43 protein-coding genes and 1 pseudogene (1 of these 44 running past the window's edge) are annotated in these 57,671 nt (G+C 40.6%); 19 read left to right on the top strand and 25 right to left on the bottom strand.

Annotated elements, in window-relative coordinates; all coding sequences use genetic code 11:
- The 3 genes in view from mfd to CWB60_RS03710 are tightly spaced (at most 17 nt apart) and all read left to right on the top strand, a layout consistent with a single transcriptional unit that may run on beyond the window.
- A protein-coding gene (gene mfd, locus CWB60_RS03720) for a transcription-repair coupling factor (RefSeq protein ID WP_138579719.1) crosses the window boundary here: on the top strand, positions 1–3,310 show its 3' portion. The gene continues 164 nt to the left of window position 1, outside the view; only the last 3,310 of its 3,474 coding nucleotides appear in the window; its start codon lies beyond the left edge, outside the window; the stop codon is at positions 3,308–3,310.
- On the top strand, positions 3,310–4,146 hold the full coding sequence (locus CWB60_RS03715; protein WP_138579718.1) for a peptidoglycan binding protein CsiV: 837 nt from the start codon (positions 3,310–3,312) through the stop codon (positions 4,144–4,146). The genes mfd and CWB60_RS03715 overlap by 1 nt, the downstream gene beginning before the upstream one ends.
- Before the next feature lie 17 nt (positions 4,147–4,163).
- Positions 4,164–4,415, top strand: coding sequence for a DUF3862 domain-containing protein (locus tag CWB60_RS03710; RefSeq protein ID WP_138579717.1), 252 nt, complete (start codon positions 4,164–4,166; stop codon positions 4,413–4,415).
- Positions 4,416–4,482: 67 nt separating this feature from the next.
- On the opposite strand, the gene CWB60_RS03705 is transcribed toward CWB60_RS03710, so the two are convergent.
- The 3 genes from CWB60_RS03705 to CWB60_RS03695 form a co-directional block, all read right to left on the bottom strand.
- Positions 4,483–5,835 (bottom strand): hypothetical protein, encoded by a 1,353-nt coding sequence (locus CWB60_RS03705; RefSeq protein ID WP_024032591.1) that lies wholly within the window; start codon positions 5,833–5,835, stop codon positions 4,483–4,485.
- A 103-nt stretch (positions 5,836–5,938) separates the two neighbouring features.
- On the bottom strand, positions 5,939–8,641 hold the full coding sequence (locus CWB60_RS03700; RefSeq protein ID WP_138579716.1) for a TonB-dependent receptor: 2,703 nt from the start codon (positions 8,639–8,641) through the stop codon (positions 5,939–5,941).
- 906 nt (positions 8,642–9,547) lie between these two features.
- Entirely contained in the window at positions 9,548–9,973 is a 426-nt protein-coding gene (locus CWB60_RS03695; RefSeq protein ID WP_138579715.1) for a hypothetical protein, read from the bottom strand.
- A 339-nt stretch (positions 9,974–10,312) separates the two neighbouring features.
- Here CWB60_RS03695 and ccoN point away from each other — a divergent pair, with 339 nt between their 5' ends.
- From ccoN to ttcA, 11 genes are all read left to right on the top strand, one after another.
- On the top strand, positions 10,313–11,746 hold the full coding sequence (gene ccoN / locus CWB60_RS03690; protein WP_004588826.1) for a cytochrome-c oxidase, cbb3-type subunit I: 1,434 nt from the start codon (positions 10,313–10,315) through the stop codon (positions 11,744–11,746).
- Positions 11,747–11,758: 12 nt separating this feature from the next.
- Complete coding sequence (ccoO, locus tag CWB60_RS03685) at positions 11,759–12,433, top strand: cytochrome-c oxidase, cbb3-type subunit II (protein WP_004588825.1); 675 nt, start codon at positions 11,759–11,761, stop codon at positions 12,431–12,433.
- Between the two features lie 5 nt (positions 12,434–12,438).
- Positions 12,439–12,624, top strand: a complete 186-nt coding sequence (locus CWB60_RS03680) for a CcoQ/FixQ family Cbb3-type cytochrome c oxidase assembly chaperone (protein WP_004588824.1) — start codon at positions 12,439–12,441, stop codon at positions 12,622–12,624.
- Positions 12,621–13,655: a cytochrome-c oxidase, cbb3-type subunit III gene (gene ccoP, locus CWB60_RS03675; RefSeq protein WP_054982343.1), complete on the top strand. Its 1,035-nt coding sequence runs from the start codon at positions 12,621–12,623 to the stop codon at positions 13,653–13,655. Before CWB60_RS03680 ends, ccoP begins: the two co-directional genes overlap by 4 nt.
- A 141-nt stretch (positions 13,656–13,796) precedes the next feature.
- Positions 13,797–14,288, top strand: a complete 492-nt coding sequence (locus tag CWB60_RS03670) for a FixH family protein (protein WP_138579714.1) — start codon at positions 13,797–13,799, stop codon at positions 14,286–14,288.
- 8 nt (positions 14,289–14,296) lie between these two features.
- A complete protein-coding gene (locus tag CWB60_RS03665) occupies positions 14,297–16,672 on the top strand; it encodes a heavy metal translocating P-type ATPase (protein WP_138579713.1) in 2,376 nt (791 codons plus the stop codon).
- Complete coding sequence (gene ccoS / locus CWB60_RS03660; protein WP_002963071.1) at positions 16,669–16,836, top strand: cbb3-type cytochrome oxidase assembly protein CcoS; 168 nt, start codon at positions 16,669–16,671, stop codon at positions 16,834–16,836. The genes CWB60_RS03665 and ccoS overlap by 4 nt, the downstream gene beginning before the upstream one ends.
- Positions 16,829–17,500: a sulfite exporter TauE/SafE family protein gene (locus tag CWB60_RS03655; RefSeq protein WP_138579712.1), complete on the top strand. Its 672-nt coding sequence runs from the start codon at positions 16,829–16,831 to the stop codon at positions 17,498–17,500. The genes ccoS and CWB60_RS03655 overlap by 8 nt, the downstream gene beginning before the upstream one ends.
- Positions 17,501–17,568: 68 nt before the next feature.
- A complete protein-coding gene (locus tag CWB60_RS03650) occupies positions 17,569–18,306 on the top strand; it encodes an FNR family transcription factor (RefSeq protein ID WP_024032585.1) in 738 nt (245 codons plus the stop codon).
- 106 nt (positions 18,307–18,412) lie between these two features.
- A complete protein-coding gene (gene uspE / locus CWB60_RS03645; protein WP_024032584.1) occupies positions 18,413–19,339 on the top strand; it encodes a universal stress protein UspE in 927 nt (308 codons plus the stop codon).
- 103 nt (positions 19,340–19,442) lie between these two features.
- Positions 19,443–20,360 carry a tRNA 2-thiocytidine(32) synthetase TtcA gene (gene ttcA, locus CWB60_RS03640; RefSeq protein WP_029774533.1) on the top strand — a complete coding sequence of 306 codons (918 nt, stop codon included), beginning with the start codon at positions 19,443–19,445 and terminating at the stop codon, positions 20,358–20,360.
- A gap of 59 nt (positions 20,361–20,419) precedes the next feature.
- On the opposite strand, the gene CWB60_RS03635 is transcribed toward ttcA, so the two are convergent.
- From CWB60_RS03635 to CWB60_RS03590, 10 genes are all read right to left on the bottom strand, one after another.
- Entirely contained in the window at positions 20,420–21,487 is a 1,068-nt protein-coding gene (locus CWB60_RS03635; protein WP_138579711.1) for a hypothetical protein, read from the bottom strand.
- Positions 21,488–21,574: 87 nt separating this feature from the next.
- Entirely contained in the window at positions 21,575–22,636 is a 1,062-nt protein-coding gene (locus CWB60_RS03630; RefSeq protein WP_138579710.1) for a hypothetical protein, read from the bottom strand.
- 465 nt (positions 22,637–23,101) lie between these two features.
- The gene (locus tag CWB60_RS03625) at positions 23,102–23,500 is read right to left on the bottom strand and encodes a hypothetical protein (RefSeq protein ID WP_096042570.1); all 399 of its coding nucleotides are present in this window, start codon (positions 23,498–23,500) and stop codon (positions 23,102–23,104) included.
- Positions 23,501–24,195: 695 nt separating this feature from the next.
- Positions 24,196–26,154, bottom strand: a complete 1,959-nt coding sequence (recD, locus tag CWB60_RS03620; protein ID WP_138579709.1) for an exodeoxyribonuclease V subunit alpha — start codon at positions 26,152–26,154, stop codon at positions 24,196–24,198.
- Positions 26,151–29,714: an exodeoxyribonuclease V subunit beta gene (gene recB / locus CWB60_RS03615; RefSeq protein WP_138579708.1), complete on the bottom strand. Its 3,564-nt coding sequence runs from the start codon at positions 29,712–29,714 to the stop codon at positions 26,151–26,153. The genes recD and recB overlap by 4 nt, the downstream gene beginning before the upstream one ends.
- Entirely contained in the window at positions 29,701–32,994 is a 3,294-nt protein-coding gene (recC, locus tag CWB60_RS03610; RefSeq protein WP_138579707.1) for an exodeoxyribonuclease V subunit gamma, read from the bottom strand. Before recC ends, recB begins: the two co-directional genes overlap by 14 nt.
- Before the next feature lie 160 nt (positions 32,995–33,154).
- Complete coding sequence (locus CWB60_RS03605) at positions 33,155–34,216, bottom strand: alkaline phosphatase D family protein (RefSeq protein WP_138579706.1); 1,062 nt, start codon at positions 34,214–34,216, stop codon at positions 33,155–33,157.
- Positions 34,213–35,340: an alkaline phosphatase family protein gene (locus tag CWB60_RS03600; RefSeq protein ID WP_138579705.1), complete on the bottom strand. Its 1,128-nt coding sequence runs from the start codon at positions 35,338–35,340 to the stop codon at positions 34,213–34,215. Before CWB60_RS03600 ends, CWB60_RS03605 begins: the two co-directional genes overlap by 4 nt.
- An 86-nt stretch (positions 35,341–35,426) precedes the next feature.
- Positions 35,427–37,700, bottom strand: a complete 2,274-nt coding sequence (locus tag CWB60_RS03595) for a TonB-dependent receptor domain-containing protein (RefSeq protein ID WP_138579704.1) — start codon at positions 37,698–37,700, stop codon at positions 35,427–35,429.
- Between the two features lie 196 nt (positions 37,701–37,896).
- Positions 37,897–38,940, bottom strand: a complete 1,044-nt coding sequence (locus CWB60_RS03590) for an alkene reductase (RefSeq protein WP_096739789.1) — start codon at positions 38,938–38,940, stop codon at positions 37,897–37,899.
- A 370-nt stretch (positions 38,941–39,310) separates the two neighbouring features.
- Between CWB60_RS03590 and CWB60_RS03585 the strand changes: the two genes are divergently transcribed.
- On the top strand, positions 39,311–39,703 hold the full coding sequence (locus CWB60_RS03585; protein ID WP_004588808.1) for a DUF2750 domain-containing protein: 393 nt from the start codon (positions 39,311–39,313) through the stop codon (positions 39,701–39,703).
- 55 nt (positions 39,704–39,758) lie between these two features.
- On the opposite strand, the pseudogene CWB60_RS03580 reads toward CWB60_RS03585, so the two are convergent.
- From CWB60_RS03580 to CWB60_RS03550, 7 genes and pseudogenes are all read right to left on the bottom strand, one after another.
- Positions 39,759–40,627, bottom strand: a pseudogene (locus CWB60_RS03580) (alpha/beta fold hydrolase).
- A 125-nt stretch (positions 40,628–40,752) separates the two neighbouring features.
- On the bottom strand, positions 40,753–41,616 hold the full coding sequence (locus CWB60_RS03575) for a universal stress protein (RefSeq protein WP_096739791.1): 864 nt from the start codon (positions 41,614–41,616) through the stop codon (positions 40,753–40,755).
- A gap of 84 nt (positions 41,617–41,700) precedes the next feature.
- On the bottom strand, positions 41,701–43,689 hold the full coding sequence (locus CWB60_RS03570) for a tripartite tricarboxylate transporter permease (protein ID WP_096739792.1): 1,989 nt from the start codon (positions 43,687–43,689) through the stop codon (positions 41,701–41,703).
- Positions 43,690–43,762: 73 nt separating this feature from the next.
- Positions 43,763–44,875, bottom strand: coding sequence for a Bug family tripartite tricarboxylate transporter substrate binding protein (locus CWB60_RS03565; RefSeq protein ID WP_024032569.1), 1,113 nt, complete (start codon positions 44,873–44,875; stop codon positions 43,763–43,765).
- A gap of 332 nt (positions 44,876–45,207) precedes the next feature.
- On the bottom strand, positions 45,208–46,311 hold the full coding sequence (locus CWB60_RS03560) for a 4-oxalomesaconate tautomerase (RefSeq protein ID WP_054983682.1): 1,104 nt from the start codon (positions 46,309–46,311) through the stop codon (positions 45,208–45,210).
- A gap of 42 nt (positions 46,312–46,353) precedes the next feature.
- A complete protein-coding gene (locus CWB60_RS03555) occupies positions 46,354–46,536 on the bottom strand; it encodes a hypothetical protein (RefSeq protein ID WP_054983681.1) in 183 nt (60 codons plus the stop codon).
- Positions 46,537–46,726: 190 nt separating this feature from the next.
- Positions 46,727–48,052: an OprD family outer membrane porin gene (locus tag CWB60_RS03550; RefSeq protein WP_138579703.1), complete on the bottom strand. Its 1,326-nt coding sequence runs from the start codon at positions 48,050–48,052 to the stop codon at positions 46,727–46,729.
- A gap of 300 nt (positions 48,053–48,352) precedes the next feature.
- Here CWB60_RS03550 and CWB60_RS03545 point away from each other — a divergent pair, with 300 nt between their 5' ends.
- The 4 genes from CWB60_RS03545 (at position 48,353) to CWB60_RS03530 (ending at position 52,035) form a co-directional block, all read left to right on the top strand.
- Positions 48,353–49,024, top strand: a complete 672-nt coding sequence (locus CWB60_RS03545) for a response regulator transcription factor (RefSeq protein WP_029774040.1) — start codon at positions 48,353–48,355, stop codon at positions 49,022–49,024.
- Complete coding sequence (locus CWB60_RS03540) at positions 49,017–50,462, top strand: sensor histidine kinase (protein ID WP_029774041.1); 1,446 nt, start codon at positions 49,017–49,019, stop codon at positions 50,460–50,462. The genes CWB60_RS03545 and CWB60_RS03540 overlap by 8 nt, the downstream gene beginning before the upstream one ends.
- Entirely contained in the window at positions 50,459–51,526 is a 1,068-nt protein-coding gene (locus tag CWB60_RS03535; protein ID WP_138579788.1) for an ABC transporter substrate-binding protein, read from the top strand. The genes CWB60_RS03540 and CWB60_RS03535 overlap by 4 nt, the downstream gene beginning before the upstream one ends.
- A 311-nt stretch (positions 51,527–51,837) precedes the next feature.
- Positions 51,838–52,035 (top strand): helix-turn-helix transcriptional regulator, encoded by a 198-nt coding sequence (locus CWB60_RS03530; protein WP_010557263.1) that lies wholly within the window; start codon positions 51,838–51,840, stop codon positions 52,033–52,035.
- Between the two features lie 60 nt (positions 52,036–52,095).
- Here CWB60_RS03530 and CWB60_RS03525 read toward each other — a convergent pair whose 3' ends face one another.
- From CWB60_RS03525 to CWB60_RS03505, 5 genes are all read right to left on the bottom strand, one after another.
- Entirely contained in the window at positions 52,096–52,731 is a 636-nt protein-coding gene (locus CWB60_RS03525; protein WP_138579789.1) for a PM0109 family protein, read from the bottom strand.
- Positions 52,731–53,540 carry a hypothetical protein gene (locus CWB60_RS03520; protein ID WP_138579790.1) on the bottom strand — a complete coding sequence of 270 codons (810 nt, stop codon included), beginning with the start codon at positions 53,538–53,540 and terminating at the stop codon, positions 52,731–52,733. Before CWB60_RS03520 ends, CWB60_RS03525 begins: the two co-directional genes overlap by 1 nt.
- Positions 53,541–53,798: 258 nt before the next feature.
- On the bottom strand, positions 53,799–55,277 hold the full coding sequence (locus CWB60_RS03515; protein WP_138579791.1) for a VWA domain-containing protein: 1,479 nt from the start codon (positions 55,275–55,277) through the stop codon (positions 53,799–53,801).
- Complete coding sequence (locus CWB60_RS03510; protein WP_138579792.1) at positions 55,270–56,820, bottom strand: AAA family ATPase; 1,551 nt, start codon at positions 56,818–56,820, stop codon at positions 55,270–55,272. The genes CWB60_RS03515 and CWB60_RS03510 overlap by 8 nt, the downstream gene beginning before the upstream one ends.
- A gap of 11 nt (positions 56,821–56,831) precedes the next feature.
- Positions 56,832–57,362, bottom strand: a complete 531-nt coding sequence (locus tag CWB60_RS03505; RefSeq protein ID WP_138579793.1) for a HEPN domain-containing protein — start codon at positions 57,360–57,362, stop codon at positions 56,832–56,834.
- Positions 57,363–57,671: the final 309 nt, after the last annotated feature.

Raw genomic sequence — 57,671 nt, 5'->3', positions numbered from 1 at the left:
ACGGCTTGAAACCGAGCTCGAATACTTATTGCCAGATAACCCGGTAATGGTATTTCCTGATTGGGAAACCTTGCCGTATGACCATTTCTCTCCGCACCAAGATATTATTTCAGCGCGCTTAGCCACTTTAAACACTTTAAAAAACGAGCAGCAAAGCGTACTTATAGTGCCTGTATCTACGTTAATGCTACGTACTGCGCCTGCTTCGTTTATTTATGGCTCTACCCTTAATTTTAAAGTAGGCGATAAACTCGACACCCATAACCTGCGCAGTAATTTAGAACAAGCAGGATATTTAAACGTACAACAAGTAATGGAGCACGGCGAATACGCAATACGTGGCTCTATTGTTGATTTGTATCCAATGGGCAGTGTTCACCCATTTAGGCTCGACTTTTTTGACGATGAACTCGACTCTATTCGTTTATTTGACGTAGAAACCCAGCGCTCAGATGAAAAAGTAGAGAAAATTGAGTTACTTCCCGCGCATGAATTTCCAACCAACGAAGCAGACGTTGAGCGTTTTAGAATAAATTATCGCGATAAATTTGGTGCCAGTTCAGAGCAAGACTCTGTTTACATGCAAGTAAGCAAAGGTACTTGGCCTGCCGGTATTGAATACTACATGCCGCTGTTTTTTGAAAAGCTTGCCACCATTTTTGATTACTTGCCAAACACCACTACGGTTATGCAACTAGGTGACTTAGAACACGCCGCAGATACCTTTTGGCACGATGTAAACGTACGCTACGAAAACCGAAAAGTAGATCCCCTGCGTCCACTACTGGCGCCCAGCGAGTTGTATCAACCTATTAATGAGTTGTTTTCTAATTTAGGTGAGTTTTCACGAATACGCTTATCGCAAGCTAAATTACCCACTAAAGCAGGCAATAAAAACTTAAATGTGAGCGAGCTGCCCGCAGTAAGAATCGATCATAAACAACACGAACCCTACGGCGCGTTTATTAACTATGTGGCAGAACAAAAAAAGAAAAAAAGCCGTATTTTATTAAGTGTTGAGTCTGATGGTCGCCGCGAGTCTTTATTAAGCGTGCTTAAACCAAGCGGCTTAAAGTTTAAAGAATTTGAAAGCTTACAGCAATTTACACAAAGCCAAAGCGATGTAGGCTTAATTGTAAGCCCTCTTGAGCAAAGTGTTGTACTGGGCACAAAACCTAGCCTTTCTATTATTACCGAGCAAGAGCTGTTAGGTATTAAGGTGTCGCAACGCAGGCGCCGTAAACATAAATACGAAGCAAGCCAAGATGCGTTAATTCGTAACTTAGCCGAGCTTAAAGAGGGCCAGCCAATTGTTCACCTTGATCACGGTGTTGGTCGCTATCAAGGCCTGCAAACAATTGACGCGGCAGGGGTAATCACTGAGTTTGTTACCATTACCTATGCCGGTGAAGCAAAACTGTATGTGCCGGTATCGGCACTGCATATGCTAAGCCGTTATTCAGGCGGTGAAGAAGCAAGCGCCCCGCTTCATAAACTTGGCTCAGATGCCTGGGAGAAAGCCAAAAAGCGGGCCGCCGAAAAAGTACGCGACGTAGCCGCGGAGCTGTTAGATATTTACGCACAGCGCCAAGCAAAACCAGGTAACAAATTTGCACTCGATGGGCAAAGCTATCGCCAATTTAGCGACAGCTTTCCATTTGAAGAAACCGACGATCAGCGTAATGCCATTGAAGCCGTACTTGGTGATATGCAATCAAAACTTGCTATGGACCGATTAGTGTGTGGTGATGTAGGCTTTGGTAAAACAGAAGTGGCTATGCGCGCCGCGTTTGTAGCAGTTAACGATAACAAACAAGTAGCCGTATTAGTACCAACCACCCTGCTGGCTCAGCAACATTATGAAAACTTTAAAGACCGCTTTGCCGATTTCCCTATCGAAGTGGGAGTGTTGTCGCGCTTTAATTCGACTAAAGAGCAAAAAGACACGCTTGAAAAAATGGCCGACGGTAAACTTGATATCGTTATTGGAACACATAAGTTAATTCAGCAAGATATTAAATTTAACGACTTAGGTTTACTAATTGTTGATGAAGAGCACCGCTTTGGTGTGCGCCAAAAAGAAAAAATAAAGTCATTACGTGCTGATGTAGATATATTAACGCTTACAGCAACGCCTATTCCGCGTACTTTAAATATGGCGATGAGCGGCATGCGTGATTTATCAATTATTGCCACCCCACCTGCTAAGCGTTTAGCAGTTAAAACCTTTGTACGCCAACGCGACAGCGACTTAATACGCGAAGCCATACTGCGTGAAATTAAACGCGGCGGCCAAGTGTACTTTTTGCATAACAATGTTGAGACTATTGAGCGAGTCTCGCAAGAGATCAGCGAATGGGTGCCAGAGGCTAGTGTCACCTCTGCTCATGGGCAAATGCGCGAGCAAGAGCTTGAGCAAATAATGACAGACTTTTATCATCAAAAATACAATGTACTGGTATGTACCACCATTATCGAAACCGGTATTGATGTGCCTACTGCTAATACTATTATTATGGACAGAGCCGATAAACTTGGCCTTGCGCAATTACACCAATTACGCGGTCGTGTTGGGCGAAGCCACCACCAAGCGTATGCTTATTTATTAACCGGCGATGCTAAAGCACTTTCTAAAGATGCCACCAAACGCTTACAAGCAATTGAGTCGTTGGAAGATTTAGGCGCAGGTTTTGCCCTTGCTACACATGATTTAGAAATACGTGGTGCGGGTGAGCTATTAGGCGACGATCAATCAGGGCAAATGCAAACCATTGGCTTTAGCTTGTATATGGAAATGCTAGAGCAAGCGGTTAATGCCCTTAAAAATGGTAAAGAGCCAACGCTTGAAAACCTGCTTCAGCAGCAAACTGAAGTTGATTTAAAACTCCCTGCCTTACTACCTGATGATTACATACACGATGTTAATGCGCGTTTAGGTATGTACAAGCGCATTGCAAGTTGTGCTAACCTTGCCGATATGGACGAATTACAAGTAGAGCTAATAGACCGCTTTGGTTTATTACCTGATGCCACTAAAAACCTATTTAGTATGCAGCAACTAAAAATGCGTGCTAGCGATTTAGGAATTACAAAAATAGAGGCAAACCCTAAAGGGGGCTACTTTGAATTTAGCCAAAATACGAAGGTTAATCCTAGCTTCATCATAGGCTTGATACAAAGTGCACCCCATGTGTACAAAATGGATGGCGCAAATAAATTGCGCTTTGCGATTAATGAGGCAAACCCTCGTGAACGCTTAAAAATGGTCACTGCAATGATTGCAGATTTCGAAAAAAAGGTTAGCCATTAATGTTGCTAAAAAAATCGCTTATCGTGTTATGTTGCTTATTTAGCAGCACCGCATTTGCAGAACGTTGGTTTGAAGTAGAAGTGCTGGTATTTAAACAGCGCCCTGCCCCCTATTTACAAGAAGACTTTAGCTTAAAGCACGAGCCCATTAAGGCGAAAAATACGTTAGAGCTACTCACCCCTTTATACACAGAGCAAGCTATGCAGGCATGTATAGATGGCGATAGTCGCTTTCAAAAACGCTCGTTTACCGATTCTTTAGTTAATGCCAACCCACAATCGGGTGTGTGTGATAACAGTATCGACTTTATGAAAAGTTACGACGAGTTGCCCGTTACGCCATTAGCACCGGCACAAGATACGATGGATGAGCCCTATTTACTCGCACCTGAGCAATTACAATTTACTGCCCAGCGCCGCGCTTTAGACAGAAAAGGTTTAGCCCCGCTACTACATACCGGCTGGCGCTTTGAAGGGGCAAGTAAATCGCGTGCGCCAAGCGTACATTTAATTTCTGGTGATCATATAAAACGCGACGTTAACACTACGCCTAATTATTCAAATCCCGACTTTATTAGCCTAGTACAAAGTAAGCCACAGCTATTTAATACCTCAGAGCAGCCCCTAAGCTATTGGGAGCTAGATGGTTTATTTAAAATACATTTACGCCACTACCTGTACATAACCGCTGATTTTGACGTAAACGAAAAACTACCTAATGGGGATATAGAATCGGCCCGCTTTTCACAATTTAAACGTGTAATTAGTGGTGAAATCCATTACTTTGATCATCCTCGTATGGGCATGATTGTACAAATACGAAAGTATAAACACTAAATCAATAGGACATAACAATGAAAAAACTCCTGATCATCGCAGCAACGCTAAGCCTGGCAGCTTGTTCAAAAGTAAGCCTAGAAAACTACGAAAAAATTGAAGTTGGCATGGATAAAGCCGAAGTAGAAGCTATTTTAGGCTCTGCTGATAACTGCGTAGAAAAAGCCCTACATACTAATTGTGTATGGGGTGATGAGTCTAAAAACATTGAAATAACACTCGTTTCAGACAAGGTAACTATTTATTCTAAGCACGGTATTACACAGTAATACTGCGTTAAATTAGGTAAATTTACATGACACTAAGGGATAGCCGTTGCTATCCCTTTTTTATTTTCTATTTTTTAGAGTAAATAAGTTCAATATTAACTATTTTACTGCGATTAAGGGTTATTTTGTAACGCTGGTATAAAGTTCTTTCCTCGTCTTTTAATACCATCACCAAATTTAACTGGTAGCGCCTTTCAACCGCTTGCTTTGATATTTTATTACCATCTAGATGATACAGCTTGCCCTCACCGCGTTTTAAATACCGTGCAAAGGGCGCCAAATTAAAACGCATACTTTGCTGTAGAGTATCGTAGCCTGGTAAAAACTCTTTAGCAGAAACACGTGTTTCACTGGCAAAGTGCAGCCACTGCGCAGCTAGCTTGTTTTGCTGACGCCTTTTTGAAAATATTGTTTTTACTTCACTAGGGATTTTTTTAAAACGCATATACTCAAGCCACACAAACTGACTTGCAACGCGGTCTTTAGTGATGCTGTTTTTAAATACAAACCGCCATTTAGGACGCCCGCGCACAATAGCGCGCCAAATTACCCGCGTAATGTCTTCTTTAAATATTTCTCGCAAGCCGTAAATAACCCCTAATATTAAAATAAGGGTAGCGGTCACTTCGGTAAAGGTTGAGCGCGCGTTAAGTATAACCACCATTACAAATGCCATAATGACAGCTGTAACCGTGCCTTTTACTAAACGCTTTAGGTAACTATTTAAATAACGCGTATTGCGATGCAAAATAACGCCGTGCTCTATTAGGCGCTGCAGTAAACGCATTTTATTTGTAATGCGGTTACCATCTTGCAACGTGGTTTCTGAGTTGTAATTTTGCTCAAACCGGTATGTATTTTCGTTTTTACAAAATTGCAGTAAGTCGTTGCGCTCTTTCGCAAAGTCACTGCTGCGCGGGCCTTCATCTAATAGCTTTAAAAACGACTGCTCAACATGCCAACTTAAATAGTTATCGGCATTGGTGTAAAACGGCACCAGTTTTTCATCATCGGGGGTATATCTGCGCAGCTTTTTTAGCAGCCCTTCACTTTGCTCAAACAGCTCTTGTGCACGGGCATAAAAAGCATCCACTTCTTGAATTTTTAATGCATCTTTAATATCAGCGTCGAGCGCTAAACGCACCTGATAACAGTACAAATTAAGGTTTTGGCGGTAATCTTGTTGCTCACCTTTGTTTTTACTAACAAAGCGGCTACGCACTAAGGGTAAGTGTATATTTTTAGCGTTATAAGCTAAGTGCGATTTAAAGTGGTTATTAAAATAAGACTCTTCACTGAGGGTTTGCACGTTTATACCCATTTCATTGGGTATAGAAAAATACAGGTCGATACGCTGCTCAGAGCGAGGGGATAACTCTGGTTCTATGACAAAAGATAAATTTTCGTCTTGTTTTATCAAACAACTCTCCTTTTATTGAGTGTATAAGTGTACTGGTCTCCTTAATTTTGTTCAATAAAAAAGGCCCAGTAAACACTGAGCCTTAATACGATTAATGTGCTAATTAAAACTTAACGTTTACACCAGCAAAGAAACGACGGCCTAGTACATCGTATGTGTACGGGTCAGTGTTAGAATCGTTGTTACCTGTGTAGTAAGGAGGTTGCTTATCAAATAAGTTGTTGATACCCGCAGATAGAGACAGGCTATCATTAACTAAGAAGCTACCGCTAATATCGTGATAAACGACAGAAGGAGTCGTAGGTGCATAACAGCTGTCAGCATCATCTAAACAAGAGTAGCTATCCATACCAGCAATATAACGCGCTTGATACTGTGCATCCCAACGATCGCCTGATACATTTAGTGTTAAATTAGATTTAATATCTGCATACCCACCAGAACCTGATGTAATAAGACCCGCATAATCTACTGTCTCATCAAGTACAGTTACTACATATTCATCTAAATAAGTTGTATCTAACCCGGCTTTCCAATTTAAGCCAGCAGCTTCGAAGCTATACGCTAAGTTTAAATCGATGCCAGATGTTTCCTCTGCACCAATATTTTGTAGCTGGTTATTAAACTTAACTCGACCAGTCGCATCCATTGACACATTAGAAGATTGGCATAAAGCAGAGCTTGAATTACCAGCATTATTTAAGCATTGATCAACAATGTATTGATTATCAACAGACGCAATCGCATTCTCAATTTCGATTTTGTAATAATCCAATGTCATCGAGAAGCCATCAAGCCACTGCGGCTCATAAACAATACCTGCCGTTAGTGTATCTGCTTCTTCAGGTGTTAATTGGTCATTACCACCTACAGTTACTTCTGCCTGCTCCTGAGCGCCAGGGTAACTAATTTGCTCGAAAGAAGGTGAATTACCAGAGTAAAGTTCAGATACTGTTGGAGCACGGAAAGCTGTAGAAACAACACTACGCAACATTAATTCGTCATTTACTTTCCATGTAAGACCTAGTTTCCATGTTTCATCAGAACCAAAAGTACTGTAATCAAAAGCACGAATTGCAGCACTTAGCTCTACATTTTGAGCAAAAGGCGCATCTGCAAGTAATGGGATAGCAAATTCCACATAAGCTTCATTTACATCAAAACCACCTGATGTTGGTTCTACCATAGGATCATTAGCTAAGCCTTGAGCTGTAAGCGAGTCAGGCGTATACCACGCCTTTTCTTGGCGACGTTCAACACCTGCTGCAAACGCTGCATAACCAGCTGGCATTTCAAACATTTCACCTGAAACAGATGCTGCTAAGATAAATAACTGACTACCACCATTGTTTACTTCAGTGTAAACATTTTTACGGAAATCTTCAGATGTCCATGCATTTTGATCAAGTGGGTTAAAAGTTCCCTCTAAGATCTGATCTTGAATGGCACCCATATTATGAAGATTACTTAGCTTATCAACTGAATCGTTACGACCAAAGTTAGCTGATATGTCCCAAGAGTAATCACTAATGAAACCCTGAGCACCAACAACAGCTCTTACTGTATCAACTGACTGTTCAAAATAACGTGCACCTGTATCAGACATGCGACGTCCGTAAGAAATTTTATCACCGTATTGGTAGTTAGTTTCTTGCGTGACGTAATTTCCATTTGCATCTTTATCTAAGTAGCCATCGCCATCTAAGTCAACACGATTATCATAGCTTTGACTTAGAAGTGAATCACCCATATCTTCTGTATATTCAAAATCGAACCATACTGGCTGAGGCGCCATTTGCTGCTCTGACCAACGTTTAGTATAAGTAAACTCAGCAAATAAACTTGTGTCATCAGATAGCTCATAAGTAGCAAGACCAGTTAAGTTTAAGCGCTCCATTGGCGTGTAAAGATAGCTTGAAGGAGAATAGTTGTAAGCATCTTCATTAGTGTAACGATGATAATCGCCACCACGACCAGTAACACCAGAGTCATCAATTAATGAAACACTAATATCTTTACCGCTAGCATCAACGGTGGTACCTTTTTCACCATTACCGTTCCAAATGTGACCGCCTTCGTTATATGAAGACCCTGTACAGTAAAGTCCGTTAGAGCCTTCAGCAAGTGGGCAGTTAGAAAAGCTACGATCTGCCTGCGATGCTTTACCACGGTCAGTGTACTGCATACCGATAACAATATTACCTTTATCGAATGAAGTACCTACAGTGAAGTCAACTGAATTTTCTGTAGCATCGCCTTCGCCAGTGATTGCTGTGTTAGCATTCATGTCTAGGCCTTCGAAATCATCTTTTAAAATGATATTCACAACACCAGCAACCGCATCAGTACCATAAACAGCAGATGCCCCATCTTTAAGTACTTCAACCGATTTAATCATAGAAACAGGGATAGTATTTAAATCGACAGTAGAAGCAGCGCCTGTGCCCGAGTTGATCATACGACGGCCATTTACAAGTACTAATGTACGTTGTGAACCTAAACCACGTAAATCGATAGAAGCATTACCACCCGAACCATTGTTAATACCTGGGTTGGTCATTGCACCGCCAGTAGCAGTCATCTTTTGTAATACGCTATCGATGCTTGTTGCACCCATTGCTTTAATATCGTCTGCACCAATTAATGTAACTGGACTGGCGTTTTCCATATCCGAACGCTTAATGCGAGAACCCGTTACTTGAATTTTTTCAATAGCGTTTGCGCCATCTTCGGCCGCTACTACTTGCATACTTGAGAACATTGGGATTGCTGCGATTACAGCTAAACCAAGAGTTGATTTTTTCATGAATAAACCCTACTTGTTGGAAATTTACCTTGATTGGTAATGCTCACTTTTTATAAGAATTGTGAGTCAGGGGGGCAACTTAGGCTGAGTTAACTGAACAAAAACTTAATGGAAGATCGTTATATATACAACACCAAAAAAGAACAACCAAAAAAGGTACAAAGGTTATAACTTGTTGCAGTGTTAACTAAAAAAAACAATTAAAAATCATTGAGATAAAACTAATACAAAGCAATTAAAACACACCTGAAATCAAAGTTATGCAGATTGTAATCAAATGTAATTAATGGATAAATATACCCTTTTTAGAAAAATTAACATATTAATCACAGCGCATTAGTAAAACCGTAAAGCTGTAATAAAATTAATAACCATAAATATGCAGATTTACCGCTTAAATAGTCTTATTAAGCTATTTATTTAGTTTTTTTGGCAATATTTTTTGTTCAGCGAGACTTCAACGTTTGCTCGGAATGGGAGGAGTTATTTGATTTAGCAAATCATTAGAGGGTCTTAAATTGAGGGCGTTTAGCTTTATTAAAATAGTTATCATTAAAGTAAGCAGGATTTACTTTTTTACATGCCCAGTAATGCAAGTAATACGCTTTTACTATAAACATTACGAAGCCCCCCCATTACCGTAAGGCAATTCACTCCATAACAAGAACGAGTAAGCACACCAACATAAAACAGATGAGAATGAAAAAAAAGGTTACAGCATACAAGGCAGCAAAGAGGTTTAAATGTGTGTTAGTGCTTTAAATACAATTTTATACACCTACTATTGCAGCGCTGCATATAAAAGGCGTACCGCTTAATAGTAGTGCCTTATTATAGTAATACCTTATTAATAGCTGATTTTTGTTATGCGCCAGCTAAAAAAATGATTGGCAGGAAAAAGGTACCTTAATACGTCACATAAAAATTATAAAAGTGAGTGATTTTCTCACCAGTTTGAACATTGCTTAAATTAAGCACCAGTTGCCACAGCATATTTTTCTCAGAGCATATGCCCACCATAGTGTCACTTTTATAAATAGTTGCTTCTTTAGTGAACTTTTGCGGAATAAAACCCATATACATGGTTATACTTTCAAGCTTAGCGTTATCTATTTTTAGGTGGGCGGGTAAATCAAGGTAAATACTAAAGGGGGTTTCGGGGGTAATAATTTTATCACTTAACCATACTTTAACACCGGTGTTATAAATACAGCGCTGATTCGTGTCGCAATTTGTTTTTAACAGTGCTTTTTGATCTTTTTGATTGGCATTGTCACAGCCTGTTAATACCAAAAACAGCATTAAAAACAAAGATAATCTATATATATGCATAACAAATCCGCGCTAAATAAAAACAAATCTTAATTAGCATGCTTTGAAATAACAATAGCCAGTGTGATGTTTGGTTAATATAGGTACAATCTGTATCAAAAAATAAACAACAAACTCACAAACTTTGATTGATGTCATAATTTTATGTAATTGACCTATCTTTTTTAGGCCAAAAAATTTATCATTTCACCCGCAAAAAATAAGGGTTTCTCGAGTTTGTTTTCTGAAGCATTCAGGCTTTGAACGTTTTAGGTAATACGCTTGGGGAAAATAGTAGGCCCCACTTTAAACGGTGGGTAATTCATTTCTAAACGCATTTATTGCAGCGGAAGCCAGAAAATGAGCCAAACAGTAGCATCACAAACTGAGTATAACTATAAAGTTGTACGCCAATTCGCTATTATGACAGTGATTTGGGGCATCGTTGGCATGAGTATTGGGGTTCTGATTGCTGCCCAATTAGCTTGGCCAGCACTTAACTTTGATACACCATGGTTAACATACTCTCGACTACGTCCGTTACACACGAACGCAGTAATTTTCGCATTTGGTACCAGTGCACTTTTTGCGACGTCTTATTACGTCGTTCAACGTACTTGTCAAACGCGCCTTTTCTCAGACAAACTCGCCGCTTTCTCTTTTTGGGGTTGGCAGCTTGTTATTGTATTAGCCGTAATTACATTACCACTGGGTATTACTAGCTCTAAAGAATATGCAGAGCTTGAGTGGCCAATCGATATTTTAATCGCAGTAGTATGGATAGTTTACGCAGTGGTATTTTTTGGTACGCTGATCAAACGTAAAGTATCGCACATCTACGTTGCTAACTGGTTTTACGCTGGCTTTATTATTACTGTTGCAGTGCTACACATTGTAAACAGCATGGCAGTGCCTGTGTCATTAACTAAATCATACTCAATCTACGCAGGTGCGGTAGATGCTATGGTTCAGTGGTGGTACGGTCACAACGCTGTAGGTTTCCTACTAACGGCTGGTTTCTTAGGTATGATGTACTACTTTGTACCAAAGCAAGCAGGTCGCCCAGTTTACTCTTACCGTTTATCGGTAGTTCACTTTTGGGCACTTATTTCACTTTACATTTGGGCAGGTCCTCACCACCTTCACTACACTGCGCTTCCTGATTGGACGCAAAGTTTAGGTATGGTTATGTCTATTATCCTATTTGTACCGTCTTGGGGTGGCATGATTAACGGTATAATGACGCTTTCTGGCGCTTGGCATAAGCTACGTACCGACCCAGTACTGCGTTTCTTAGTTGTTTCATTGTCTTTCTACGGTATGTCTACGTTTGAAGGCCCAATGATGGCAATTAAATCTGTAAATGCATTATCTCACTACACAGATTGGACTATCGGCCACGTACACTCAGGTGCACTAGGTTGGGTTGCGATGATTTCAATTGGTGCTATTTACCACCTTATTCCTGCGTTATTCGCACAAGGTCGTATGTACAGCGTTAAATTGGTTAACACGCACTTTTGGTTACACACTGTAGGTGTTGTACTTTACATTGTTGCAATGTGGATCTCAGGTGTTATGCAAGGTCTAATGTGGCGCGCAGTTAACTCTGACGGTACACTAATGTACAGCTTTGTTCAGTCTTTAGAAGCATCACATCCTTTCTACATTATGCGCTTTGTAGGCGGTGTATTCATCGTTACAGGTATGTTAGTTATGGCTTATAACGTTCTGCGTACAATTTCAGCTGAGAAAGAATCACTGAAGTTAGACGCGCAAGCACAATTAGCATAACGGAGTGAGATGATGAGCAATAAAAATTCACAAAACAAACATGAAATAGTAGAAAAGAACGTTGGCCTAATGGCTATTCTGACTGTTTTTGCTATTAGTTTTGGTGCATTAGTTGAAATTACTCCGCTAATGTTCCAAGACGATACAACAAAACCTGTAGAAGGTTTGCGCCCACTTAACGCGCTTGAAATGGAAGGTCGTGACATTTATGTACGTGAAGGTTGTTATAACTGTCACTCACAAATGATTCGTCCTTTTCGTGATGAAGTTGAGCGTTACGGTCACTACTCTGTAGCGGGCGAATCAGTATGGGATCACCCTTTCCAATGGGGTTCTAAACGTACTGGTCCTGACCTTGCACGTGTAGGTAACCGTTACTCGGACGATTGGCATTATGCACACTTAGTTGACCCACGCGCCGTGGTTCCTGAGTCGAACATGCCAGGTTTTCCTTGGTTAGCAGAGACAAAGGTTGATACCAGCCTGACTCTGAAAAAACTACAAATTTTCCGTGATACTTTTGCTATTAACCCAGAAAACCCTAAACACCCGGGTTTAGGTTATGGCAGCGACGAAGAGCTACAAGCAGATGTTGATAAAGTTAACGCTATGAATAACGGCGAAGGCGCAACAGAAATGCAAGCCCTAATCGCGTATTTACAGCAACTTGGCACCCACTTGAAGTAATTATTATGGATTACGGAACATACAGAGGCATTTTGACTCTGGTAATTTTAGTATTGTTTATTGTGATTGTTGTATGGGCATACAGCAAGCGTAGCAAAAATCGTTTTGATGACGCTGCTAATGCCATTTTCGAAGATGAAAAAAAACATAACAACACACTCTCTAACGAGGAAAAGGAGTCTGAAAAATGACTAGCTTTTGGAGTATTTGGGTTATTGTATTAACCCTAGCCTGCTTAATCATCATTTTTAGCTTATTAGTTTGGAACCTTAAAAACTATGCTGGCGTAAAAGAAGGTGAAGACTGCGGACATGAATATGACGGCATTACCGAACTAAATAATCCACTACCAAAATGGTGGACGTACATGTTCTTCGCAACATTTATTTGGTCGGTATATTACTTAGCAGCTTATCCAGGTTTAGGTAACTGGGAAGGCTTAGGTAAATGGACAAGCTCTAACCAAGGTATTACCTCTTTAGCTGAATCTAAAGAAGCTACGGCTAAAGCAAAAGAAGAAGGCCGCTATGTAAAGCTTGATAAAGAATACGAAGCAGCACAAGAGCGCTTTGGTCCTATTTTTAACAAGCTTGCACAAGTACCAGTATTAGATTTAGTTAACTCTAAATTTGAAGGTGATGCAGCGCAGCAAGTAGCCCTTGAAAATGGCGAAAAGCATGAACAAACAGACGGCCAGTTAGCACTTGAAATTGGTCAGCGTTTATTCTCGCAAAACTGTGCTCAATGTCATGGTTCAGATGCACGTGGTGCAACTGGCTTCCCTAACCTAACTGATAAAGATTGGTTATACGGTGGTTCACCAGACAAAATTAAAGAAACACTTCTTTATGGTCGTGTAGCAGCAATGCCTTCTTGGAGTGCAGCACTTGGTGAGCAAGGCGTTAAAGAAATGACAGCGCACGTACTTAGCTTGTCTGGTCGTACTGTTAACCAAAAAGATGCCGCTGCAGGTGCCGCTAAGTTTGCGATGTGTGCCGCGTGTCACGGTGCAGATGGTAAAGGCTCTGTTGCACATAACTTACCGTTTGGTGCACCAAATCTTACAGATAACATTTGGTTATACGGTGGCTCTCAACGCGCTGTTGAAGAAACCCTTAACCATGGCCGCGCCGGTGTAATGCCAGCATGGAAAGACATTTTAGGTGAAGATAAAATTCACCTGTTAACTGCTTATGTTTACAGTTTATCGCAAGATAAATAAACACCGAGTTAACTATTAATTAATCTTTTTATTTCAACAGATTAATCCAGATCAAAAAAGCCTCCAGTCGGAGGCTTTTTTTTAGTCTTTTACAAATATTTGCTATAAAATAGCCCTACCTAAACTAATTTTAGAGCAACTATGCAACCTACTCCGTGGTATAAAAATTTTTGGCCTTGGTTTTTAATCTTTTTTCCGCTAGCGGCCATTATTGGGTGCATAACCTTAATTATTACTGCTGTGGGCAACGGCCCAGATATGGTGGTTGATGATTACTATAAAAAAGGCAAAGCAATAAACTTAGAACTTACTAAGTTTGAAAAAGCCAAAGCTCTGTTTTTACATGGCAAGCTTAATGTTACAAACGAGCGTGCCAGTTTTGCCTTTACCAAAGGCGATTATAGTAACGTACACGCTTTAAAGCTGTCTTTTTATCATCGCACCATCAAAGCGCATGACTTTGAAGCAACGCTTACCCCTAATGCAAATAAAGAATTTACTGCCCTTTTAGATAACTACACACCAGGTGCTTACTCTGTATTTATAGAGCCGGTGGATGATAGTTGGAAGTTAAAAGAAAACATTACTCTTCCTACAGAGCAGCCTTTGTTAGTTACCCCAAATTATAAGTAGCCACCACTATGAGCGTTTCTTGCTTTCATTGCCTTGAAAGTGTGCCAAATGGATTTCGCGCAACCGTAACAATAGATAACACGCCACAGCCTATGTGCTGTATTGGCTGCCAAGCAGTTGCGCAAAACATTGTTGACCAAGGCATGACCGACTATTACAAATACCGCACCGTACGCGCTGGTAAAGTAGAGCAGTTAGTCCCTGAGCAACTCGCGCTTATTAAAAGCTACGACAACGAAGACATACAAGATGAGTTTATAGCCACAACCGATAACTTATCCCAAGTACTTTTAAGTGTTGAAGGCATTACCTGCGCCGCGTGTGCATGGCTTATCGAAAAGCAATTACTTAGCTTAAAAACGGTAAAGCGCGTTGATGTTAATACCTCAACTAACCGTGCCATGATCCAATGGGATAAAACCCAAACCCCGCTAAGCGAAATTATTACTTCCTTAGCCAAAATTGGCTATAAAGCTTACCCGTTTCAAGCCGATGACGAAGCCCAACAAAAGCAACAAACAGCAAAAGCCTATATACGCCGCTTAGGTGTTGCAGGGCTGATGACCATGCAAGTGATGATGTTTGCCTTTGCCATGTACTTTGGCATGTTCTCGGGTATGGATAATAACTTTGAGCAATACTTTAGGTGGATAAGCCTAGTGCTTGCCTCCCCCGTTATTTTATACAGCGCATTACCCTTTTTAACTAATGCTATTAATGGCTTAAAAGCAAAACAGTTAAATATGGACTTACCTGTTTCGCTGGCTATTTTTGGTGCGTATAGCGCCAGCTGTTATGCCACATTTATGCAAGTAGGCGAAGTGTATTTTGAATCGGTATGTATGTTTACCTTTTTATTATTATTAGGTAAATACCTTGAGTTTAGGGCCCGATTAAAAGCCAGCGAGTTTACCGCCAACTTACAAAAGCTGCTACCTTTAACCGCCCGCACCCTTGATGATAACGGCCAAGAGCATATTATTGCTGCAAAAAAACTTAAGCTGAATGATGTTGTACTCATAAAAGCTGGCGAAACTATTCCCGCTGACGGAGAGCTTATCAAGGGGCAAACAAGCGTTGATGAGTCGATGATGACCGGTGAGCATCAGCCCGTTAATAAGTTTATTGGCCACAATGTATATGCCGGGTGTGTTAATCACGATGGCGTAATAGAAATAAAAATAAATAAAATTGGCCAAAACACCCTACTAAACCAAATTATACACTTGCAACACACTGCGCTTACCAAGCGCCCTAAACTGGTAGAAATTACCGATAAAGTTGCCCAGTGGTTTATTGCCTGCTTGCTAGTTTTTGCCTCTATAACGGCCGTTGGCTGGTACCAAATTGACCCAGAGCACGCGTTTTGGATCACTATTTCTGTATTGGTTGCCACTTGCCCTTGCGCGCTTAGCCTTGCTATACCTACCGCATTAACGTGCGCTGTAGCCACGCTCACCCGCAAAGGGGTGTTAATTAAACAAGCACATGTGCTCGAAACCCTCTCGCAATTAACGCTGTTTGCCTTTGATAAAACAGGCACCCTCACACAAGGTAAATTTAGCTTAGATGCCATTGATATACTCGATGACACAATCTCTAAAGAGCAAGCGCTTAATATTGCAGCCCAGTTAGAGCGTTATTCTGAGCACCCCATAGCCAGTGCATTTAATAAATACGCCACCACCGAGCTTGCCCTTACAAACATTACTGTACACCCTGGTATGGGCATTAGTGCACAAAGCGCAGATGAACATTACGCTATTGGTAAAAGCGGCTGGTTTGACAGTAAAAAAACAAATGCCCAAGCAAGCCTATTTATAAATAAACGCGTAGTTGCTCGTTTTTACTTTATAGATAAAGTAAAACCCGGTGCCAATGAGCTTATAAGTACCTTACAAGCACAAAACTTGAGCTGTCATATGCTCACAGGCGATGCATCAGATGCTGGGCAAAAAATAGCAAAACAATTAAAGCTCAACAGCAGCCAAAGCGCCCTGTCGCCTAAAGATAAACAAACCGCCGTAGAGCAATGGTCATCACAAAACGAAGTGGTTGCCATGGTAGGCGATGGCATTAACGACAGCCCAGTATTTGCCAGTGCCCATTTATCCATTGCAATGGAAACCGGTGCCGACATTTCTAAAAACAGTGCCGATGTAGTGCTGTTAAACAGTGATTTAGCCTCAATTGCGCACCTACTCAAAGTTGCTAAGCAAACCAGGCGAATCATTAAGCAAAACCTGGCGCTGTCTTTGTTGTATAATGCTTCTATTTTACCGCTTGCAGCGCTTGGGCTTGTTGCCCCGTGGATGGCCGTTATTGGTATGTCTGCCAGCTCAATTATTGTGATTAGTAATTCACTAAGGCTTTTAAAGTTATGAGCATAATTTATATTTTAATCCCGATTGCCATATTATTTGTGATTATTGCCATTGGCGTGTTTTTTTGGGCCGTTAAAAGCGAGCAATTCTCTGATTTAAACAAACAAGGTCATAGTATTTTGTTTGAAGATGATAAAGAACAACACAACAAAAGTAATGATTGACCCACTTTACACCAGCGCCTTTTTAATGGGCTTAATTGGTAGCGGACATTGCCTTGCCATGTGCGGTGGTATTGCCAGCTCATTGCAATTGGCCAGTAACAAACGCCAATCTGTTATTTATTCATTTGCTTATAACCTTGGCCGAGCCTGTAGCTACATGCTGGCTGGCGCACTCGTTGCGGGTATAAGTAGCCAATTTGCAAAGCAAAATACGTTTTTTTCTGTAACCCTTTCATTCATCGCGGCTATTTTTATGCTGCTGGTAGGCGTGTATATAATGCGCTTAGGCCCCACTTTGCAATGGCTTGAAAAAATAGGCAAAACACTTATTTGGCAGCATATAGTTAAGCTTAATAAATATTTAATGCCAGTAGATTCAACAGCTAAAGCATTGGGTTACGGCGCTTTGTGGGGGTGGCTACCCTGTGGTTTGGTTTATTCAGCGCTCACATGGGCAATGACCAGCCCTAGCGCATTTGATGGTGCCCTAGTGATGCTTTGCTTTGCGCTTGGCACCTTTCCGGCCATGATCACCTTAGGCCTGGCCGCCCAAAAACTTAATAGTGTTATTAACCACCCATGGACGCGAATTGTGTTAGGCAGTATTATAATTTGGTATGGTGTGTACCTGTTGATCATTGCCACCGACAAACTAGTACATTAATCGTCAGCGGCATTAAGCCACTTGGTTTATTTTCACTGCTGTGTATAAAAATTAAAACGGATTAAATTATGGATTTCTCTCAAAGTCGCGCTAAAAGTAATTGTGCAATTAGCTGTAACAACTGCAGCATCAGCCAATTGTGTTTGCCGTTTTCGTTAAATGGCCAAGAAATGGATAAACTTGACGAAATCATTGAACGCAAAAAGCCCCTGCACAAAGGCGACTACTTGTTTGAATCCGGTGCTGCGCTTAATGCAATTTATGCAGTACGCTCAGGCTCATTTAAATCGTACACATTGTCTGAACAAGGTGATGAGCAAATTACCGGTTTTCACTTAGCCGGCGATTTAGTCGGCTTTGATGCTATTAGTAAAATGGCTCATCAGAGCTTTTCGCAAGCACTTGAAACATCAATGGTATGCGAAATCCCGTTTGATACACTCGATGAGTTAGCAGGTAAATTACCCAAACTTCGCCAACAAATTATGCGTTTAATGAGTAGCGAAATTACCTACGATCAAGAAATGCTGCTACTTCTTAATAAAAAATCGGCAGAAGAGCGCCTAGCGAGCTTTATTTATAACCTTTCGGAGCGCTTTGGCGAGCGCGGGTTCTCGCGTAAAGAGTTTAGATTTACCATGACTCGTGGTGAAATAGGTAACTACTTAGGCCTAACCGTTGAGACCATCAGCCGCTTATTAAGTCGTTTTCAAAAAGCGGACTTAATAAAGGTAGAAGGTAAATTTATTACTATTTTAGACAGTGACGCACTGGCCAAAACGGCAGCAATAATTAAGCCTTGCTAAGCTAATAGGTGTTGTAACTTTGATTTAGAACAACAATTTGAGTGCTACCCCTTTAACTGCTGTGTATTTACGTTACACTGAAAGTAAGTTAAAAAGGGAGTAGCATATGAACACTATTAAACGTATTTTAGCCGTTATTGATCCCACTAAGGATGACCATCACGGTTTAGCTCGCTCGATTGATTTAGCCAAAAAGTCAGGCGCCAGTATTACCGCCTTTATGACTGTTTACGACTTTTCTTACGAAATGACCACTATGTTGTCGTTTGAAGAGCGCGAAGCAATGCGAAAAGCCGTTATAAACGATAGAGAATTATGGCTTAAGGATATAATTTCTACCTACCCAGATGTAAATATCACCACCCAGGTGGTCTGGCATAACCGCCCTTTTGAAGCCATTATTAATACCGTTATTGAACAAGAATATGATTTAGTTGTTAAAAGTACCCATCAGCATGGTGCGCTAAAATCGGTTATTTTTACCCCTACCGACTGGCACTTAGTACGTAAATGCCCCACACCTGTGTTATTTGTAAAAGAAATGGCTTGGCCTGAGCAAGGTAATATTTTAGCCGCGGTCAATGCGGTTAGTGAAAACGATGAGCATGTAGCCCTTAATAAACGCATTATTAAAGATGCACAATTTTTATGTGAACTTGCCAACGCTAAACTTAACTTAGTTAATGCCTACCCTGCTACCCCCATTAATATTGCCATAGAGATACCAGAATTTAACCCTGGGCTTTATAACGAATCTGTAAAAAAACACCACATAGAATCCACCAACGAGCTTGCTAAAACTTTTAGTTTAACTAATGAGCAATGCTTTATAGAAGAAGGCCTACCGGAGGATGTGATCCCCGATGTAGCAAATCGCTTAAATAGCGAACTGGTGGTGATTGGCACCGTAGGGCGCACGGGGCTCAGTGCCGCATTGGTTGGCAACACTGCCGAGCACGTAATTGATAGCCTTGATTGCGATGTCTTGGCATTAAAACCTGATGGCTACGTAAGCCCGCTTGCCAAAAGTTAAACAAAGCCTTAACTAGCGCTTTAATCCCCATAGTACTTGGGTATATAATACGCCACTTTATTTTCAGCAAATAATTTGCCGCATTGTTTTATAAGGGGGCGTAGTGTCTCACTCAGCTCAAGCCAAAGCTCAATACAACTTAAATAAGCTACAAAAGCGTTTACGCCGTCTTACAGGCCAAGCCGTCATGGACTTTAACATGATAGAAGAAGGCGACCGTATAATGGTATGCCTATCGGGTGGTAAAGACAGTTACACCATGCTTGATATGCTTAAACATTTAAAGCGTGTGGCGCCCATTAAATTTGATTTATTTGTTGTTAATCTCGATCAAAAACAACCAGGCTTTCCTGAACACGTTTTACCTGAGTACCTTGATAAACAAGATATTGAATACAAAATTGTAGAAGAAGACACCTACAGCATTGTTACCGATATCATCCCTGAGGGTAAAACCACGTGTTCGCTTTGCTCACGCCTACGTCGTGGTATTTTGTACCGTACAGCCAAAGAAATGGGCGCAACTAAAATTGCCCTTGGCCATCACCGCGATGACATGATCGAAACACTCTTTTTAAACATGTTTTACGGCGGTAAACTTAAAAGCATGCCGGCTAAATTAATGAGCGATAACGGCGAGCATATGGTTATTCGTCCGCTCGCTTATTGTAAAGAAGCCGATATAAGTAAATACGCATTTAGCCAAGGCTACCCTATTATTCCGTGTAACTTATGTGGCTCACAAGAAAACCTGCAACGTAAACACACTAAAAACATGCTAGCGCAGTGGAATAAAGACCACCCTGGGCGTATTGAGAGTATTTTTACTGCAATGCAAAATGTGGTGCCTTCGCATTTAGCCGATACAGAACTATTTGACTTTGAAAACCTAAAAACCGGCGACGTTATTGATGGCGGCGATATAGCACTCGATAAACCAGATATACCTAACGCGCCTGTCAGCGATGAAGATGAAAACCAACAGCAACAAGCTGATGTGGTTACTATTAATCTAAGCTAACGGTTTTAAAAATACAGTTAAGGGGCTACTCGCCCCTTTTTTTATACTCATTAATCCTGCTAAGCGCCTTTATCAGCTAACCCTTTTAAAAACTCTAAACTCATTCGCTCTTGCTCGTTTGCTTGATAAGGCAACTGTTGCAAACTATCGTAGGCAAAATCTGTAATTTCAAACTCAGTAATCTCACTGCTACCAAAACTATTACGCTCACCTGGGCTTGGCGACATGCGCTCTATCACAAAGTCACTTAAACGCATGTTAACCACCCCTTGTGGTAATACCGACCAATGCGCCTTTAAATCCACCGTTTGACTGCCTTGTGAAAGTTTCTTTTTAGTCACCAAATGTGCAAGTGGGGTCGTATCACTGTATAAATTAGCTCTAATTCTATATAAGCCACTTTTAAGCACTTTTAAATGGGCTGTGGCTATCATGTTTTCGTTTTGTGCATAGGCATTATCAAAATCAATAAGCGTCGCACTGGGTGGCATATACTGTATTTGCGCTACTGCAGGTACCTTTTTACCTGCAACATTTGCCTCTACAAATAGCTGTAAATTTCGCGGGTAGTCTTCACTGGCTTTAAATTTAACCGTAGCTTCACCCTGCTGAGCTGTGGTGGTTTTTGAACTGATTGAGGCTTTAGTATCGGTATCGCTTAGCGCTACATTTACCTCTGCTAGGTTTTGCGCAGCAATATTAATGGTTATTTCTTGCGGATATACAAACCGATATTTATCTAAACTAACAACGAGGGCATTACCCGCATCGTCAATGGGGCTTGTAACTGGGTAAAACTGATTAGGCTTTAAACGGTCTTCATCAAGTGCGCTTAAAGGCTGCGAATAAGGCGGGTATTTTAGTGCGCTTTGGTATTGCATTGCCACATGCTCTGCGGCACTGGCCAAGTGCTGATCATAATGTATTTTGGGAGGGCTTTTTGCCTGTTTTTGTTTTGGCACATCAATGGTTATTACCGTGTTTTTATCTGGGCTTGCTGGATCTGTCTTATTTTTTATTGCCAGCGCAGCGGGAGGCTCAAGCGTTTTAACTTCATTTTTATTTGTAAACCACAGTAAAAACATCGCAATACTGACTACAGCGGCACCAATGTAAAACTTTTTCATGTTGCATCAATCCTTTCAAAGCGTGCAGCAAATAACTACACGCTCTAGCGTTTAATACCTAACGCGTTTATAAAATTTAGGTACTTATTAAGGGATCACGCTATAAATAAGTGCCGAGGCACTTTGTGTGTTTGAATCCTTAATATAGCGGTAGTGTTTTTTCCAAAACCAAGTACCCGTTGTTTTATCAAATGTGTTAAAGCCAATATTTTGACCATCTACATTTATATTGTTCATGGCAATTGTGACATTCCCTTTGCGCTGCGCATTATGGATCTCGTTGTGGCTGTAGCTGTCGCTCATCATCATTGGATAATGGTGCGGCATAAAGCTATTAACGGCATCGCCTTGTGATTTTAACTGGCCATTAGTATCAATACTGCTACTACAACTACCAAACGATTTAGCCGCGCTTGCTCCACACGATGAATGCGATGCCACCACCGAATCATCATTACCTTTTAAAAACCCGCCCGTTAAACCTAGGTACTCATTACCATCGGCTACAAAACGTAAACGCGGCGTACGCGCATCTGGAAACGGCGAAATTTTGCGTGCGTTATTTACTTTTAAATCGTGTAATACGCCCACCGCTTCTGTTACATCGCTGCCTAACCACCATTTGAGTGCTGCATCCACTGCAAAGTTCCATGCTGCGCCAGTTAAAGCACTTACGGCAATATCGGCAAGCTCGCTGCCGCCCCCTGCTCCCGCTAAATCAAAGGTCGCCACAATATTAAGTGGTGTCAGGCCGGCATTTTCAAGCCAATTAGCTTGGTTATCAATAATATGGCGAGCAACTAAATCGCCTGTTGAATGCGTCACTAACACACAGCCATCAGCACATAAGTTAGAACGCGATATTTGCTTTAATTTAGGCCATACCCAATCGGTCGCAATTTTACCTTCAATGCGCTCATAGGCAGGCCAATCAATACGTTCATCAGCACGGTTATTCCAATAGGTTTGCCAATAGGTTTCACCGTCGTTAATTACATCGCTGCCCGACTTATTGGTTATTTGCGATACCTGCAAGCCGTGGATCAGTATAATTTTGTGCTCTTTACTCAGTGCAGAAAAGCTCATTAAAAACGCAGCGCTGGCAAAAAGTAGATATTTAAGTGTGTGTGTTCGTTTAGAGTTGTTCATATAAATCCTTAATGTGTTCAGTGTTTTATTTTTATGCCTATGTACTTAAGGTATTCATTTACACATGTGCAGGCGCACATGCATTGACCAGTATTAGGAACAACGCTCAAAAATGCAACAATTTATTATCATTTAAATTCTGTTAAATCTATATTGACTGTATATTCAATTACTTAAATTTAAATAATTGCAATATTTAGGACTGTAACGATTCTATAATAATAGAATTACCATCTATTTTTAACACTTTGGTGAATGAATTAATGTATACTTAAATATTTTTTCTTTTTTAAAATGACTAATATTTACTAGTAATCTAAGTCACGAATAAATCTACTCTTTTAAGAGAAGCTTATATTAATAAAAGCTATCTAAATTGTATTTTGAAGGAAATATCGAAGTGGAAATGCTAAGTTGAGAGATCAAGCAGAACACTTGATCTAAGATGATAATTCTTAAGCTGAACTAAAAATATAGGCTTTCTATTGTTTCACCACCGATTTTAATATCACACTTATCGCCAGACTTTGAGTTTGATGACTGAATTGCACCAGCCACTGCACCAAAAACCCCTCCTTTGCTACTCAAAACTGAGCCAAAGTAACAATAACTAGAAATATGTACATCTTGATAGTCACTTGCTAAGTTTAGTGTAGGAGTATATGGGGGAAAGCGCCCTTTCAATAAAGGATCTCCATTTACAGTAAGTTGTAATTCGTTGCGATTCTCATCATACTGACCACCAAACACATAAGTTTGTCCTTGATATGCAATAGTTTTTTCTTGTGCTTGAATCGGCGGTGTTGACCCACAACCAGCTAGAGCAAGTACGGGTAAAACACTGATAATAATTTTTTTTAGCATAACTGAATAAATTTCCATATAAATTAAATGAGCGAAAAATATACCCTAATGAATATTAACTTTCAATAGAGTCTTTTCTTATTATTTATTATATATAAACATAACAATAAACAACCTTGAGAACCATTAATAAAATAATTTTCTCTCTGCTTTAAACTTACAGCAGTATAAAACTAACTTTTCTTAAAAATTTTATAAATAAACCGGCTTTATAAAAAGAGTAAGTTCAGTATAAACTTATACTAATTTGCTAATTAAGTAAGCTATGCTGGGCTAGGGTGATTGCGTTAATAGTCAGACAAAAATTTATTCTAAATAAGAGTTTTACACAGCTAGAGATGCCTCCAATGAGTGCTGCGGGTTAGTTATACATATTGCCGTAGATGTTTCCCTATACAGCTTATTAGATGCAACTCATATTTCGCTTTTAAAAATCACCAAAGTTATAATTTATCGTAACCCCTTTTTTCTAAGTTAATTATAATTCGTTAGTAGCTGCGCTTATAACCAAACCAATCATTACTACAGTATTTTTGAATGATTTTAAGCCCATCAAACTGTTATGAAGATTAAAGTATAGAAGTCGCTATTTTTCTGATTCCGAGAAACATTAAATTTACTACTACATTTTTTAAAGCATTAACCCACATTATAAAAGGTAATTAGAATAAATAATCATCAGTAAAGTAAGTTAACTACTTTAGTCTTTCATACAACCCTGAGGCTCTTGATACGCTTTTGCTCATGGCCAATTGCAGTACTTTTTTATCGGCCACCAGCTCAAAGGTGTTTTTAGCACGTGTTATTCCTGTGTACACCAGCTGCCTATTTACACCCATACTGGCGTGTTTAAGCGGCGGTAAAACCATAGCCGTATAACTAAACTCCGAGCCCTGCGATTTATGTATGGTCATTACATACACTTTATCGTGAGCAGGCAGGCGCGCAGGTGAAAACGCCCGAACCGTGTTTTGCTCATCAATAAATAACGCTTTTAACTGCCCGCTTTCATCGGGCATTAAAATACCAATATCCCCATTAAACAACTTAAGTTGATAATCGTTTTGGCTCACCATAATAGGCATACCACTGTAATGGCGCTGGTTGGGGCTTACCGATATTAACCCTTGCTGCACAAGTGCGCGTTCAATGCGGCTGTTTAAGCTATTTACGCCGTAATCACCCTCACGCACGGCGGCTAATAATTGATATTGAGAAAACGCCGCGTGAACATCTGCAACACTAGCCCCTTGTGCAATTAAATTTAAATAATGAGCGTAATGCTTAGCAGCACTGTTTATTAATTTTTCTATGGGTTTTGCAACAAAGTCATAATCTAAAATAACATCGTTAAATTGCCCTTGTGTGCTTTGTTGCTCTACGTATTTTAAAATACCGTTATGGTTAGTATTAACCGCCAGCGCAAGCTGGCCAATGCCACTTTGTGCATCAAATCGGTAGCTGTGTTGTAAAAATGCAATGCAATCGGCTAGTTTAAATTCGCTATGTCCAGGCGCCGCTAATTTAGCCTCTCCTTTAAAACATAAAGTATTGAGCTCATCACATCGTGCTTGCGAGTAATTAGGCGTTTCACCCAATGCTAACCCTTGGCATAAGTCACTCATTACACTGCCGGTATCTACCGAGGCAAGTTGGTCTTTATCGCCAAGCAATATTAAACGCGCATGCGCAGGCAGTGCTTCTATTAATTTAGCCATGAGTGATAAATCAACCATGCTGGCTTCATCAATAATAAGTACATCTAAATGCAGCGGATTGGTGCTGTTATGCTTAAATTTATTAGTAAAGGGTTTAACCCCTAGAAGCCGGTGAATGGTTTGCGCACTATCGGGAATTAAGGCCTTTATATCCTCAGGAATATTTTTAAGTTGCTCTTTTGCACCTAAAATTGATTCACTTAAACGGGCTGCCGCTTTACCTGTAGGCGCCACCAGTTTAATGCTTAAAGGTGCACTTTTATAAAGCGACTGTAAAATAGCTAATAGCTTAGTCACGGTGGTGGTTTTACCTGTCCCTGGCCCGCCCGTAATAACGCTAAAGCCTTTTGTTGCGGCAATAGCACAAGCTACTTTTTGCCAATCAATCGCAAGCGCTGAGTTATCAACAAAGTAGTCATTTAATAATTGGCTGAGTAACTGGGTATTTATATTTAAATGGCGCTCACTCATCGCAAGTAAACGTGTAGCTAAGGTGTGCTCATAATCAGCTAGGCGCGCAAAATAAAGCCGTTCGTTAAATAACTGTAAGGGTTTGGCCTCGCCCACACTGTTATGGGCACTTAAACAGCTAAGCGCATCGAGGTAGTTAAAGGCTTCGTTAAAAGGCGATGTAATATTTGGTACATTGCCCTCGGTTTTAGTAAAGTCGCTTTGGCGTAAATTAAACGGGTTTTGCCAGTCGACTTCTTTTAATGTTAAACAGCTATGCTGGCTTTGCTGTGCTAAACACAGCAATAACACTATATAAAACACGTCGTTTTGCTGGTTATCGCACAGCATTAAGGCAAGCTTTACATCTACCATTCTTATGCGTTTTTCATCTAATAAGTAGTCAAGCAGCTCCACCGTATTTAACGGTTGGGCAGGTGCTGGCGGCTCATCAAACAGGCTTTGCTGCATAGGGTAGTCACTCATAACATGGCTCCTTGGCTAAATAAGCCATCTAATAGTGTGATTTGCTCTGCGCTAAGCTTATTAAAATACACCCCTTTGCCCGCCGGCATGCCGCGTAAAAACGTATAATAAACCCCGCCTAAGTGGGTTTCTATTGCATAATCACTAATGCGTTGTTTGAGTAATCGGTGCAGCGCAACGCTATAAATTAAATACTGTAAATGATACTGATGGCTATTCATGGCTTGCTCTAGCAGGTCGCTTTCATAATCAGCGGGCGTATTGCCTAAGTAATTAGACTTATAATCTAAAATATAATACTTCCCTTGATAGCAAAAAATTAAATCTATAAATCCCTTTAACAGGCCTTTTACATGAGCAAACTCGAGTTTGCTTTGGGTAAAACCAAAATGCTTAACCAGTATTTCGTTTAATTGAGGCGCGCTTAAACTATCTAAAGGTAAATTAAATTCCATTTCGACTAGGCAATCTGTCGGGGCTAATTGGCTTAAGCTTAATCCCTCATTGTTTAAGGGGCAGGTTAACGAATCAAGCACCCATTGCTCGGTCACGTGTTGCCAGCTTTCGCTAATATGGTATTTATCCAGCGCATGTTTAACTACCTCTGCTAAATTTTGCTCTGGATTTGTAGGGTGTACTTGCGCACTGGTAAAGTCTATTTGCTCAAATATTTCATGCAAACAGCTTCCAGGCTTCGCCCCCTTGGGGAAACTGTAAGGCGATGGTATTTCATCTTGGCTGTTAGCAAATTCATCTTTTTCATGATCTTCATCGCTGCGCCCAGGCTCAATATGATCGGTGTGCTTTTTAAAGCTCAGCGCGCTAAAGCTGGTTGCTCGCCAATCTCGCTCTATGTTGGCTGTAACCGTATTAACTCTTAACGCTTGGCTTTGCTGCACTGCGCTATTAAGTGTTAATTGGCCTTGTTCGGCCAATTGCTCAGCCGTAAATTGCTGATAATGCATTTCGGTGTGAGCGTCGCAAAATTCATTTAAGTGGGTGCGCCACGTTTGGCTACTTGTAAGCTCAAGCCCTGCAAATAACACATGCCCTAATGCACTACTTTGTATAGCCAAACGGCTACTTTGCCCTTGCCCTATGTTATACACCCCAAGTGCACAAAAATGTACCGCGCGGGTAAGGGCAACATAAAGTAAGCGTAAGTCTTCAGCTAGGCGTTCTTGCTCGGCTTGTGCTAAGGCGTCTTCGTTTTTACTTAAATCGTAAACTAGCTGGCCGTTTTGGTGATAAAGCGCTTCTTTAGTTTCGCGATAGCCACTGGCAAAAGGCATAAATACCAGCGGATACTCGAGCCCTTTTGAGGCATGCATAGTCACAATTTTAACTAAGTTGGCGTCACTCTCTAGGCGTACTTGCACGGTTTCGCCATCTTGCTGGCTAACCTTTTGTGCAAACCAACGCAGCAAGCGCAAAGTGCCTTCTAGCTCTATTTGCTTTTGCTGCAGTATTTCACCTAAGTGTCTAAAGTCGGTTAACCAGCGCTCAACGTTATAGCCAAGTCCTTGCCACTTAGCGCTCAGCTGATTATGGCTTAACAAACGCTCAAGCATCGCCATTGCGCCTTGCTTGTTCCAAATATGGCTAAGTTGAGCAAAAAAGTTTAAGTGCTCTTGCCATTTATTTTCATCATCAGCAAGGGCGTAAATTTCGTTGTAGCTTAAACAAAATAACGGCCCAGCTAATACGCCGCGCAGTAATGACTCGTTATATTGCCCATGCAATGCCGTTAAAAAGTTAAGTAAATGGTGGCTAAGCTCTTGGCTAAAAACACTGTCGCGCGATAAATACACGCTAGCAATATTGGCATTGCTCAGTGCTTTTTTCATTATTTGCGCTTCTACACGGTCGCGCACCAATATACAAATATCGGCAGCGGTCACCTTATGCTTACCAATGCACGCTCGCCCTTGCTCGGCTTGCTCAAGCAATGTCACTATTTTATTGGCAAAATAGCTGGCCAAATGCCCTTGCCCAACGCCTTTGCTGGTGGGTTTGTTTTTTTCATCTGCAGCTTCATCTACAAATACATTAAATTCAAACGCGGTGGCAGGTTTGCCATCTATTGTAAATGTTTCATCGGCTTTTTTGCCTTTTGCTGCTACTGCGTTAAACGGTATGGCATCGTTATAAATAAAGCTATTGGCATGTTTAGAAAACAAACTGTTCACACTGCTTACTATATCGGTGCTTGAGCGAAAATTGGTACCTAAAGTAAATTGCTGCTCAGGCTCTACCGACTCTTTTGCGCCAATATAGGTAAAAATATCAGCGCCCCTAAAGCCATAAATAGCCTGTTTTGGGTCGCCTATCATGGCAAGCGTCGTTTTTTCTTGGCCGTATATTTTGCTAAAAATTCCGTACTGAATCGGATCGGTATCTTGAAACTCATCAATCATGGCAACAGGAAATAGCTGCGCTATTTTTTGCGATAAAGCCTCGCCCTGCTCGGCATTTAAAGCACTGTGTAAATTAGTCAGTAAATCATCTGGGGTGATCACACTTTGCTCTTGCTTGCGTTTTACAATTGCCTGTTTAACCCACCGAGCTGCGGTTTGTACAACAGCAATTTTAAGACCCTGATTAATTTTAGTATTAAGTGCACTGAGCTCATCAAACAGGCTAAGCAGAGGGTGGCTAAATAATGGCTGATTTTTTTTATAATTACTGGCATCACTTAGGTTTTCGCTGCTCCACACCTCAAACGAGTATTTATTGGTGCCAAATTCAAAAAATAACTCATCACCTAAACAAAATCCTTCAAGGGCCGTTAAACTACCTTTTCGCCCAGGTGTTTTAGAGCCACTTAAACCCGAGCCCTTTATTGCAGCTATAAACTCTTGCTCCAGCACTGCTTTTTTGAAAGCGGGTACTTTAGCAATGTACTCATCCCGAGCTTTAAATACGTCATCTAAGTTTATTTGCGGCACTATATTCGCATTGGCTTTATTTAGCACACTACTAACTTGGCTAAATAGCGATTCAGGGGCTGCAAACACCTCTAAAATAGCATCAGTGCGTTCTTTATTAAGTGGGTATACAAAGGCGCGCCAAAAATCCTTAATTGTGTCGAGCAGTATATCACGCTCATCTAAAATAAATTCAAGATTAAAAGCAACGCCCGATTCAAACGCATGCTGCTTTAACATGCGTTGGCAAAAACCATGAATGGTAAATATAGCGGCTTCGTCCATAGATTTAGCGGCGGCATCGAGTAAATCAAAGGCGCGGTGTTTATCATCTACTGCGGCTATTACACCTTCTATTAATTCATCATTTGGGTTTTGGCCAAGTAATGCATCGCGCGCAGCAATAATACGGCTGCGTACGCGGTCTTTAATTTCTTGCGTAGCGGCATCGGTAAAGGTAACCACAAGTATTTGCTCAACGCTTAACGGGGGGTTTATCTCCCCTGGTATTTGCAAGCCTAATAAATAACGTAAATAAAGCCCGGTAATGGTGTAGGTTTTACCCGTACCCGCACTGGCTTCTATTAAACTTTGCCCTTTTAACGGCATTGTTAGCGGATTAAGCGCTTGCATGGTCACTCTCCTTTGCATGTGCATGTAATGGGGAGAGTAATTTTTCGCTCCACTTAATAAACTCTTCTTGGCAGTCATTGAGCGATTGCACCGTTAAACGAATATACGGGTTTTCGCCCTCGCCGCGCCCTATGTATTGTGGGTTAAACTTGCTAATGGCTTTGCCAATATCGCCACCACTTTTAACGTATTCATAGCCACTTACCGGATAAAATGCCACAGGCTCTTTGCGCAAGGCTTGGTATAGTGAAAACCAATCACTGAGCAAGGCATCAGCCTCATTTTTACTCAGCGGTGCAAAGCTAATTTGCTTATCGAGCCCCAGTAAAAGGGTTTCAACATTTTGCTCCATACTTTGTGCAACAAGGTGATATATAAAGCCCTTAATTAAATCTTTGGCCTTTATACTGGCACTTCGGTAAAACACTTGTTTTTGAAGGTAAATATGATTAAGCCAGCCCTCAATGGTGGTGTTCTCTATGCGTAAAGACACCTCAAGCGGGTCGGTTTTGCCGCTTTTAATATGCTCTTTTACTTGCCCGGCTAGTGCATCTACTCGGTGCGCCATGCTCTCATACACTAAATTGCCCACATTGGCTTGTGGCAGCTCCCCCCGTTGCAATATTTGCTCTGTACTTAAAGGTTGCTCATTAATGTTAGCTTGCAGTATTTCGTCTAAATAAAAGTAGCGGCGCAGCGCATCTAGGCTAAAAGGCTCTTCATCTTTTGCTACTTCGTTAAATTCAGGAAGGCGTAAACCTAATGTTTGCTGGTAAAAGCTCTCTTGGGCGTTGCACACACTGCGAATAAATACATCAAGCTCTAATTGCGCGGGCGCTGTTACATCAATGGCTGTTAGCGGCTGCGCGTCTATGCGCTCGCTTGGCAGCCAAATAGGATTAAAACTGTGATTACTCAGTTTTTCATCAGCTGCTGTGTAATACGCACGATTAAAAGGCTGTAAGTGCTGTTGATTAATTAAACACTCAGGCAGCGTTTTTTCGCTTTCATTTGCTAACGTAAAGCTGCGGCCTATGTACTCTAAAAGCTCGCTTACTAAGGTCGATGGCATACGCGGTTGATTGTCAAAACACGAGCGGCCAATGTAACTTATGTATAAATTTTCGCGGGCACTCAGGAGGGCTTCTAAAAATAAGTAACGATCATCTAATTTACGTGAACGGTCACCTTTTTGTTTTTTAGAATACGGCACTAAGTCAAACCCTATTGGCTGCACCGTACGTGGGTAATCGGCATCGTTTAAGCCAAGCATACACACCACTTTAAACGGCACGGCGCGCATAGGCATTAGTGTACAAAAGTTAACTTGCCCCACTAAAAAGCGCTGCCCTACCCCTTTTTCTTGAATGCCTTGTTTTATCAGGTAGCTTACAATTCGTTGCGATACATGTTTATCGTAATCACCATTATCGTGGTGCTTTTTAAGCTCCTCTAAAACATTTTGCAGTACCAGTAAATCCCAGCTGTCTTCGCCTTCATTGAAATAAATAGCATTTATTAGCTCAGATAAAATATCCGCTTTATTGCTAAGGGTATCATCAGGGGTTAGCTCATCTTTAAAGCGCTGCAGTACATCAATAAAATGCACCAATTTATTAAGGGTATCAAGCGCCATGCCCTCTACTTCATCGGCACTATAAATGCCGTTAAACGGGCATTGCTCATCGCGCTGGGCTATGCCTAGCAGTAAACGGTTTAAACCATGCTGCCAGGTATTTAAATCTATTGCGGGTAAGTCAAAGCTGCTTTTGTGCTCAGCATTTATACCCCATTTAACCCCTACACGCTCAAGCCAATATTGAATTTGTTCGTACTCGTGCGCCTCTAGCGCAAATTTTTCGGCAATTTGTGTTACTTGCAATAAATCAAGAATATCCGAAACACCAAAACGCGAAAACGGCAAATTGGCTAAGCTGGCAAACGAGCTCAGCACCGGTTTTTCTTGCTCTATGGCTAAATCGGCCAATGCATAAGGAATAAAGCGACTGGTGTTTTGCGCGCCGCCAAATACCGCTTCAATATACGGGCTGTACGTACCTACATCAGGCATCATTACAATAATGTCTTTAGGAGTGAGCGACGGGTTTTGATTAAACAAAGTAAGTAAATAGTCGTGTAAGCGCTCAACTTCTCTAAGCGGTGTGTGGCAATCGCTTAAAGTAATGCTGGTGTCGCTGTCGCTAATGGGCAATTTGCCCTCATCATTTATAAACCACTGCTTGTTATCGGTAAGTGACTCACCTTTAAATGCCAGTTGGTAAATCTCGCTTTGAATTTGGCCCAGTAAGCTATCGTCAAACGCATCTATAAAGCCATCAATCCAACGCGCATCAAGTTGTACGAGTTGCTCAAAATAGTCGCGCCCTAGTTTTCCCCATGACGATAAAAGCGGGTTACCTATAAAGTAGTATTCTTCATCAGGGTTAGTTTGTTTTTTTTGCTGCGCTTCTAAAAGCGGCATTTTGGCGTATTTGGCATTTATTTTGGCTGCTGTTTTTTCATCAACCACATCGCCCCAATAATGCTCGCTAGGATTAAAAAAGAATAAAAACACCTCTGTTTTTTTGCTCAAGGCTTCAAACACCTCAAGCTGCGAGCTCGCAATCGCCGATATACCAAATAAACTAATGCGCTTAGGTAGTAAGCTATTATCCATATTCTCAAGGGCGGCGAGTAACTGCCCTTGCATATTGGCACGATGAAATTGGCTTTGCCCAAGCGCTTTACTGTGCGCCACCAGCTTTCGCCATAAATCGCTTTGCCACGGGGCAATGCTTACATCAACATCGTCAAGTTCGTCTTGTCCGCTATCCCAAGTGGCAATCCAATGCGGGCGGTACATTAAATATTGGTCGTACACATCGGCAATTTTTTCACACAGGGCAAAGGTTTTTTGCCCGTCTAGATCGCCATCTAAATAGGTTTTTAAGGGCAAATAAAGCGGTTCATCAATACAGCTGGGCAGTATTGCAAATAATTTCCAAGCAAGGTTAGGCTTATTAAATGCCGACTCTTTAGGTACATTGGGCAGTAACTGCTGATATAACTGCCATATAAAGCTCGATGGCAGCGGAAAATCAACCTGCGCGGCTAACCCTAAGTTTTCGCTTAAACCAATTTTTAGCCACTGCGACATACCCGGCGACTGCACTAATACCACTTCTTTATCGAATGGGCTTTGCAGCGGGTTTACTTTTAACAGCTGATTAAACTGAGCCTGCAGCGCTTCCATACGGTTTGATTGAATAATATTGAGCATACAACTGGAGTCCTTACTTGAAGTAAAACCAGTTTAAGATATTTTCATTTATAGGGGTAGCGCAATCAGCAAATTGGCACTAATAAATCAGCGGGTTAGCAGGGAGTTTAAGCGCACAGCGTTAATTTTAATCACTGTGCGTTTTATTGCTCAGGTCATTTTATTTATAAGGGCTAATGCTTGATAAGCTAAATGCGCTTTGCATAATCACTTTACCATCTATTCCTTTAAGCTTAAGTGAGATGGCCGGATCTGCTTGTTGCCAATCTATGCTTAAATCGCCGTAATTTACATTATGGGTGTAATCACCTACACGGTGTTTATTTGGGCTTACGTCTTTCCACTTTTCAGTGAGGCCTGAGCTGGTCATTTCTATTAAAGGGTAATCAAGGTTTTGTTGATACTTTGATATTTCGCCCCAGTGCGTATCGCCACTGATGATAATAACCCCATTCACTTGATGTTTTTTAATTAACGCAAATAAACGGTTACGATCCTCTGGGAAATTAGCCCACGACTCCCACCCTGTAAAATCGGGTAATAACTGCAAGCTTGAGGCAATTAGCTTTATAGCCGCAGGCTTTTTAAGCTCTTGCTCAAGCCATTGCCACTGCGCCTCACCTAGCATAGAAGCGCCTTTCACCTCTGTTGGGCTATACGGGCCTTGGTTATTAAGCTTACGCTTTGTGTAATATTCAAGCTCGCTTACGTGGTTAAGCGCATCACGGTTCCAGCGTAAATCGGGCATTATTACGTGTACGGTTTGCTCATCCTCACCATAAATATACGACGTGTAAATGCCGTCCGTGCGGGTGCGCCTAGGAGAGCTTTTAGGCTCGCCCCAAAAATCGAGCATAATTTGGCGAGATTGCTCTTTATGTGGGTAGTCTTTACCAATATCGTTTTGACCAAAGTCGTGATCGTCCCACATCGCTATGATTGGCGTATTCGCTTTTAGTGTTTTAAAGCCTGGTTTTGCACCTAATTTTTGGTATTTATTGGCAAGTACCGTCATATCGTTGGTGTCGCCGTAAATATTGTCACCTAAAAATATAAATAAATCGCCCTGCTCTTTATTAATGGTGTCAAATATTGGGATGTCTTTATCTTGATGCCCACACGAGCCAAATAAAATTTTTGAAGGGGCTGCCATAGTATTTGCGCTAAACGCTAACCCTAATGCTAATACGGCGTGTGTAATAGGTTTTACTAACTGCTTCATTTTAAAATCTCACTTATTGGCGGTGCCATGTTTGAATTTAGGTGTTTTGGGTTTATACCAAATGCGCTTAAAACAGTGGCTGCAACCTGCGACTGTTTAAGCTCATTTTGTGTTGTAATTAAACCGTGCCCTTTTATTGCAGGGCCAATGGCAGCAAGCCAAATATGCTCAGAGCCGACAATGCCCTCAGGAAATTTATTACCCGCTAAATGCAGCTCGGCCAACGCACGTTTAGAGCTATGATGCTGCCAGTCACTTGCACTGCTTCCGCGGCCGTGGTCGGTGGTAACAATAAGCGTTGTGTTGTTTTTATAGCCCGGTGTAGTTTGAATTGTGCTCCATAAGTCTTTTATAAACGCATCGCTTTGCCTTGCAGATTTTAAATACTGGTCGTAATGGCCATCGTGCGCAAAGTCATCGGTTTCACCTAAGCTAATAACTAATAAGCGCGGCGTTTTTGCCAGCATATACCCTTTGGAAAATCGGTAAGTAAAACTGTCCAAGCGTACGTTTCCCCATGGGCTTGGAATTTCATTTTGCAACGCGTTTAAAAGCTTAGCATCAGCAAATAAATCGTTTTCTATGGGCATAAAACCCGCATTCACATACACGTTACTACGCTGAGTATTCACAATGTAAGGAAATACATCCCAGCTCCCAAACAAAGCGGTTTTACCTTTAAAGTCTGCACGCTCATCTAGGCGCTCTAAAATGGTTTTATTGGCGTTTAATACTTTATTGTTACTATTAATTTTTTCATCTACTTCACCGGTGAGAATTTCGTTATACCCAGGGTATGAAAAATACCAAGGGTTGCTCACCGACATATTAGAGCCCTTTGCTCTATCACCTACAATTACGCCCTTTTTAGCCACATGCTGAGTTAAAAATGGCATGAGTAATTGCTGGCGCTTACTGGCGGTAGGCGCCCAAAATTGCTTATTTAATTGCGTTGGGTTTTTAACAAAATCGGCATTATTAATGAGGTTTTTATCTGCGCCGCTAAACACCTCTTGCCAGCGCACACCATCAAGGGTCACTAGCACTACATTTTGCGCTGCGCTCGCGGTATTGCTGATTAATACAATGATGCTAAATACCGTGGCTTTTATAATTGAGTTCATAACTACTGTGTACCTAATTACTGTGTACCTTTAACAAAAAGCCCATCAAAGATGGGCTTTTAATTATTTACTGTACATTATGGCTATTAAAACGTAGCCGATAACGTCAGTGCTGCTGTACGTGGCGCACCAATAAAGTAAGTGCTGCCATTACCCGTACCACCCGCTAAATAGCTTTTATCGGTAACGTTATAAACAACAAAGGCAACATCAATAGCTTTAAATGGTCCTGCGTTTATATCGGTTGCGTAACCTGCGTTTAAATCAACCACGGTATAGCCATCAACTTCGCCACGCTCACCGGTGTATTTAGCCGATAAACCAAAGCGGAAATCACCGCTAAAGTAATCGGTCGATAGCACAAATAAGTCATCTACTGAGTCTATTACTTTTTCACCGGCTTCAAACCCGGGTGCATCGCCTTTGTACTCTGAGTCATTATTCGTGTACGAGCTATATACACTCCATTGTGGGCTTAGCATGTAACTTGCCGACAGCTCTAAACCTTGCGATTCAATACCCCCTACATTTAAGTAAGAGCCATTTGTACCTATGGTGTAATCAATACCGCCAGTGTCACTACCTGGGGCAATAAACGTAATACGGTTATCAAATTCAATTGAATACGCTGTTGCGGTCAGGTTTAACGCGTTATTTTGATAACGTACACCTAAATCGATGTTTTCAGCGGTTTCAGCTTCAATGGCTGATAAATCAGAGCTGTCGCGCTCAAGTACACCGTCTTTTATGGCTGCAAAGTTTTCGCTATAGCTGGTAAATAGCTCGGTTGAGTTATTTAGCTGATACAAAATACCACCACTAAATAACACATCAGAGTCACTATTAACTTTAGCGGTTGTGGCATTTTGATAATGGTCGTACTTTTCAATATCAACAAGGTACTTTTTAACACCTACGTTAAGCGTGAAATCGCCAAGAGCCATTGAATCCTGCGCGTACCATTTGAGGGTGTCGGTCTCAAAAGTGTTTTTATACTGGGTCCAGTATGGCGTGCTATCAAAGTGGTGGTAAATGCTGGCATTAATTACTTTGTGCCAATCGCGAGACTCGTCACGGTCGCTTTGCTCATACCAAAAACCGGCTTCTATGTCGTGCATGCCAAACGTAGCTTGGTAGTTGGCAGTAACCCCTAAGCGGTCTTTTTTGTAATGCGTATGACGATACGACATTACAGGTATTGCCGTATCATCGTAACATGCTGGGTTTAAACCAGGGCCCGACTCCCACGGCCAGCTTAAACTTGCCGTACAACCTTCGTTTGGTGCCAGTGCGTTACCTGCGCTATCTACAAAACCGTAAGAGCCTGCGTTAGTGCCGCCCTCTGTAGTTGGGTTGCCGTTTTCATCTACTGGAGTTGTTAAATACGGTGGGATCCAATCGCCACGGCCCGAGTTTTTATGATAATAAGGGCTCACTGTAATAAGCGATGTTGACGAAAGTGCATACTCAAACTTTAAATACGCTAACGTATTTTCACGCAGTGTACCCCAGCCCTCAGCAAACATTTGGTCGTAATGTGGAACGCCTGTCCAGTTCCACGTTAGCTGATCCCACTCTGGCGTTTGTTCAAATTGCGCAAGACTTACACTGTTGTAGTTAGTCTCGCTTACATCATCGTAAGATAAACGCCCTGTAATTGTTAAATCAGCAAGCGTTGTTACAAATTTAAGCTCTGCGTGTTGGTTATCTTTTCCGCCATTGCTACCCGAGCCAATCCAGCGGCTAGTATCAGTTTGCGAGTAACTTACATACGCTTGTGTATTATCAAATAAAGTACCCGTTTCGTGCTTAACGTAAAAGCGGGTCGCATCGTGGCTACCCGAGGTGTAAGCAAAAGTGGTGCTGCTATCAAGACTTGGCGCTTTACTTACAAAGTTAAATGTACCGCCTAATGCCTCAAGCGATGCCGATCTAATGTCTGAGGTGCCTTGGCCTACTTCTACAGTGGCTAAATTTTCAGTGTCTAGGTAACGGTTTGCTTTAGCGCCACCACCATAGTTTGAGCCACCGTTAGGAATACCATCAACGGTCATCCCTAATTGCTGTTGGTTTGAGTCAATACTAAAACCACGCATAGTAATTGTGGTAGACCAGTCATCGCCACCAAATGCATCGCCTTCGTTTATGCTAATGCCAGGTAAGTTATCGATAACCGATAACACACTCGAAACCGTTGTTTGTTGATCAAGCATTGCAGGCTCAATCACATTATTTGCGTAACTGGTTGGTTTTGCAGTAACGGTTATTTCTTCTATTTCGTTGTCATTTGCATAAGCTGATGTTGATACAGCCATAGCAATTGCCATGCTCAAAATCGATTTATTAGTTAAAGCGTACATTGTGATCCCGTTTGGTTTTAATTATCTAAAGTAATTATGAAAGCGGGCACAGTATGATTTCGAATTATGACAACAAAAATTAAGTTTATTTACAGGGGTGTTAAAAAAATGTGGGGTTTTTATGGCTTTGTTATGTCATTTGTAAGTCAGCCTAAGCACAAAAACCTAGGCTGATTTATATATAAATACTAATTCATTAGAATAGTTTAGCTAACATCTCGTCACTATAAGCAACAAGCTCTTCATTATTAGCCACTTTACTAATGTAATCTGGATTAGCAATAAATGGACGACCAATCGCAATTAAATCAAACTGGTCATTGTTTATTGCTTGTTTTGCATCATCAAAACTATAGCTACCTACCCCTACAAGGCTGGTTTTAGTGTTAGCGCGCAAATACTGCGAGGTTGTTTTACCTTCTAAAGAGTCAAATTGAGTGCTGTCATCAAAAATACCGCCATGAATGTAAGCCAGTTTTTTGTCATCTAGCTGCGCTAATAAATAATCAAATACCGCTTTATCACGCTTATCTTCTTCCATATTAAAATAAGCACCTGGCGATAACCTAATTGCCGTACGCTCATTACCTACAGCATTAATAACCGCATCGGTCACTTCTATTGCAAAACGCGCCATATTTTCAGGTGTTTGGCCATATTCATCTGTGCGCTCATTTGCAGCGTAATGTAAAAACTGATCAATTAAATAACCATTTGCGCCATGAATTTCTACACCATCAAAACCTGCTTCAATGGCGTTTTCGGCCGCTTTAGCAAAGTCGGCTATCAATGAATTAATATCCTCTTTAGTGGCCGCTTTTGGCGTAATGTATGTCAGCTCACGCATACGTGGTACAGAGCCTTCAACACCAATTGCCGATGGCGCTAATACTTCGCCGTCAAAAAAGTGAGGGTGAGCAACACGGCCAACATGCCAAAGCTGTGCAAACATTTTACCGCCGTTTGCGTGTACGGCGTCGGTTACTTTTTTCCAGCCTTGAATTTGCTCGCTGGTAAATAACCCCGGTGTATTTGGGTAGCCCTGTGCATCTGGGCGAATGATAGTGGCTTCGCTAATAATTAAGCCAGCATCGGCACGGCGCGCATAATATTCGACCATATCTTGCGTAGGTACTAAATTATCATCAGCCATACAACGGGTTAAAGGCGCCATAAAAACGCGATTTTTAAGTTCAAGTGAGTCGTTTAATGTATACGGGGCCAGTAAATCTGTGGTCATTGTTAAATCCTTCATTATGAGTATGCATATGAGATGCGGCCTTTTTAACAACATTCAAGGGTAATTTTGAATGCTCGCTCAAAATATACTTAGGGAGTACCAAAACAGATCTGAATTACAAAATTAAATAACCTGAACTCTGGTTAAGAGATTTACTAACATATTTTATCATGATGATAGTTAAGCTTATTTTGTCTCTAGTCAGAGATTTTCAGTAAATTCAACGCAGTTAGCGCTTAAAATAGCTGCTAGAGATAGATTTATTATCCAGAGTTCAGGTTAAATAATAATTTTTCAACACACTGTCACATAACTCGATATACTTGTAACAGTAAAATTCAAATTTGAAGCAATAAAGAGTGAGCCAATTATGACAACTGCAAATGCGACTGAAGAACAAACCGTAATTTTAGGGCTAGGGGCAAAAAAACGACTCGCTTTTATGTTTGAAACCGTACAACAGTACAAACAAGTATGGATTTTAAACGACGATGATGGCTGCGTAATGCTTGCCAACGAAGATGACGACTGTGTACCAGTGTGGCCAACCCGCGATTTTGCACAAGCTTGGGCCACGGGCGAATGGGAAGGCTGTACACCAAAAGCCATTCCGACTAAAGATTGGTTTAGCCGCTGGACACCCGGCCTTGAAGAAGACGACCTACTTATTGCGGTGTTCCCTACCGAAGAGGACGACGGCACGGTGCTTTTTCCTGATGAATTTGAAAGCCAGTTAAAAATTCCTAAAAAAAGAAAGTACTAAGTAGCCAGCATCACGTTATTTAGTTTATAAACGCGGCCTAAAATAGCCGCGTTTTTTATATCTGCTTTCTAAAATTTAAATAAGCCTCGGTTATCGCCTTGGCATCTTCTATTTGTGGATAGTGGCCAAGCTCAACAAACCCTTGTACGCGCGCATTGGTATTGTTTTTTTATAGTGCTCAAGCATGTGTTTACCCGATATTGGGTCTTGCTCACCTGCAATAAACGTAAGCGGTATATCGCTATTAATCATTGCCCCAACCCAGCGCTGTTCGTTTTGTTTTCGCTGTGTAATATATTTAATTAGCTTGGGCATCACACGTAAACCATTGTTGTAAATTAACAACGCCCAAAGGGTATCAATTACTATAGGGGCTGGTGGCGTGTTTTTACCAAAAATAGTGATTAAATTTTTAGCAAACTTTTGTTTGCTCATTAGCTTAGGTACTAGCCAACCAAGTTTTGAAAGTAGCAGCTTTTGTATAAATAAAGGTTTATGTATGTGTGGAAATAACCCGCCATTTAAAAAGCATACACTGTGTATGCGTAAGTCACTTTGAGCAGCAACTTGCCTTGCTAATAGCTCTTGAGCCACGGTATCACCGTAATCATGGGCTAATAGGTGTACATTGGTAATATTTAAACGCTTTAAAAGTTGCGTGTATAAATCAGCTTGCTCTGTAATGTTATAAGCAGCATTGATTGGTTTATCCGAAAGGCCAAACCCCAGCATATCAAGTGTAATTAAAAAGTAGTGTTTTTTGAGCTCATCCCACATACCTTCCCAGTCCCAGCTTGCACTAGGAAAGCCGTGTATCAAAAGGAGCGCGGGGTTATTAGCATCCCCCGCTGTTTGAGTAAAAATTTGCTGGGCATTTATATCAATAAACTGCCCGTTTGATTGCCACTGCGAAAGCGTATACATAGGCTGCTACCCATTAACTTTTATTATTGTAATGGTTAGTTTTATCATATTGAGCTTTAATAAAAAGCCGATATTGAACGTAAATATCGGCTTTTGGGTAAAATTCAGTTTTTAAGCTTTAAGTGTTATCGCGCCATAAGTATTGGCAAGGTGGTGTTTGCTAGCATGTAGTTAGTCATACCACCAAAAATTTGCTCATGGATTCGCCTGTGAGTAAATGCGCCCATCACCACTAGATCAGCGTTATGCATTTGCGCTACCGACATAAACGCTTTAGCGGTCGATTGCCTGCCATTATTAAATGTTACAAACTCACTTTTAATATCGTGCTGAGCTAAATATTTAACCACTTCATGGCCGTTTGGCATTTTATCGGCGCTGCTTGCGCTGGTGCAAATAACAACCTTTTGAGCTTGTTTTAGAAGCGGTAAACTGTAAGTGAGCGCGCGCGATACCTCGGTGCTGGCGTTCCAACCAATCACCACTGTTTTTATATCAAAGTGGGTCATTTGCCGTGGTACCAGTAATATAGGTTTACCACTTCGCATTACCGATGCCTCAAAGGTCGAGGTTGATTTACCACTTTTAGACTGCGGAATAATAATTAAATCAGCGACTTTGCCTTGCTCTGCAATTATTTCGCTGCGCACACCTATATTAATATGCCATGAAGCGCTTGGGTGCGTGGGATGCTCTGCGCTGTCGTCAGTGTATTTAACTTGCTGCTGGGCACATAAACTAACAAATTCGGTTTTTAAATTTGCCGATTCGGTTGTTGCAAAGCGCCCTGCTACAGAGTCTAACTCTTTTACCAATTTAGTTGGTAAGCCAAGCTGCCCTGTTGGTAAAAAGCGTTTTGGGTCTAAGTGCGTGTGATAAACATCAAGGTGCGCATTAAAATACTTAGCAACGGCTAAGCCCCCTTTTAAGCGCTCTGTTACATGCCCACTTGTAGAAAGCGGCATTAAAATAAGCTTAGGTGAAATCATAATTATATCCTTCTTAAGCCAGTGCCTTTTAGAGCCAATGTAAACCGTGCTAAGCGCTGCTTGTTTTGCTTAGCACGGCGGCGTTTACAGCTGCGTAAAGCTTGCCACTTCTTGTAGGTAACCGCTTGGTAAATCTAATACCATAAAGTGCGATAAAGTGAGTAAAAATGCTAACGCACACACTGTCAGTGTTAATGTTCTAGCAATTGATATACGTGCTTTTACAAGTAAAAATATTATGAAAAACAACGCTATCGAAATCACATAGCCCAGTAAAAAACACCCAGCTAATAAGCCACACAGCCAAAATACATAATGCCAAAGGCCAGTCACGCTTGAGTCGTTTACATACCCCGCAGAGACCTCATTATCGTAATTTACAGCATCGTCTACTTTATTAAGTAGCAGCTTGATCAGCACAACCGCAGAGAGTATTAACATGAACGAGCACACCACAGCAGGAAATACCCCTCCTAAAAATGTGCGTTGGAACGAGTCATACAAACCGTATGCAAACACTAAACAAACAAAGCCAGAAAACGCGATTTGTGGTTTAAGATTAGTTGGTTTTACCTCAGCATTAGCCGTGTTCTTATTGGCTTTTTCTTTTTTAGCTGCCTTAATAGAGTGGCGTGCTGCAAAGAAAATAGAAAGCGCGGTTAATGCACCAATAATCATCACACCCGGTTTTAATAAAAACTCTATGCCGTCAAACTGAATAGCTTGATAAAGGTAAGTTTCCATGCCGCTTGCCAGTACAAAGCCAATTAAAAATGCTGGACGCGGCCATCCAAAGCGCTTCATTAATATGCCTAAAATACCAATACCAATAAGTGCGACTAAATCACCTAAATCACGGGTTGCCTGAAACGCCGCAAAAAAGATCACCATAACCATAAATGGTGCCATGAGCGTGTAAGGAATAGTTGTTACCTTTGCTACCCATTTAGAAATAAGTAAACACGCGCCCGCGCCAATTACATTAGCAAGCGCCAGTGACCATACAATGGTGTAAGTAACATCAAGGTCAGTGGTGATCATCGCAGGGCCTGGCTCTAAACCAATTAATACCATACCACCTAAAAATACAGCCATGCTGCCAGAACCTGGAATACCAAATAATAAGGTCGGAATTAAGCCACCGCCTTCTTTGGCATTATTTGATGACTCAGGGGCAATAACACCGCGTATGTCGCCTTTACCAAAGTTTTCGGTGTCTTTAGAGGTTTGTACCGCATGACCATAAGAGATCCAATCAACTACGCTGCCACCTAGACCAGGTAGTGCGCCAACAACACAACCAATGGCAGCACAGCGCGTGGCTAGCCATTTATTTTTAACGACATCTTTTACGCCTTCAAACCACCCACTACCCAGCTCAGAAGCTTCTGAAATAGAGCGGTTTTGACGCAGTAAATCGATAATTTCAGGTAACGCAAATATACCTAAACCAACAACCACTAACGGAATACCATCCATAAGGTAACCGTTATCAAATACCATACGGTATTCACCGGTTGCAGGAGCACCGCCAAGTGAGCCTAAACATAAACCTAAGCCGCATGCGCTTAAGCCTTTTACTAGGCTATTACCGGCTAATACACCCACCATGCTTAAACCTAGCAAAGTAAGCATAAATAATTCGGCCGAGCCAAACGCTAAAATAACGGGGCGGGCAATCAGTACAAACAGCGTTAAAATAATGGCGCCAAAAAGACCACCAAATAATGACGAAGCAAACGCTGCTGAAAGCGCACGAGCTGCTTGACCCTTTTTAGACAGTGGGAAGCCGTCAAGCACTGTGGCTTGTGAGCCACTGGAGCCTGGAATACCCATTAATACAGAAGTGAAGGTGTCAGAGGTTGGAATAACCGCCACTAGGCCAATAAGCATAGCAAGCGCTGAAATTGGGTCCATACCATATAAAAATGGCAGTAATAACGATAAACCCGCTATGCCGCCTAATCCCGGAAAAATACCAATCAGCAAGCCTAAAAAAACGCCGCCGCATAAATACATTAAGTGTGTGGGGGTAAGAATAGTTTGTAGCGCAATTAAAAATGCATCTAACATACTGCTCTCCTTAGATTAAAAAAGTGGCTCACTAAATGCGAGCCACTGTGTGTACAACAAATCAACAAGGTTTTTAAAAACGCGCGTTGTAGTTTTCGGTTAGGTAATTTCTTACCCATTGTTTGTCAGTTTCAGAAATTGTCAGTGCTGAGCTCAGTGTGTTTACTGCATCTTCGTTTACAAGTTGTGGGTATTGGCCAAGTACTAATTCAGACTCTTCTTTAAAGTTGTCTTGATCAATGACGCGCTGTGCTGCATTGCGCCACTCTGCAATAACGTCATCTGGGGTGCCTTTAGGTAAAAACAGTCCTTTTTGCGCGGCAAAACCGGCTACAAAAAAGGTTTTCCATACGTTGTATTCAACGCCTGTTGGCTTTTTACCATGGATCATTTCGTATACCTCGCCTACGTGTGGTAAGTCAGGAAACGTTGGGTCGCGTACAATTTTGCCTTCTTTATTAAGTACGCCAAACGACATAAGCGGAATCGCTTTACCTTCATCAACTAGCGGCTGTACTTTTTTTAAGTAGGCAGAGGTAGTTTGAAAGTCGATATCCACCTCGCCACGTTCAAACGATAAACGTGCACTGCCACGGCCTTTCATACCAAAAATGGCATGAATGTCTAAATCAAGCATGTCGAAGGCTAATAACCCAACCAAGTCCATTGACGCGGCGCGTTGGCTACCAAATTTAAGTTTTTGACCCTGCAATTTGGCAAGCTCTGATGCGTTTTTAATACCCAGCTCTGGGCGCACATATACCACCGCACCTGTCGGTGTGGCCATAATCACGTTCCAACGTTTTACTTCGTATCTAACGCGTGAGTCGCCAAGTAAGTAAGGGATTTGTGTAGAGGCAGAAGTACTAAATACATTTAAACCATTTGCTTTAGCCCGGCGCTCAAAGCGGTTAGCGCCTTTGGTAGAGCCACCACCTGGAATGTTTTTAACTACAACCACAGGTTTACCATTTAAATGCTGAGAAAAACGTGGACCAAAAAAACGTGCCCATGTGTCAGAGCCGCCTCCTTCTTTAAAAGGCACAACCCACTCTACTCGCTCACCATCAAAGCTTACTTCGTCGTTATTGTTTGCATAAGCTGAGCTGATACAAGTGCTCGCTGCTAACACAACAAGCATTGCTTTTAGTCGATTAGGTGCAAAAGTACTTAATTTAATCTTCATAATTTGACCTCTGTTATTCGCTGCAATTATTTAAATAGGTCCTAATAACGTCATTGCATCTATTACGTAGATGAAAGTATTTCGTTAAAAGAAGTTAACAACAGCTAGACTAATAGCCGAAACTGTCATCTACCTGTCATCGATGCCAAACTACCCATTAATTTAAAATTATTTATAAGGCATTGTTTTTAAATAAAAATAAGTTTAATTTTATTTATATAAAGCATAAAAAAAGCGATAACAGACAATCTGCTATCGCATTTTCGGTTGGTTTACTAAGGCTTAATACCAATTCTCTTAATTAAGTGAGCTATTTTGCCCATTGGTATAAGTTAAGCTATTTTGCTTTCATCCCATACTTTTGCAGGTATGTGTACTTCACCTTTAAATAACATTCTGGCTGTGCGCATTAACCCCGCCGATTTTATATCTAGCGTGTCGTTTTCAAAGCGCCCCTCAAGTAGTAAATCTATTTTACCGCTTGGGTGTTCAACCACTATATTTTGCTGCTCTGAGCTTTGTGGCGTAATTAAGTCGTACGCCACACTGCCTGGCAACATGCAACTAACACTCACGCAAATTGCCCCAGTAACAGAATGGCTGGTATGGCAATTTTGCGGCACAAAGTAGCGCGAAGTTATCGTACCGCCAAATTGCGGCACCGACAGTAAACCGACTTTAGGAATGACTTTTCCGGTTGCATCGCCAAGGCCCATTTTTAGTGACGCCTGCAGGCGAATGCTTTCTATTTTTTGCAGTAACTCTGTATTTGCATCAAGCTCTTGTTTAGTTTCAGAGCCTTTTACACCCAGTGATGGTGCAGGTATTAGTACCATTGGCATGGCAGCATCTACACAACTTACTTCTACGCCATCAAAGGTATCGCGTGCAGAGCCAGTAGGCAGTAATTCACCGGTTTTAGTGCCACACACATCAAAAAACTTAAGTAAAATAGGAGCCCCAGAGCCTGGTACGCCATCAATGGTGGCATCTCCTTCGTACTCTACAAAGCCGTTAGGCGTTTGTACCACAACTTCAATCAGGGTATTGGTATTTACATTTTTAACCCGTACCGTTGTTTCACCGTCGTTTGCAGTAACCAGTCCGTATTCAATTGCCAGAGGTGCTGCACCAGATAAAATATTGCCACACGAAGGGGTTATATCGACTTCATTTTGCTCAATAGCAACTTGCGCAAATAAGTAATCAATGTCTGCATCGGGGTCGGTTGAGCGTGAAATAATGGCCGCTTTACTGGTTAGTGAGTTTCCTCCACCAACGCCGTTTACTTGCAGCGGATCGCCTGAGCCCATTGCTGCAGTTAAAATTTCTTTGCGTTTATCCCACTCTCTCGGTAAATCGTTGGCTAAAAAATAAGTCCCGCGAGACGTTCCGCCGCGCATAATGACACAAGGTATTTTTTTTTGAATAGTCATAATAATCCAGCTTCTAAATCAATTTAAATGAGCAGTAACGGGTTAGTTATTACTTAAAATAACCACGCACTCTTGCACTTGCTCTTGCTTACTTTGCAAAGATTGAGGGGCAAAATTAGTATTACTTGTTGCACTCGCAGCCGTGGCTGTTTGTTGGCTATTTGCACGAAAGTGAATGGCTCTCGGCGTAGGTTTTAACTGAGGTGTAGCGTGTGTTGAGTTCATCGTTTCGCCCTTTCAATGCAATTAAAAACAAGTAACGTCGTTATCAAAACGTTGCCCTTTTTTTAAGAGTAAGGAGCCAAACTGTCACTAACCTGTCACGAAATAAAAATTGATTAAAAAATAACTTTTAAAAATTAAAAAACGCGCAGCATTTTCATGCTGCGCGTTAAAAGCCAATCGAAGGGGGCGTTTAAAACTTAATGGTGTAATCTACATATACACGGTGATCTGCTCTGTCTCCTTTTACACCATCAACACTGCCAGTTTCATCTGTGGTGTAATCTAAAAATAACCAACGTAGGCTTAAGCCTTTTACAGCCGCTACTTTGTAGCGTGTATCAATGGCCCAATATTTTTCATCGGCTGTGCCACCTGCTTTACCTAAGCTTGAATTTTCTGCATCGCTGCCGCTGGTGTAATAAAACTTTGTGGTTAAACCCGGTGCCACTGCTTTTAGGTCAACACCTAAGCGAGCCTGCCAAGTTGACTCATTTTGGTTTGTTAAATCGGCACCAATTAATGAGCGCGTGGGAAACGGGTTAGTCCCGTGATCGCCGCTAAAGTTATCTTCAATCCAAGCATCGTTCACCTTGGTAAATGCGGCGCCTAGTGTCCAAATATCTTTTTTCCAATTAGCATCTAGGTAATAGGCAAAACCATCGTTTTCACTTTTAGTAACGCCTGAAACCGAACCGAGTGCATCTTCATCATCTAAATCACCACCCTCTGCACCGGTTACAAATAAATCGCCATCGTCTTGTGAGGTAAATACGCCGCTTGAAAGGGTTAACTTACTGTGATCGAGCTTAATAGCGTAACTGCCTTTAAGCCCAAGCTTTGATAAGTAGTTATGGGAGTTTAAATACTCTGCGTCTATTTTTAGCGCGTCTTTTTTGTAGCTTGCGCCCACACCCCAAATAACACTAATTGCGCCGTTATCTGACTGGTCGGTAGAAAAATCTTCCCATTTGTCATCGTGGCGGCGGCTCCATTTATCGTAGGCGTAACCATATACTTTGGTATTGCCAAACTTGTAGTCACCAAATACACCTCTAAAAGTATTGGGAATTGCGCGGCTACCCGAGCTTTTTAACAACATGCTTTTGGTTTTTTGCCCGCCTATTTTTACATGGCCATTGTCGCCAAGTTTAACGTCGATAAAATATTGACCAAATTTAGAAAAACTATCGTCAACGCCGCCTTTTTCATACCCAGCGGGTAAAATATTATTTTGTGCGCTGCCGGTTGAGTTGTAATTAAGTACCGTATAAGTAGAGACACCCATGCTAATTAAGTCATTAAAATAGCCCGATTGATAATTGAGCTCTATGCCTTGTGCAAACGTTGAGTCGTCGCTGGCGTCGTTATCGTAATCGCGGTCAAAGTAAATTGACCTTAGCTTAATATTAAATTCGTCTTGCTCTGTAAGCCCATTAAAAGAAGCGTACGAAGGAATAGAAACACAAGTTAATACTGCGCCTGTTACTGCAAATATTTTAGAGAACTGTTGATCCATAGTTGTCTCCGCTACCTTGTTTAATTAAATTTATAGTTGTGTGTAGTGTGTAGTGTGTAGTGTGTAGTGTGTAGTGTGTATCAGTTTATTCATGTTGCAATTTACACGGCAAACCTGTCACAAACCTGTCACAAGATAATTACATTTTAGGCAATTGTATTTTTTAGCTATTAAATTAAAACTATAGCTTATCTTGCTATAAACGAAGGCATTTGCGTATTGTAAACGTTGCAGTAATTGTTTAGTGTCTTGCACAACTTAAAATTATATTTTTTAATTGCGACTTTGCGGGTGTGCTTAATGAGAATTTTAGCAGTTGAAGACGACGAAGTGTTAGGAGAAGCAATTTGCCAACGCTTCACCAAAATGGGCCAAGGTATAGACCTTGTAACCAGTGGTGATGTGGCTAATTCGCTGTTAAAACGCCATGAGTACGACCTTATTTTACTTGATTTAAACTTGCCCAATTTAAACGGTGAGCAAATATTAAAAAAGCTCAGGGCTCGCTCATCAAATACGCCTGTATTAATTTTAACGGCACGCGCTCAAGTAGAGCACCGTATAGAATTACTCGACTTAGGCGCCGACGATTACCTCACTAAACCCTTTGATTTTGGCGAATTAGAAGCCCGCTGCCGCGCCCTACTTAGGCGTAACCAAGGCCTTGGCAAAGACATTATTAGTTATGGCAACCTCGATTTTGACCGAAAATCATGCACGGTCACTATTGCTAAAGAACTTATTGACTTAAAACAACGAGAATTTAGGTTGCTAGAAATATTTTTAACGCATCAAGGCAAAGTGCTTAATAAAGATGAGTTACTCGATCACTTATATTCGTTTGACGACTCACCCAGCCCCAACGCCATAGAAACCTACGTAGCAAGGCTTCGTAAAAAGCTGGTAAATAGCAGTGTTGATATAAAAACACTGCGTGGTTTAGGCTATCTTTTAGCAGAGCCTAATGAGTAGCAAAACCCTCCCCTCAATTCGCCGGCAGCTGCTTACAATAACCATTGCTTTAATGGTTATAATTACACTTATAACCTATTTTATGGCTAATAATTACAGTAAAAACGCCGCCCAAATTTCATACGATAGGCTACTTGCCAGTGCTGCTTTACAAATTTTTGAAAATACCCACATTGATTACCACGAAATTATTGTTGATTTACCCAGCGCTACATTTGAAACTCTCTCGATGGCCTCAAATGACAGATTGGTGTATCAAATAACGCAAAATCAAGGGGAACACTTAACCGGCTACAATGGCTTATATCAACACATTTTGCAAAAAGCCGACACTCAGTGGCAACGTGCAGAATATGACCCACGAGATAACCTACTGATACAATTTTGGGAAGGTGATTACAAAGGCGAAAACTACCGCTTTATTTTACTCTCAGATAAGCTTTATGAAGTGGGCGAATCGTTTGATGTAAATATTTTAATAGGCCAAACCACCCAAGCTCGCGATCAGCTCGCCTATGAAATGAATTTAAATGTGATACAAATGGTTATTTTAACGTTTGTAATAGCTATTGTGCTTATATTACTGGGAGTGAATCAAATTTTGCGCCCTATTTACAGCATAAATAAAAAAATACGTCGGCGCTCCCCCACTGATCTACGCCCTATTGATATGTCGGTTCCCAAAGAAATGGCCGATTTAATTTCAACCATTAACCATTTTATATCGCAATTAGAAGTCTCGCTTAATCATTTAAAACGCTTTACCGGCGAAGTGGCCCATCAAATAAGAACGCCTCTTGCAGGCCTTAAAAGCCAAGCGCAAAATGCCATTGAAGAAAGCGATGAAAAAATAAGAACAGAGCAGTTAAATCGTGTTTTATATTCAACAGATTTACTCGACAGCACCGTTACGCAACTGTTAAACCAAGCCACTCTTGCGCACCGCTTTCATAGCCAGCCTTTAATAACGCTTTCGTTGCCGGAGCTGGTAAAGTCTGTGTGTAGAGATGTTGCGGTATCGGCGATTCAACGCGGCGTGATCATCACATATCAAGGTGATGATAATTTAATGATCAATGGTGATTCGTTTGCACTTAGCCAAATGCTACGCAACATTTTAGAAAACGCGATTAAATTTAGCCCGCAAAACAAAGAAGTTAATGTCTCTACCGAGCTTCACAGTACAGACAGTGGTTACATAGCCCGTTTATGCGTGGCTGATCAAGGCGTAGGTGTACCCGATGCGCAAAAACAACATGTGTTTGAGCGGTTTTACAAAAGTAAAGGCGACCCACGTGCCGGCAGTGGCTTAGGCTTAAGCATTGCTAAAGAGGTAGCAGAGCATCATAACGCTGCTATTAAGCTGCTTGATAACAGCCCGTCGGGGCTTATTTTTGAAATAAACTTTCCGTTAATGCTGACCGAGGACGAACATTGAAACTTTTATCGCTGATTTATATTGCCGTTGTTTTAACGTGCTTTGTAGGCTCGCCATTCGTTGCTGCAAAAAACCCTTTAGTATTTCCGGCACAAAGCGAAAATAAATCTGTGCTTAAAATATATGGCGGCGCTGATAAAATGGAAATTGCCCCTTTTTTATCGGCCTTTCAAAAAAAATACCCTTTTGTACAAATTGACTACTACGAGCTGAGTACTTTCGAAGTGTATAGCGAATTTTTAGCCGACGTTAAAAACCCGCCCGACGTATTATTAAGTTCAGCAATGAACTTGCAGGTAAAGTTAGTTAACGATGGTTACGCACAGCCTTACAGCTCTGAGCAAACAAATAAGCTTCCTGCATGGGCTAAATGGCGAAATGAAGTATTTGGCTTTACCTATGAAACAGCGGTAATTGCATTTAATAAAGAATTTTTAGGCGAAGAGGTCGCACCAAGTAGCCGCAACGAATTATTAGAGCTAATTCGAAGGCGCAGTGAGCAAATTAAAGGCCGCATTGGCATTTACGATATTACTCAAGTGGGCATAGGCTATTTGCTGTGGGCTCATGACCGCGAGCAAAGCTCAAGCTATGGCCGAATGCTTGAATCGTTTGGCTATCACAGCACGCGTGTATTTAGACGCAGCGCCGACATACTCAAGGCACTTTCAACGGGCGAGCTCACTGTTGGCTATAACATATTAAGCTCTTATGCGCGCACATGGGCGGCGCAGCACCCTAATATTATTGTGGTGCAACCTAAAGACTACACCTCGGTTATTATGCGCAGTGCCATTATTCCTAAACATGCTAAAAATGTAATTGGCGCACAGCTGTTTATTGATTACTTAGTGTCTGTACAAGGGCAAACAGACATGGCCAACTTTACTAATTTTGAGCCAATAAATAACGAAGTAAGAATTAAGCAAAAACATTTACTTGATATATCAGAAGGTCAGCTGCGCCCCGTCCCCCTTGGCATAGAAATATTAGTGATAGACGATCAGATGAAGCGCCAAATAATCATTCAAGAATGGGAAAACGCGTTATTTGAGTACCAATAATCCAATGTGCTTAAAAAGTACGTCTGGCTAATTGTTAATATTTAAGTCTAAGACTTTTCGCTCCCTATAGTGGCACTTTAAACCCTTGATTGATTTGCTTTTGAACTGTTATGTAAGCTGCTGCTTCAAGTATTTGTTCACCACTTACTGGGTGGTCAAATTCGTATAGTGACTTGTATTTTGCATTATTATGCCCTCTCAATGGTTTATGCAAAATTGTGCTGTATATGTTTAACGTTTTTGTTTCGCCTCAGTAAAAAATTACTACCCCCGGAAAGGATATGTACTAATAACCTAACCGGAGAAATCCCATGCGTTTAATCAAATTAAAAGAAGTTTTACATATCACAGGCTTAAGCCGTTCAACTGTTTATCGCTTTATGAGCGCTGGTGGATTTCCAATGAAGGTCGAGCTAGGTGGTAACTCTGTAGCCTGGGTAGAAAGTGAAGTTGAAGAATGGATAAGTGAAAAAATTGGGAAAAGAGACACTGCAAGTACTGCAGCTTAAAGTGCTACCCCATAGCGGGGTAGCTTTAATAAAGCCTACTTACTTAATTCATAGCAAAATCTAAAGCCTGTTTTTAGACGCACTACAAGTAGATTCGATAATACTTTTTGCTCTGCCAATTAGATTATCTAGCCCGTCCGTTTCTAGCAGGTCCTGTATATCAATTTCAAAACCACTTGTTATAACAGGAAAGTTATCTAGCTCTGAGGGCTCTGAACTCAATGGTATATTTGAGCATTTGGACCATAAATTATAATACCAGTTACCTGCTATTTCTTGATACGGGGAATAAGCTCTTACACTTAGAATACTGGTAGATTCTTCAATTGAAGTTTTTATCCCTAGTGCATCAGGTTGACCACCTAAGTCCGATTTACCATCAACAGCTGTGTCTAAATCAACTTTTATCTCAACTAAACAATGCCCTGGCACTATTTTATTGTTGTCAAAGTCAGTTTTAAATATGAAGTAACTAGACATAGCAGGTAATAAATCCCACTGCCATTTTTGAAATGGGTTTATACTCAAAGTCGCTGGTCTATCAAAATTTACTGGTCGCCATACGTAAAAACTTAGCTCTAATTCATTCAGCAGTTTATTTAAGTTACTATATAAACGCTGATAAAAAGCTGCCAATAAGCGATGCCCTGTACGGACTTGCATTAATAGTTCTGTGCCTGGTTTTTTGGTATCCATCAATTTAATTTCCATTCAGTAATTGAGTTAAGAGATAAAGGCTGAAAGTTTGCTTTTGAGATATTGTCAAAATTCAATTCGTTACCTATATTTAACCGTTCTTTTTCTAAAAAGCATTTATGATTCAACGTAATTGGCTTTAATAAAGCTGAATCAAAATCTTTCCACCTAAAGTTTTTAATACAGACATTAAAAAGCCCTAAAGCAGCTATCATATCTTTTACAATTCGCTGTTCACGCAATTTACTTGTACTAAGAAGCACTTTGAGTATAGGGACCAATTCATGCCAATTTTTTGCTGCAGCGTACTCAATCACTTCAAAATCGTTAACCAGATTTTTAAGCTGTTGGTTAACTCCAATTTTAGATACGCCACCTAAAGCCAGGAAATATAGTGGCTTATGCTTAAAGTTACTATTTAATAAGCCTTTAACCTCTCTAGACCACTGTTCGAAATATTGTTCACCTCCACTAGGGGGCTTAACTTCAATCAATATATTCACTTTTTTAAAGCATAAAATAACATCTGGCTCAACAAGGCTTTGCTGATCGTTAATTAAAGTAAACCTCGGCCAGTACTCTATTTTTTCTAATTCACCCAGGGTTTCAGATAGATACAACTTATCTTTTATATCAAAGCACTTAGCTAATATAGTAATTTGAGACACTTGATCTAAGTAACTAAACCTTTCAAAAAAAGTAGACGTTAAAAGGTCTTCATAAGCCTTAAATATTTCACGCCAAGAAACTGCATCACCTTGAGCATTTTCGATTCTGCCAGCTTTATTATTCAAAATTGCCATCAGCATAATGGGCACTCTTTTATTTTAATTATTGGAACTTTTTAATAATACACTTTTGTACCTAGAACTTAACTTCACAAGCTTGTAAACTAGCCAGCTCACTCCTAATATCACTTAACCTCATAACCCGATTGACTACATTAGCTCACGTTCGCTCAGTACTTCAGGCATTAGCTATCTTGACCGAAATCACTTTGGACTTCATCTAACATTTCAGCCGAAAATGCTTTGTATCTTTCAAAATAAAACTTCATTAGACCTTAATCAATCTAGCCAGCTTTCAATAGCAACCAGCTCATTAATACTTCCATTATGAGGGTTATATATCCATTCCTGATCAAATACTTCTCTGAGGCGTTTACTTAGGTAACAGTTACCCACCACTAAAGAAAAGAACTTATTTCCATTCAGCTTTAAAGCAGATATAGCCTCTTTTTGCGAAGTTGGCAGCCCATCCATTATAAAATCAGAAACGATAAGTAAATCAGCCTTTTTGTATGTATTTTCTGTCATTAAATTAACTGCATGGCTAATAGCTGGTCCTACATCCGTTCCACCATAAAACGACATTGATAAAAAATCTGTCAACTTTTCTAAACTAAATCCTTTGGATAGATCTAAGGTATTAATCGAAGTAGAAAAGTTAATAATATAGCAATCTCTATTTTTAGCTTGCGCTTTTAATGACATAACTAAAGCAACAGCTTTGGCAACAGTTTCAGGCGTTCCTTGCATTGAACCACTGGTATCAATGCAAATAATTACAGGGCCTTTTTGTTCATCTTCATCAACTGTCAACTCCTCCTCTATTTCAAATTCCTCATCAACAAATTGCTGCCCCGACATTTCAAAGCACATTAAGGATGACTCCACATACTTAAGGTCAAATAGAATTGATGTGTCCTCGTCACTTAATAGCGCTAATTCAGAAGGGAGAGCATGCTCAATATCTTTAGATAATTTAATTCCTACTATTTCTTCTTTAGAATTAATATCAATTATGGATGATTTTTGTATATAAGAATGAGTAACTGATTCTATTTTTTCACTTTTTTTAACCTGGTTTATACGACCTAACAAGTCTAATAGCTTTTTAATTCCTTCATCACTATGAATTCGTTCCATTAAGCTTTTAACTTTAGATAAATTATTTAGCTTTAAAGAACCACTTGAAAGGTCAAGTAAAATGCCTGGCTCAAGACCTAGCTTACATAATAAAGTAAGCATTTCGTCAATAAGCTTTAGTTTTTTAGCTAAGCTTTTTAAAAACTTTTCTCTCAATAAAGTTATTTGCTCTAGTTCCCACTGTTCATATAGTGAACACAGTAACTTTTGCCACTCCTTTGCCAATAAATTAGCAGAAGTGGCTAAATCACTAGCAGCTTTAACGTTCTTACTTTTTGACGCGACAGCCTCATTTTTGAGGTGAACTAAATCTGTATCCCAAAAGTCTTTGTTGAAATTAACGTTACTTTTTGCACACAAAGCTTTGTATTTATTTAACGCAAGTTCATATTTTCTAATAGTTAAGCTATCAAAGTTTAAGCTATTAAAAACATCCAACTCATTTTGAGCATCGTAATAAGGGAACTCTAACAAACAATGTCGGTTCGCTTTATCAGCCCAGCTTTTTAGGCGATCTTCAACTTGTAATGCTAAATTTGGAGCGTGCTCAAAGGTACTTTGGTAATCGTTATTTATTTCAGCCAGCATAGTGGTTGCATATTCATCAATATTACGCACTACATAACCCTTTTAAACGGTCACAATCTTTAATTCTTAACTTCAAATCACTTATTTGTTGATTAATACCATTTAGCGCTATATTACATGATTGTTCAGACACAAATGGTGAGTATAAAGAAGCTACATACTCTGCTTGCTTAGCCTCACATAATTCTAAAGTTGTCCTTAAGCTTTGAGTCAGCTCATTTACTTCGGCTTTTAAAGCATTAATTAAGCGGTTATTTACGTTTTGTTTCTTTTGTCCTTTTTTATATAGAATCTTTGGTGTTACATGGGCTGTAGAATTATATCGTCCCTCTAATCCAGTAATTTTAACTTCGCAACTACCTTGACCATCAAACGTACATGTATAAGTTTCAAGCTCATTACCATTCGCATCAACAGGATTAAAGGTGTCTTTACTCTTCATTTTATTCATAGGGATGTAAAAAGTACGTGTTGTTGTTTTTACTTCTCGTCTGTAGGTGTGATTCTCTCGGTAAGAAAATGTTTGCTTCGCTTGATAGTGCTCTTTACCATTAATATCATGTGTTTCGTACACATCTTTTTCATGAAAAATTTCATTAGTAATTTCTTTATCAAGTGCATCTTTTTTTCTATCAAGCTCAGCTAAGCTTAACTCTGGTGAAAAGCCAGATTCTTCTATGGCATTATTTACTATGCTCTCAACATATTCGCGGTTATTCTCGGTAGTCCAAAGGCAATAACGTAATAATAAAGCATCGCTGTGGTTAGTTTGTTTACGATTATTAAAAAATGCCGAGGCTTTAAGCAACTGAGCTGCTTTTTGCCATCGCCTGTCTGACACATAAACACCAAGCTCTAAAAATTGATCCGACAGCTCTTTTCTTATTAAATGAATAATTGTTAACGTATCCTTTGAAAGTTCAACCGTATCAATCTTTTTAAGCCAACTAGCCCATTCATTATTCTTAATGACTACCTCATCAGTAACTCTCACTTCAGCATGAGTTGGCTTACTACTAATTAGCCTTTCAAAGTTTTCTTTTACTTCAATTGGGCCAACCATTAACCTGATAATAAAGCGATCGTATAACGCATCTAAACCTTGGTTTTCTTCAGGCGTTTCGTTTGATGCTGCAATTAAGGCCTTTAAGGGCGCTTTTTCAAGTTCTTGGCCATTTTTATAAACCCCCTCATTGATGAGTGTTAATAAGCTATTTAATATTGCAGGGCTCGACTTCCAAATTTCATCTAAAAACGCAAACTCTGCTTTAGGCAAATAATTTTCAGTTTTACGTGTGTATTGATCTTCTTTTAACGCTTTAATCGATACCGGCCCGAACACCTCTTCTGGTGTACTAAAACGGTTCATTAAATATTCAAAATAAGGCGGGTTATCAAATGCTTTAGCAATACGTCGCGATATCAAACTTTTAGCTGTACCTGGTGGGCCATATAAAAATGTATTTTGCCCAGTTAGTGCGCCAAGTAATGCAACTGGGATTATCTCCTCACGCTCATGCATTCCGACCGAAATTTGATCAATTAATTTTTTTATTCTTGTTTGTAAACTCATTACTTATTCCTTTAAATTACTGCTAATGCTTTATCTGTTGCTTGTGCAAGCGCTTTAAAAAACCGCAAACACTTTTCAAGCTCATCTTTTTTAATTATTTGTGGTTGAGTAGTATCAAACTGTGCACGATGTACGGCCTCGCCCCGTTTAGAAATCCATTTATTCAGCTGCTCTCTGGCATCTTTTGGTAACACGTTTGGCCATACCCACTGCTCAGTAATATCTACACCAAAAAACTCTTCAAATAGCTTTTTGGTTTTATTTGAATTTGGGTTATTAAATAACTTTAAGCGTTCGTTTAATTGCTTTTCTGCAAAGTGACCAAATTGAGAGCCTTTAATTAAGCTAAACTTGACATCAAAAATTTCAGTTACCACATCTTCAACATAGGTTTCCCATGCGGTTAGCGTCATTATTAAGCTTGCTTTTTTTAAAACATCATAAGAGCATAATTCTGGATGGTTATTTAGCGTTTCAAAGCATGCTAATAGTTGTTCTGCTTCAGATAGGGCTCTATTAAAATTTTGTAATGAGAGGGTCATTTTCTTCCTTAAATATTTAACTAACAATTAGTGTTTGTTAGTACTACTTTATTTTTGTAATGCTATACAAAAATTTATAAAAATATATTTTCACAAGCTTGCAAAAACTTATTTCATTCTGTTTTAGTCTTTTTTGTAATCACTAAAATTAATGTTCTTACTGGTATCAACTATTTCGTTTGATGACTCATCATCATGTTGTTGAGCAGTAATCAGCGATTGGCAATAAGTTAATAGGCGCTTGATCTGACCCCGATAAAGTAGACACGGGGTTTTAATTCATTGATTCATATTGTATGGGGCTAACAT

The organism is Pseudoalteromonas sp. S327, from assembly GCF_005886415.1.
In the GTDB taxonomy this organism is placed as follows: Bacteria; Pseudomonadota; Gammaproteobacteria; order Enterobacterales; family Alteromonadaceae; genus Pseudoalteromonas; species Pseudoalteromonas atlantica.
The sequence above is the reverse complement of the archived record's forward strand: the minus strand, read 5'-3'. Positions and strand labels throughout refer to the sequence as shown.

Excerpts from the sequence above, each read along its gene's own strand:
- CWB60_RS03555 (WP_054983681.1), bottom strand. The coding sequence starts at position 46,536 with ATGAACTCAACACACGCTACACCTCAGTTAAAACCTACGCCGAGAGCC.
- ccoP (WP_054982343.1), top strand. The coding sequence starts at position 12,621 with ATGACTAGCTTTTGGAGTATTTGGGTTATTGTATTAACCCTAGCCTGC.
- CWB60_RS03625 (WP_096042570.1), bottom strand. The coding sequence starts at position 23,500 with ATGCTAAAAAAAATTATTATCAGTGTTTTACCCGTACTTGCTCTAGCT.
- CWB60_RS03565 (WP_024032569.1), bottom strand. The coding sequence starts at position 44,875 with ATGAAGATTAAATTAAGTACTTTTGCACCTAATCGACTAAAAGCAATG.
- CWB60_RS03700 (WP_138579716.1), bottom strand. The coding sequence starts at position 8,641 with ATGAAAAAATCAACTCTTGGTTTAGCTGTAATCGCAGCAATCCCAATG.
- ccoO (WP_004588825.1), top strand. The coding sequence starts at position 11,759 with ATGAGCAATAAAAATTCACAAAACAAACATGAAATAGTAGAAAAGAAC.
- CWB60_RS03520 (WP_138579790.1), bottom strand. The coding sequence starts at position 53,540 with ATGCTGATGGCAATTTTGAATAATAAAGCTGGCAGAATCGAAAATGCT.
- CWB60_RS03595 (WP_138579704.1), bottom strand. The coding sequence starts at position 37,700 with ATGTACGCTTTAACTAATAAATCGATTTTGAGCATGGCAATTGCTATG.
- CWB60_RS03605 (WP_138579706.1), bottom strand. The coding sequence starts at position 34,216 with ATGAAGCAGTTAGTAAAACCTATTACACACGCCGTATTAGCATTAGGG.
- CWB60_RS03670 (WP_138579714.1), top strand. The coding sequence starts at position 13,797 with ATGCAACCTACTCCGTGGTATAAAAATTTTTGGCCTTGGTTTTTAATC.
- recB (WP_138579708.1), bottom strand. The coding sequence starts at position 29,714 with ATGCAAGCGCTTAATCCGCTAACAATGCCGTTAAAAGGGCAAAGTTTA.
- CWB60_RS03650 (WP_024032585.1), top strand. The coding sequence starts at position 17,569 with ATGGATTTCTCTCAAAGTCGCGCTAAAAGTAATTGTGCAATTAGCTGT.
- CWB60_RS03680 (WP_004588824.1), top strand. The coding sequence starts at position 12,439 with ATGGATTACGGAACATACAGAGGCATTTTGACTCTGGTAATTTTAGTA.
- CWB60_RS03560 (WP_054983682.1), bottom strand. The coding sequence starts at position 46,311 with ATGACTATTCAAAAAAAAATACCTTGTGTCATTATGCGCGGCGGAACG.
- CWB60_RS03655 (WP_138579712.1), top strand. The coding sequence starts at position 16,829 with ATGATTGACCCACTTTACACCAGCGCCTTTTTAATGGGCTTAATTGGT.
- CWB60_RS03715 (WP_138579718.1), top strand. The coding sequence starts at position 3,310 with ATGTTGCTAAAAAAATCGCTTATCGTGTTATGTTGCTTATTTAGCAGC.
- CWB60_RS03540 (WP_029774041.1), top strand. The coding sequence starts at position 49,017 with ATGAGTAGCAAAACCCTCCCCTCAATTCGCCGGCAGCTGCTTACAATA.
- recD (WP_138579709.1), bottom strand. The coding sequence starts at position 26,154 with ATGAGTGACTACCCTATGCAGCAAAGCCTGTTTGATGAGCCGCCAGCA.
- recC (WP_138579707.1), bottom strand. The coding sequence starts at position 32,994 with ATGCTCAATATTATTCAATCAAACCGTATGGAAGCGCTGCAGGCTCAG.
- ccoN (WP_004588826.1), top strand. The coding sequence starts at position 10,313 with ATGAGCCAAACAGTAGCATCACAAACTGAGTATAACTATAAAGTTGTA.
- uspE (WP_024032584.1), top strand. The coding sequence starts at position 18,413 with ATGAACACTATTAAACGTATTTTAGCCGTTATTGATCCCACTAAGGAT.
- CWB60_RS03710 (WP_138579717.1), top strand. The coding sequence starts at position 4,164 with ATGAAAAAACTCCTGATCATCGCAGCAACGCTAAGCCTGGCAGCTTGT.
- CWB60_RS03635 (WP_138579711.1), bottom strand. The coding sequence starts at position 21,487 with ATGAAAAAGTTTTACATTGGTGCCGCTGTAGTCAGTATTGCGATGTTT.
- CWB60_RS03575 (WP_096739791.1), bottom strand. The coding sequence starts at position 41,616 with ATGATTTCACCTAAGCTTATTTTAATGCCGCTTTCTACAAGTGGGCAT.
- CWB60_RS03585 (WP_004588808.1), top strand. The coding sequence starts at position 39,311 with ATGACAACTGCAAATGCGACTGAAGAACAAACCGTAATTTTAGGGCTA.
- CWB60_RS03545 (WP_029774040.1), top strand. The coding sequence starts at position 48,353 with ATGAGAATTTTAGCAGTTGAAGACGACGAAGTGTTAGGAGAAGCAATT.
- CWB60_RS03665 (WP_138579713.1), top strand. The coding sequence starts at position 14,297 with ATGAGCGTTTCTTGCTTTCATTGCCTTGAAAGTGTGCCAAATGGATTT.
- CWB60_RS03695 (WP_138579715.1), bottom strand. The coding sequence starts at position 9,973 with ATGCATATATATAGATTATCTTTGTTTTTAATGCTGTTTTTGGTATTA.
- CWB60_RS03590 (WP_096739789.1), bottom strand. The coding sequence starts at position 38,940 with ATGACCACAGATTTACTGGCCCCGTATACATTAAACGACTCACTTGAA.
- CWB60_RS03510 (WP_138579792.1), bottom strand. The coding sequence starts at position 56,820 with ATGAGTTTACAAACAAGAATAAAAAAATTAATTGATCAAATTTCGGTC.
- CWB60_RS03525 (WP_138579789.1), bottom strand. The coding sequence starts at position 52,731 with ATGGATACCAAAAAACCAGGCACAGAACTATTAATGCAAGTCCGTACA.
- CWB60_RS03570 (WP_096739792.1), bottom strand. The coding sequence starts at position 43,689 with ATGTTAGATGCATTTTTAATTGCGCTACAAACTATTCTTACCCCCACA.
- CWB60_RS03600 (WP_138579705.1), bottom strand. The coding sequence starts at position 35,340 with ATGAACTCAATTATAAAAGCCACGGTATTTAGCATCATTGTATTAATC.
- ccoS (WP_002963071.1), top strand. The coding sequence starts at position 16,669 with ATGAGCATAATTTATATTTTAATCCCGATTGCCATATTATTTGTGATT.
- CWB60_RS03505 (WP_138579793.1), bottom strand. The coding sequence starts at position 57,362 with ATGACCCTCTCATTACAAAATTTTAATAGAGCCCTATCTGAAGCAGAA.
- CWB60_RS03550 (WP_138579703.1), bottom strand. The coding sequence starts at position 48,052 with ATGGATCAACAGTTCTCTAAAATATTTGCAGTAACAGGCGCAGTATTA.
- CWB60_RS03530 (WP_010557263.1), top strand. The coding sequence starts at position 51,838 with ATGCGTTTAATCAAATTAAAAGAAGTTTTACATATCACAGGCTTAAGC.
- CWB60_RS03630 (WP_138579710.1), bottom strand. The coding sequence starts at position 22,636 with ATGAACAACTCTAAACGAACACACACACTTAAATATCTACTTTTTGCC.